The following is a 54,572-nucleotide window of genomic DNA, read 5'->3' as shown; positions in this document are numbered from 1 at the left end:
AACCCCCGCACCCACTCGGCGATCACGATGTTCCACCGCGACCCGGAGGCGCTCGCCCGCGCGTACCTGGAGGACGGCGACGCCGGGCCCCTGACGCCGAGCCCCGGCAGCCGACCCACCTACTGGCTCTACCACGAGCTGTGGCGGATGGTCTCGCGCCCGTCGACGCTGGGCGAGCGGCTCGCGGTGCTGCGCGCCGGCACCGACGCCGTGTTCGACCGCGACGACCCGCTGCCGTTCCTGCTGCTGCACCACCTGCAGATCCCGTCGCTGCTGCTGCGCGCCCTCGTCACGGGGAAGCCCTGGATCCGCGTCGACGTCAACATCGGCAAGCTCGTCGAGCCGGCGGGGGACTGATGCGGGTCCTCCACCTCGCGGGTTCGGCCGTCAGCGACTTCCACGCCGACCTGTCGCTGACCTACGCCCGCGGGTGTCTCGAGAGCATCGGCGACGCCTACGAGTCCCATCCGTGCGTCGTCTCCCCCGACGGCTCGTGGCGCTTCCCGGCGTCCTTCGAGCCCGACGTCATCGCCGACGCGCCGCCGTTCGACCCACCGGGCGCGCTGGCGCACCTCGGCCGGCTCGGGCTCGACGTCGTGCTCCCGCAGATGTTCTGCCTGCCCGGCATGACGTCCTACCGGTCGCTGTTCGACGTGCTCGGCGTCCCGGTCGTCGGGAACCCCGGCGAGGTCATGGCGATCGGCGCACGCAAGGCCGCGGCGAAGGCGGTGGTCGCCGCGGCGGGGGTGGACGTCCCGGCCGGGGAGGTGCTGCAACCTGGGGAACGCCCGACCGTCGCGCCGCCCGCGGTGGTCAAGCCGGAGGACGCCGACAACTCGCTCGGCGTGACGCTGGTGCGCGCGCCCCAGGAGTTCGACGCCGCCCTCGACGCCGCGTTCGCGCACGCCGGGCGCGTGGTCGTCGAGGAGTTCGTGCCGCTGGGGCGGGAGGTGCGCTGCGGGCTGATCGCACGGGACGGTGAGCTGGTCGTGCTGCCCCTCGAGGAGTACGTCCTCGACGCCGACACCCGCCCCATCCGCGGGTACGCCGACAAGCTCGCGCCGAGCGCCTCCGGCCTGCGGCTGGTCGCCAAGGACAACCCGGACGTCGTGATCGTCGACCCCGACGACCCGCTGACCGCGCGCGTCGGGGACGTGGCGAAGCGCGCCCACGTGGCGCTGGGCTGCCGCGACTACTCGCTGTTCGACCTGCGCGTCGACCCCTCGGGGCGCCCGGTGTTCCTCGAGGCGAGCCTCTACTGCTCGTTCTCCCCGGCCAGCGTGCTGGCGGTGATGGCGGAGGCCGGCGGGATCGGGCTCGACGAGCTGCTGGCCACCGCGGTCCGGGGTGCGCTGGCGCGCAGGTGAGCACTAGGGAGTGCTCTGGCACTCGATGGTGCTCACGTGCGCGGAGCGCCCCAGGGCCGCGGTGGTGGACGCGTCGAGCATCGCGGTCATCTCGTCGCACAGCAGGTACGCCGGGTCTGCGCGATCCACCCCAGCGCCACCGTGCTCGCGACGAGCGCCGCCGCCGGCGCCACCACGAGCCAGGGCGCGACGAACACGTAGGTGCGTCCCTCGGCGAGCATCGCGCCCCACTCCGGCGTCGGCGGCTGGACCCCGAGCCCCAGGAACGACAGCCCCGCGAGGGTCAGCACCGTGCCGGCGAACCGCGCCGCGACCGACGCGAGCAGCGGCGAGGCGACCGCCGGCAGCACGTGGTGGCCCAGGACCCGCGCCGGACCGGCGCCGAGTGCGGTCGCCGCCAGCACCCAGTCCTCCCCGCGCACCGCGACCGTCAGGCGGTGTGCCTGCCGGGCGAACGGCGCCCACCCGGTCGCCACGATCGCGAACAGCGCCGCCGTGAGACCCGAACCGAGCACCGCGGCGACCACCAGCCCGACGAGCAGGGCCGGCAGCGCCACGAGCACGTCGACCAGCGCCTGCGTCCCGCGCGCCAGCGGATGGCGCGGCCACCAGCCGCTGGCCAGGCCGCTCGCGGTGCCGACGGCGACCGCGACCGCGAGCGCGAGGAGCCCGAGCCCCAGGGAGTACCGCACCCCGCCGAGGACCCGGGCCAGCACGTCGCGCCCGAGCTGGTCGGTGCCCAGGGGGTGCGCCGACGAGGGCGGGGCGAGGCGGTCCGCGAAGTCGACGGCCTCCGTGGGCCAGTCGACGACACCGATGACGGCGAGCACGACCAGCGCCGCGAGGACGGTGGGCTTCACGGTCGAAGCCGGGGGTCGGCGGCCATCTGCGCGAGCTCGGTGACGAGCGCCGCGAGCAGCGCGACCGCGACGACGAGGACCAGCCCGGCCTGGATCACCGGCAGGTCGCGGTCGCCGACGGCCTCGGCGAGCGACCGGCCCAGCCCGGGCACGGCGAACACCACCTCGACGACCACGGCACCGCCGAGCGTCCCGCCGAGGAACGGGCCCGCGCCCGCCACGACCGACGTCAGCGCGCGCGGTACGACGTGCACCAGCAGGGTGCGGCGCGGCGAGAGCCCCTTCGCCTGAGCGGTCCGGACCGACGGGTGCCCGAGCACCTCCGCGGTCTCGGCCCGCACGAGCCGCGCGACGAGGGCCGCCGGCCACACCGCGAGGGTGAGCACGGGCAGGACCGCCTCCTGCGGGCTGCCCCACCCCAGCGCCGGGAGCCACCCGGCCCCGACGGCGACGACGAGCACGAGCACCGGGCCCAGGACGAACTCCGGCACGGCCAGGGCCACCGCGCCGCCCCACCGGGTGGCCCGGTCGGCGGTCCCGTCCGGACGTCCCGCCGCGAGTGCGCCGAGCGGGACGCCGACGGCGAGCGCGATCGTCAGCGCCAGCGCGGCCAGCACCAGCGAGACCCCGGCCGCCGCGAGGATCTCCGGCCCGACCGGCGAGCGGGTGGTGAACGACGTCCCGAGGTCGCCGCGCACCGCCCCGACGAGCCAGTCGAGGTACTGCGTCGCCACCGGCCGGTCGAGCCCGAGCTCGCGTTCCAGCCGCTCCTCGGTCGCCGGGTCCGGCGTCGACGAGGCGCTGCGGGCGCGGACCACCGACCGGGTCACCTCGCCGCCGAGCAGCCGCGGGAGCACGAACACCGCGACCGACGTGACGAGCAGGACCGGCGGGATCCAGAGAAGCCGGCGGAGGGCGACGGCGAGCACTACTCCACGGGCGCCGGGGCCAGCGTCGGCAGCACCGGGCGCAGGTCGAGCGGGTCCGGGGTGAAGCCGGTGACGCCCCGCTCGGCGGCCGTGTTCTGCGGGTGCACGAGCGGCACGTTGACGGCGTCCGCGGTCAGCGTCGCGGCCGCGGCCCGGAACACCTCGGCCCGCTGCACCGGGTCCTCGACCGCGCCGAGTCCGGCGACCGAGGCGTCGAACGCGGAGCTGCAGTAACGGTCGATGTTGTAGGAGCCGTCGCACGTGTAGTCCGAATCCAGGACGCCCGCGGGGTCCGGGAAGTCGGAGAGGTAGCTGCGGGAGTTGATGAACATGTCGAAACGGCCGGCGAGCAGCTCGGGCTCCTGCGCGGCGTAGTCGCCGAGGGTGATGTCGACGGCGATCCCGGCCGGCTGGAGCTGGGCGGCGATCGCCGAGGCGAGCACCGGCAGCTCGGGGCGGTTGGGGAACGTCCACAGGCGCACGCGCAACGCGTTCTGCGGGCCGTACCCGGCCTCGGCCAGCAGTGCTCGGGCCGCGGGCACGTCGGCCGCCGGCGGGGCCGTCGTCGCGCCGTACGGGACGGCGGGCCCGAAGAGGTCGGCCGCCGGGGCCGCGGAGCCGCCGAGGACCTGGTCGGCGAGCACGTTGCGGTCGAGCGCGGCGGTGACCGCGCGGCGGACCCGCACGTCGTCGAAGGGCGCCGCCGAGCCGTTCAGCTGCAGGAGGACGGTGCGCGCGGACGGGTACTCGGAGAACCGCACGTCGGGGTCGCCCTGCAGGCTCGCCCGCGAGGTCTCGGGGAGGCCCTCGGTGAACCCGACGTCGCCGGAGCGCAGGGCGAGCTCGCGGGTCTGGGGCTCGGTCACGTAGTCGACGGTGACCTGCGACGACGCCGCCGGCGGGCCCCAGTAGGCGTCGTGACGCCGCAGCGTGGCGCCCTGCGTCCCGCGGATCTCGGTCATGCGCAGCGGCCCGGTGCCTGTGTCCTGCGGCGAGGGTTGCGCGCCCGCGGCGTACGCCGCGGGCGAGAGCACCGAGGTGGTGCCGGAGCTCAGGCGCAGCGGCAGGACGGGGTCGGGCGCGTCGGTGCTGACCCGGACCGCACCGGGGCCGTCGGCCGCGACGCGCATCCCGAGGTCGGCGATCGAGCGCGGCGGGGAGGGGCGGGAGAGCACCCAGTTCAGCGCGGTGACGACGGCGGCGGAGTCGAGGCGCGCGCCGTCGTGGAACACCACGCCGTCGCGCAGCGCGAAGCGCCAGGTCCGCCCGTCACCTTCGCGGGCCCAGGAGGTCGCGAGGCCGGGCACGGGGTTGCCCTGCGGGTCGAGCCCGACCAGCGGCTCGGCGACGCCGAGCTTGGTCAGCAGGGCACCGTCGTCCGCGTCGAACGCGTACGCCGCCCGTGGCGGGAACTGGAGCGCCACGCGGATGCCCTGCTCGTCGGGCGCGTCGGTGGCGTCGGTGGCGTCGGTGGCGGAGGTGGAGCAGCCGGCGAGCAGGAGCAGCGAGACCGCGACGACGAGAGACCGGAGCACGTAGCTCATCGTCTCAGCAGTTAATGAGGTATTACGCCTGACGGCGCACGTTTTCGATCACACGGGGCGGGCAACCCGCAGACGAGACGGAGTTGCAACACTTCGGCAACAGCAGCAGGCTGGTCCACAGCTCATCCCGACGGGAGACCCGATGGCCGACTACACGCTCCCCGACCTGCCCTACGACTACGGCGCCCTCGAGCCGCACATCTCGGGCAAGATCATGGAGCTGCACCACGACAAGCACCACAACACCTACGTCACGGGGCTGAACACGGCGATCGACGCCCTCGCGGAGGCCCGCGAGCAGGACACGATCGGCACCACCGCCCTGCTGTGGGAGAAGAACCTCGCCTTCAACTACGGCGGGCACATCAACCACTCGGTGTTCTGGAAGAACCTCAGCCCGGACGGCGGCGACAAGCCGACCGGTGACCTCGCGTCCGCGATCGACCGCGACTTCGGGTCCTTCGAGCTGTTCCAGAAGCACTTCACGTCGGTCGCCACGACCATCCAGGGCTCCGGCTGGTCGATCCTCGGGTTCGACACGCTGGCCCAGAAGCTGCGCATCTTCCAGCTCTACGACCAGCAGGCCAACGTCCCGCTCGGGATCATCCCGGTGGTCATGCTCGACATGTGGGAGCACGCCTTCTACCTGGACTACCTCAACGTCAAGCCGGACTACGTCAAGGCCTGGTGGAACGTCGTGAACTGGGCGGACGCGGCCGAGCGCTTCGAGCACGCGAAGGGCACGACCCTGGTCTGAGCCCCCGGATCTCGCGCGGTGATCGTTCCGACAAGCGTCCGCCGCGCGGCGCGCGGCGACCCCTCGACCCTCCTCGGTCGGGGGGTCGTCGTGTGTCTGCCAGGGCATGCCCGAGGACGCCCCGTCGACGCGCGGACCGGGCGAGCGACTCCCCCGGTCGAGGCGGTACCTCCCCTATCCGGGGAGCACGCCGAGCAGCTCGTCGCGGATCTCGGGACGCCCGGCGGCCACGAGCGTGAACGCCGCCTCGCGGGCCAGGCGCCGGGCCGGGTGGCGCCCGACGATCGCCCGGCTCCCCACGGCCACGGTCAGCGTCGCCGCCGCGCGCACGGCCAGCGACGACGCCGCCGCGCGGGCCGCGGGCATCCGTGCGCCGTCGGCCAGGGCGGCGTCGAGGTCGTCGCGTGCCGCGTCCAGGGCCTTGCGCAGGGCCGCGGCGGCGTCGGCCTCCCCGGCCTCGGCGACGAGCGTCGCGCACCGCCCGGCGACCCCGAGGGCGAGACAGCCGTTGATGCGCGCGCTGAAGTGCTGCCCCGCCAGGAACTCCGCCCGTGACGGCGTCGCCACCACGGCCTCGGCGGGCACGACCCAGCCGTCGACGTCGAGGCGCACGGTGTGGCTGCCGTTCGCGGCGGCGAGGTCGAGCGGGTGGACGGTGACGCCCGGCGCCTGCTCGGCGGGCACGAGCAGGGAGACGACGCGGGCGTGCTCGTCGTCGGCGTCCGCGGTCGCCGCGTCGCGGGCCGAGACCTGCAGCAGGTCGACGATCCCCCAGCCGGTCACGAGCGGGGCGACGCCGTCGAGGCGCCAGCCGTCGTCGACGGCCGTCGCCCAGAGCTTCGGCGGCTGCGGGATGGCGCCGGCGAAGGCCACGCCGCAGCGGGTGGCGCCGCGCACGGCGTCGGCGAGGTGGCGCTCGCGCAGCGCGGCGTTCCCCGTCGAGGAGAGCCCCCGCACCACGCCGTGGTGCTGCATCCACGTGAACGTGGTGGTCAGACACGCGCCGGCGAGGATCTCGACGACGCCGACGAAGTCCTCGAACGCCACGTCGGCGGTCGCCATCCCGTAGAGCCCCGCGTCGGCCAGCGCGCGGAGGTGGCCCTCGGGGATCGTCGAGGTCCGGTCCACCTCGTCCGCCGCCGGCGCCAGTACGTCGTCGGCCACCGCGCGGGCCCGGTCCAGCACGTCGCCCATGGCACCCGAGGATAGCTTCCGACGACCTCGAAGTAAGGTTAGCCTTACTTGCATGCCTTCGCTCCCCGCACCCCTGGCCGCGGCGGCGGCCCTCGTGCCGTCGCTCGACGTCGTCGTCGCCGGCGCGGTCCCCGGCCTCGCGCTCGACGCGTGGGCCGACGGGAAGCAGGGGCTGTGACGGTGCGACCCGAGCTGACCGGGGTCCCCGAGACGACGCTGTGGACCCTGCACAACCGGGCCACCGAGGCGCGCCGTCCCGACTCCGCGCTGCACGACCCCTGGGCCGTCGCCGCGCTCGAGGCGCTGACCTACCCTTACGCGGAGCGCTTCGGGCGCCCGAACCAGTCGCACGCCCTACGGGCCCGGACGTTCGACGACGCGCTGCGCGCCTTCCTGGCCGAGCACCCGGACGCCACCGTCGTCGCGCTCGGCGAGGGGCTCCAGACCACCTACTGGCGCCTCGGCGAGCCCGCCGTCGACTGGATCAGCGTCGACCTCCCGGAGGTGCTCGCGCTGCGCGAGCAGCTGCTGCCCGCGGCCGACCGCATCCGACCGGTCGCCCTGTCGGCGCTGGACCGGGGCTGGATGGACCGGGTCGGTGGGGGTCCGACGATCGTCACGGCCGAGGGCCTGCTCATGTACTTCACGCGCGAGGAGGCGCTCGGTCTGCTCGCCGACTGCGCCGCACGCTTTCCCGGCGGGCAGATCCTCTTCGACACGATCCCGCCGTGGTTCAGCCGCCGCACGGTGCGCGGGCTCGACCTCACGCCGGCCTACCGCGCCCCGGCGATGCCGTTCGGCATCACGGTCCCCGACGTCCTCGCCCTGCCCCGCCTGGTGCCCGGGCTCGCGGCCGTCGACGACCTCGGCCTGGCCTCGGGCCGGGGGCCGTTCCGCGCGCCGGTCGTCCGGACCGCGACCCGCCTGCCCGTACTCGGCGCCCACCGCCCCGGCTGCTTCCGCGCGCGATCAGCAGGCAGACTCAGCGACGCACCGACACATCCCTGAGGAGGGCGCATGAGCCAGAGCACGGAGCACCTCGCGAGCATCGGCGACGCCGCGGCACCGGAGAGGGCCGCCGCACTCGACGCGCTGGCCGACTGCGAGCAGGTCAGCACGGCGTGCACCGTCGCCATGGCCTCGGTCGGCGGCATGGCCGGCGAGATCCGCCTCGCCCTCGACTGCGCCGACGTCTGCGCCGCGACCCACCGCGTGCTCACCCGCGGGGAGGGCGGTCACGCGGCCACCCTGACCGCCCTCGTCGACGCGGCCCTGCACGCCTGTGAGGCGAGTGCCGCGGCCTGTGGGGCCCACGCCGACCACCACGACCACTGCCGCAAGCACGCCGACTCCGCCACCGCGGCCGTCAAGGCCCTCACCGCGCTGCGCACCACCCTCTGAGCAGCGCCCTCGGAGAGGTCCGCCGCCGCTACCCTGGCGGGCATGTCCGAGACCGTCGCGCCCCGCACGGCCGCGGTCGACGACTACATCAAGGCGATCTACGCGGTCTACGAGCGCGGTGAGGGGCCGGCGTCGACCACGGCGCTGGCCAAGCGGCTCGGTGTGGGTGCGTCGTCGGTGTCCGGGATGCTCAAGAAGCTGACCGATCAGGGCCTGGTCGAGCACAGGCCCTACGGGGGCGTGCGGCTCACCGACGACGGCACCCGCGCCGCGCTCGACGTGCTGCGCCGGCACCGGCTGCTCGAGACCTACCTGGTCCGCGAGCTCGGCTACGGGTGGGACGAGGTGCACGACGAGGCCGAGGTGCTCGAGCACCACGTGTCCCCCACGCTGCTCGACCGCATGGACGCCCGCCTGGGCCACCCGCGGTTCGACCCGCACGGCGACCCGATCCCGTCCGCCGACGGCACGGTCGCCGAGTTCTGCGGACGACGGCTGGCGACGCTGGAGCCCGGCGACCGCGGCCGCCTGGTGCGGGTCGACGACACCGAGCCGGCCATGCTGGCGTGGCTGCGCGAGCACGCCGTCGAGCTGGGTGTGTCGGTCGAACTGCTCGCCCGGCGGCCGTTCGGCGGTCCGTTCCAGGTTCGCGTCTCCGGCCCCGCCCCGGACGCCGACCTCGACCTGGGCCCCGAGCTCGCCGACGCCCTCTGGGTCGACGATGTCGTCCCGGGGGTGTTCCATCGGCCCTCCCCAACGTAGAGTTCGGCCAGCCGAACTTTGCGCGTGAGCCCGGGCGAAACCGCCGCCCGGGCCGGGAGGGTGGTCCGCGATGACGCTCGACGAGCTGCCCCGCGGTGAGCGGGCCGTCGTCACCGCGCTCGAGCTGCGCGGGGGTGAGCGCCGCCGCCTGATGGACCTGGGGCTGCTCCCCGGCGCCGCGATCCGTGCCGACATGACCAGCCCGCTCGGCGACCCCACGGCCTACGAGGTCCGGGGCGCGCTCGTCGTCCTGCGCCGCGGGCAGGCCAGGACCGTGCACGTCGAGGCCGGGGAGCACTAGACCGTGGGGGCCCCGCTGCCGTCGCCCGGCGTCGGTCCGCCACCGCACGAGGACGCCGGCGCGTGCGCGTCGTGCGCGCTCTCCCCCGGTTCCGCCCGTCTCGCCCGCCTGGGCATGGACCCCGGCCGCTACGACCACGTGATCGCGCTGGCCGGCAACCCCAACACCGGCAAGAGCACCGTGTTCAACGCCCTGACCGGGCTGCGCCAGCACGTCGGCAACTGGGCGGGCAAGACCGTCGCTCGCGCCGAGGGCGGGTTCTCCTACGGCGGCGTCGGCTACCGGATCGTCGACCTGCCCGGCACCTACTCGCTGCTCTCCACCAGCACCGACGAGGACGTCGCCCGCGACGTGCTGCTGTTCGGGCGCCCGGACGTCGTCGTCGTGGTCGTCGACGCGACCCGCCTGGAGCGCAACCTGCCGCTCGTGCTCCAGATCCGCCAGATCACGGGACGGGTCGTCGTCGCGCTCAACCTCGTCGACGAGGCCCGCCGCCACGGCATCACCGTCGACACCCGCCACCTCACCCGCGAGCTCGGCGTCCCCGTGGTCGCCATGGCCGCCCGGCGGGGCCAGGGCGTGCCCGACCTGCTCGCGGCGATCGCGCAGGTCGCGACCACCGACGACCCGCCGGCCCCCCTGCGCCTGGTGCACCGCGACGCCGCCCTGGAGCGGGCCGTCGCCGACCTCGCCGCGAAGGTCGAGGCCCGCTTCCCCGGCGTGCCCAACAGCCGGTGGGTGGCCCTGCGCCTGCTCGAGGGCGACGCCGGCATCGAGGAGGCGGTCCGGAACGGCACCCTGGGCGACCTGGCGACCCCGGTGGAAGCCGCATGACCGACCTCCTCGACGACGCGGCCCGCCTGCGCCGCGGGCTGCCCGACGACGTGGGCGACAGGATCGTCGAGTCGCTCTACACCGACGCCGCGCGCATCGCGGAGGCGAGCGTCGACCGCGACGACGCCCGCGCGAAGCTCACCGTCGACCGCGCGCTCGACCGCGTGCTCACCCACCGCGTGTGGGGCTTCCTCGCGATGGGCGTGCTGTTCTTCGGCGTCTTCTGGTTCACCATCGCGGGCGCGGCGGTGCCGTCGGACCTGCTCTACGTGCTGCTGGTGGAGAACGGGCACGCGTGGCTGCGCGACGGGTTCGACGCGGTCGGCGCGCCCTGGTGGCTCACCGGTTTACTCGTCGACGGCGTCTACCTGGCCACGGCGTGGGTGGTCGCGGTGATGCTGCCGCCGATGGCGATCTTCTTCCCGCTGTTCACCCTGCTCGAGGACTTCGGCTACCTGCCGCGGGTGGCGTTCAACCTCGACCGGCTCTTCGCCCGCTCCGGCGCCCACGGCAAGCAGGCACTGACGATGATGATGGGCTACGGCTGCAACGCCGCGGGCGTGACGGCCACCCGGATCATCGACAGCCGCCGCGAGCGCCTCATCGCGATCATCACGAACAACTTCAGCATCTGCAACGGCCGCTGGCCGACGCTGATCCTCATGGGGACGATCTTCGTCGGGGCCGTCGTGCCGCCCGCGCTGGCCGGGTTCGTCGCCGCGGGCAGCGTCGTCGCCGTGGTGATCGTCGGGATCGGCGTGACGCTCGCGGTGTCGTGGCTGCTCTCGCGCACGGTGCTGCGTGGCGAGAGCTCGGTGTACTCGCTCGAGCTGCCGCCGTACCGCCCGCCGCAGGTGCTGCGCACGCTCTACACCTCGATCATCGACCGCACCCTCAAGGTGCTGCGCCGCGCGCTGGTCATGGCCGCCCCGGCCGGCGCGGTGATCTGGCTGATCGGCAACGTGCACCTCGGCGACGCGAGCGTGGCCGCGCACCTGGTCACGGCGTTCGAGCCGGTCGGCTGGGTGATCGGACTCAACGGCGTCATCCTGCTCGCCTACCTCGTGGCGGTGCCGGCCAACGAGATCATCATCCCGACCATCGTCATGCTGACGCTGACCGTCGGGGCGAACACCCTCGGCGCCGCTCCCGGCGTGATGCTGGAGCTGGGTGACGACGCGCAGATCGGGTCGGTGCTGGTCAGCGCCGGTGGCTGGACGCTGCTCACCGCGGTGAACCTCATGCTGTTCACGCTGCTGCACAACCCGTGCAGCACCACCGTGATGACGATCTGGAACGAGACGCGCAGCGTGCGCTGGACGACCGTCGCGACCCTGCTGCCCCTCGGCCTCGGCTTCGCGGTCTGCGCCCTCACCGCGGGCGTCGCGCGCCTGGTCGGCTGGGCCTGACCTCCTCGCCCACCTCGCCCGTCTCGCCGACCGAAGGTGCCCTGCGCTCGGAACGGTGGGACGCACGACGACGGCCCCGTGCCTCGCGGGGAGGGACGGGGCCGTCGGGTCGTGCCGGCTCAGACGGAGGTGGTCTCCGCCGGGCGCTCGGTGGTCTCGCCCTTGGCCAGCCGGCGCTCGACGAGGCCGCCGAACACCAGGCCGAGCACGCCCCAGAGCAGGGCCTGCGCGGCGAAGGACGCGACGCGGAAGTCGTAGAGCACGTCCGCGTCGAAGCCCGGGTAGAGGATCGCCCCGGAGGCGTCGCGCAGGGGCAGCGGCGTCTCGGTGACCCGCGGGCCGTTCTCGACGACATTGATCGTCAGCTCACCCAGACCCGGCAGCACGGTCATGAGGATCGCCGCGAGCGCGACGTAGACGACGCCGCCGACGAGCACGGCGTTCCACGTGCCGAGCCGCTCGCGCAGCGCGCGGGCAACGTAGACCGCGGCCGCCAGGAACACGATCGAGCCGACGACCATCACCAGGTACAGCGCGGTGCGGTCGCCGATGGTCTCGTCGCTGCCGACCGCCGGCGGGCTCGCCGGGTACTTGACGAACGGCGTCGCGTAGATCGTCAGGAACCCGGCGCCGGCCACCACGAGCGCGAGCACGCGCGGCCGCAGGGCCACGCGGCCGTGCAGCAGCGTGTACGCGACGGCGAACAGCAGGCCGACCGCGATCCCGATGCCGATCATGCCGACACCGACGCCGATCGTGGCCTGGACGCCGCGGCTGACGACCTCCTCCTCGGCACCGCCGGCCGGGGCGGCGCCGGCCGCGGTGGCCAGGGCCTCCTCGGCGGCGCCGCGACCCTCCTCGTAGCCGATCGCGGCCTCGACCTGCGGCTCCGCGAAGATCAGCGCGAAGACCCAGGCGACGAGCCCGGCGACGGCCCCGGCCAGCGCGCCGCGAAGGACGAACGAGCGCGCCTCCATCAGTGGCAGGGGAAGCCGAGGAAATGGCGGGCGTCGTGCACGAGCTCGTGGATGTAGCTCGTGTCGCCGAAGACCGAGGTCGCGCCCTGGTCGATGCCGATGAAGTAGTACAGCGCGAGCCCGACCAGCAGGGCGCTGATCAGCCACGGCAGCGTCTCCGAGGCGGACACGGTGGTGGCTCTCGCGCGGGCGACGGCACCGGCAGTAGTCACGGGGTTCTCCTGTCCCTGGACACGACTCAGAACACGACGAGATCGCCCTCCAGTCGGACGGCGACCGGAGCGACCGTAGGTGCCGGACGATCACGTCGTCAACACCTCAGCATGTGATGAGCTATCCGTGCTGAGCTGCACGATCTTCGGCGTGCACGGTACGTGGCGGAGCGTGTGTCGCCGATCAGTGGCAACAGGTGAAAAGATGCGCGTGCGACCTCTGCGTTGCAGACCACGCTACGCAGCCGCTTAGATAGGGCGGGAAGGACCTAGGGTCGCGGCCGATGATCCCCGCACCGGTCGCCGACGTCCGCGATGTCCGGATCGCCGCCGGCGGTAGGACGCTCGTGGACGGGCTGACGCTGACGGTGGGCGTCGGCGAGCGCTGGGGGGTCGTCGGACCGTCGGGGGCCGGGAAGTCGCTCACCGCGGCCGCCGTCGCGGGCCTGCTGCCGCCCGGGACCACGGCGAGCGGGAACGTCCGGGTCGACGGCACCGAGCTCGTGGGAACGATCGGGACGGCGGTCCGCGGACGCGGCGTCGCCCTCGTCGCGCAGGACTCCGCGGTCGCGCTGCACCCGCTGCTGACGATCGGCCGCCAGCTCGCCATGCCCCTGCGCCGCCACCAGGGCCTCGACCGGGCCGCCGCCCGCGACCGCGTCGCTGAGCTGCTCACCGACGTCGACCTGCCGCCCGAGCTGGCCCGCGCCCGCCCCGCGCAGCTCTCGGGCGGGCAGCGCCAGCGGGTCGCTCTCGCCGGCGCGCTCGCCTGCCGACCGCGGCTGCTCGTCGCCGACGAACCGACCGCCGCCCTCGACCCGCCCGTCGCCCGCGCGCTGCTCGACCACCTCGACCGGTCGCTGGTCGCGTCGGGCACCGCGCTGCTGATGGTCACCCACGACCTCGGGGTGCTCGCGGCGGTCTGCGAGCGGGTCGTGGTGCTCGACGGCGGCCGGGTGGTGGAGTCCGGGCCGGTGGCCGAGGTCCTCGCCGCGCCCGAGCACGAGGTCACCCGCGCGCTCGTCGACGCCGCGCGCCTGTCGGTGCCGGAGGTGCGGGCGTGACCGCGACCTTCGTGCTCGACGGGGTCGCCCGCCGCTACACCGTGCCGGGCGACCGGCCCTGGCGCCGCGTCCCGCGCCTGGCCCTCGACGGCGTCGACCTGACGGTGCCGGCCGGGCGCGACCTGGCGATCGTCGGCGCCTCCGGGGCGGGCAAGTCGACGTTGCTGCGCCTGCTGCTCGCCCTCGAGGCGCCCGACGCGGGGACGGTCGCGTTCCGCGGGGACGCGGTGACGCCGCGGGCGCCCGGGGCGCTGCGCCGGGCCGTCGGCGTCGTCGCCCAGGACCCCGGCAGCTCGCTGGACCCGCGCCTGCCCGTCGGCGCGAGCCTCCGCGAGCCGCTCGAGTGCCTGGCCGTCCCGGGCAACCACGGGGCGCGGGTCGCCGAGCTGCTCGACGCCGTCGGCCTCGACCCGGCCGTCGCCGACCGCCGCCCCGCCGGGTTCTCCGGCGGCGAGCGCCAGCGCATCGCCCTGGCCCGCGCGCTCGCCGCCCGCCCGGCCGTGCTCGTCGGCGACGAGCCGTTCAGCGCCGTCGACCCCACGACGCGGCGGCGCCTCGTGACGCTCGTCGGCGACCTGGCCCGCGCGTCCGGGACCCAGCTGCTGCTCGTCACCCACGACCTCGGGATCGCGCAGCGCCTCTGCGCCGACGTCGCCGTCCTCGACGCGGGACGGGTCGTCGAGACCGGCCCGGTCGACGACGTCTTCGCGCGTCCCGTCGCCGACGCGACCCGCACCCTGCTCGACGCGGTGCTCCCGGTGGGCGCGCGATGAGGGACCTCCTGCGCCGCTGGTCGGTCCTCGGGCGCCTGGGTGAGCTGCCGCGGCCGATGCGGCTGATCGTGCTGGGCCAGCTCGCCTTCAACACCGGCTTCTACCTGGTGCTGCCGTTCTTCGCGCTGCACCTCACGCGCGACCTCGGGTTCGGCGGCGCGCTCGTCGGGCTGCTGCTCGGGCTGCGGACGTTCAGCCAGCAGGGGCTGTTCTTCCTCGGCGGGGCGCTCGCCGACCGCTTCGGCACCCGGCCGGTCGCGCTCACCGGGTTCGTCGTCCGCATCGCCGGGTTCCTGCTCCTCGCGCTCGCCGAGGGGCCGGGGCTGCTGGTCGCCGGGACCGTCGCCACCGGGTTCGCCGCGGCGCTCTTCTCGCCCGCGGTGGAGGCCGAGCTGGCCCGGCGGGCCGGTGAGCTGGAACGTCGGGACGGCCCCACCCGGGCCGAGGCGTTCGCGATGCTCGGCGTCGCGGGCGAGGTCGGCATCGTCGTCGGACCGGTGCTGGGCTCGGTGCTGCTGGCCGTCGACTTCTCCGTGACGACGCTGGCCGCCGCCGGCGTGTTCGTCGCCGTCCTCGTCGCCTTCGCCCGCGGGATGCCGCGCGAGCCCGCGGCGCACGCGGGCGAGCCGATCCTCGCGGGCTGGGACGAGGTGCTGCGCAACCGCGCCTTCCTCGCGTTCGCCGCGGCGTACTCGTCGTGGCTGCTCTCCTACAACCAGCTCTACCTGGCGCTGCCGGTCGAGCTCGACCGCGTCGGGCTGGCCGGGCTCCTCGGCGGGCTGTTCGTCGTGTCCGCCGTCATGGTCGTGCTGGGGCAGCTGCCGCTCGCCGGGCTCGTGCGCCGCCGGCTGGGGACCCGCGCGCTGCCGATCGGCTTCGCCGTGCTCGCGCTGGCGTTCCTCGCCACGGCCGCGCTCGTCGCGGTCGACGCGCCCGGCCCGGTGCCCGCCGCCGTCTTCGTCGTGACGCTGACGCTCGGGCAGATGACGGTCGTGCCCGTCGCGCAGGACGCCGTCGGGCGGATCGCGGGCGAGCGCCGGCTCGGCGCGTACTTCGGCGTCCTCGCCTCCGCGGGCGGGGTCGCCGTGCTGGGCGGCAGCGCGCTGCTCGGCGCCGTGCTGGACGCCGGCGGCCCGCCCGCCCTGCCCTGGGCGGTCACGGCCGCCCTCCCCCTGGCCAGCGCGATCGTCATGGGCGTGCTCGTGCGCCGCGTGCCGGAGCTGGCGTCGTCGTTCGAGAGGAACCGTGCATGAGTCGCCGTCTCGCGGTCGTCCTGGCCGTGCTGGGCCTCGCCCTGGCGGGCTGCTTCAGCGGGTCGGGGGGTGATCCGGCCGAGGGCCGCCTGCGGGTCGGCCTGTCGTTCCCGCCGACCTCGGGCCTGTCGCCGTACGGGAACGAGGCGACGCTCGCGACGCGCCTCGGGGTCACCGAGCCGCTGGTCACCCTCGTCGGCGGCACGCCGACCCCGGCGCTGGCCACGGCGTGGACCCAGGTCGACCCGGGCACGTGGCGCTTCACCCTGCGGCCCGGCGTGACGTTCCACGACGGCTCGCCGCTGACCCCCGACGCGGTCGCGGGCAGCCTCAACCGCGCCGCCGCGGCGACCCCGGTGCCACGGGCGCTGGCGTCGCTCGCGGAGGCGGGTGCTCCGTTGTCCGCGCGGGCGGACGGGGACGGCGTCGTCGTCACCACCCCCGTGCCCGACCCGGTGCTCCCCCAGCGCCTGGCCTCGCCCGAGCTGGTGGTCCTCGCGCCGAACGCCTACGCCGACCCGACCCGCCCGAGCCCGGTGCGCGCCGGGACCGGCCCGTTCGTGCTCGAGCGGGTCGACGGCTCGACGGGCGCGTCGCTGGCGGCGAACCCCACCCACTGGCGCGGCCCGGTGGCGGCGCCCGGCGTCGACGCCCGCTTCCTCGCCGACGGCACGGCGCGGGCCAACGCCCTGCGCGCCGGCGAGCTCGACGTCGCCGAGGCGATCCCGGTCTCGCAGGTCCCGACGATCACCCCGCCGCAGCGGGTCGTCGGGGTGCCGCTGCCGCGCAGCGTCGCGGTCTACCTCGACCAGCGCTCGCCGGTGTTCGCCGACCCCGGCGTGCGGGCCGCCGTGCGCGCGGCGATCGGCCCGGTCGACGTCGCCGGCACGATCTACGAGGGCCGCGCCGACGCCGCGGCCGGGCTCTTCGGGCCGGCCACGCCGTGGGCTGTTGCTCCGGGGGCGCGCCCGCCCCACGCCGTGACCCCGCCCGGGCCCGTCGCCGGCCAGCGGATCCGGCTCGCGACCTACTCCGACCGCGCCGAGCTCCCCGAGATCGCCGCGGCCGACGCCGACGCGCTGCGCCGCGCCGGCTTCACGGTGGACGTCACCGTGCTGGAGAGCTCGGCGTTCGAGGCGCAGCTGGGCACCGGCGCGTTCGACGCGGTGATCATCAGCCGCTCGCAGCAGCTCGACACCGGCGACCCCGTCGGCTACCTGGCCAGCGACTTCTCCTGCGCCGGCAGCTACAACCAGGCGCGCTACTGCGACCCCGCCACCGACGCCCTCCTCGCGACCGCCGGGCAGAGCAGCGACGTCGAGGCCCGCCGGCGCGCCGCTCTGGAGGTCGAGGCCCGGGTGCTCGCGGCCGACGCGCTCGTCCCGCACGTCACCGAGCGCGCCCGCGTCGGGGTCGGCGGCGGCGTCACCGGCGTGGCCGAGGACCCCGACGAGCAGTTCCTCGTCACGCACGAGACCCGCCGCGGATGACGAGGCTCGCGTGTTCCAGCCTGGCGGCCACGCTGACGTTGAGCGTCAGAAACGCCACCAGCTCGCTCGCGCGACACGCCGAGAGGCAGGCGTGAGCACCGCCCGCCGGTTCCTCCCGCTACTCACCGGCGCGGTCGCCGTGCTCGTGCTGACGGTCGTCGTCGCCGCCCTGCCGTGGCTGTGGGACGAGGACCCGGCCGCGAGCGTGCTGCGCGTGCGCTACCCCGAGCGGGGCGTCGACCCCGCCGCCCTCGACGCCCTGCGCGCCGAGCTCGACCTGCCCGCCGATCCCGTCACCGGGGCGCTCGGCTGGCTCGGCGGCGTGCTGACCGGCGACCTGGGCACGTCGTGGGTCTCGCGCGCACCGGTCGGGCCCTCGGTGGGCGCGGCGATCGGGGTGTCGCTGACGCTGGCGGTCGGCGCCGTCGTCGTCGCGGCCCTCGCCGCCCTCGCCCTGCTCGCCCCCGGCGTGTGGCGGGCGGCCCGCCGCGGCGCCTCCGACACCGGGCGGAGCGGGGCGGTCGCGGCGTCCGTGCTCGGCGCGGCGCCCGAGATCGTGCTCGGCGCGGTGCTCGTGGCCGTCGTCGCGGTCGGGTGGGGCCTGCTCCCGAGCACCGGGTTCACCGGGCCAGCCAACCTCGTCCTGCCCGCGCTCGCGCTGGGACTGCCGGCGGGCGGGCTGCTGGCGCGGATGCTGTCGTCGGCCGCGGAGTCGGCGCTGGCCGAGGCCTGGGTCCGGACATGGCGCTCGTGGGGCACCTCGCCCGGGACGATCGCGCTCGGCGTCGCGCGCCGGGCCGTCGCCACGGCCACCCCGCAGATCGCGCTGCTCGTCGTCGGCCTGCTCGGCAGCGCCGTCGCCGTCGAGCAGCTCTTCGGCATCCCGGGCATCGGGTCGACGGCGCTCGACGCCGTGCTCGCCCAGGACCTGCCGGTCGCGCAGGCGGCCGTGATGCTGCTCGTGCTCCTCGGGCTCGCGCTCGGCGCGGTCGGGCTGCTGGCGCACCGCGCGCTGCTCGGACCGGCCCGCACCGGCGGGGAGCTGCCGACCGGCGTCCCGATGCCGACCGGCCGAGCCGCGGGATGGGCACCCTGGGCCGCCGCGGGCGCGCTCGCCGTCGTCGTCGTGACCGGTCTGCCGCGGGACGCCGGCACGAGCGATCGCCGCCTCGTCCCGCCGTCGTGGACGGCGCCGCTGGGGACGGACTCGGTGGGCCGGGATCTCTGGGCGCGGATCGCCCACGGGGCGCTGCTCACCGTTGGGACCGCGGTCGCCGTGACCGCGCTGTGCCTCGTGATCGGCCTGCTGGTCGGGGTCGGGGGCCGCTCGGCGCGGGCGGGCGCCGCGGACGTCGTCAACGCCCTGCCACCGGTGGTCGTGGGCCTCATCGTCGCGGCGATCGCCGGCCCCGGGCTGCTCGGGGCGGCGATCGCCGTCGTCGCGGTCGGCTGGGTGCCGCTGGCGGTGCACGCCCGGACCCTCGCCACCGAGGCCCGCGCGTCGGGCTACGTCCGGGCCGCGGTGCTCGCCGGGGCGACACCGTGGCGGATCGCGCGGCGCCACGTCCTGCCCGCGGTGGTCGGCCCGGTGACCCGCCACGGACTCGCCCGCGTGCCGCACGCCGCGCTCGGGATCGCCGCGCTGAGCTTCCTCGGCCTCGGCGCGGCCCCCGACTCTCCGGAGTGGGGCGCCGTGCTCGCCGACTCGCTCGACTACGTGGAGCGCGCGCCGTGGACGATCGTCGCCCCGACCGTCGGGCTGGCGCTGCTCGCCGTCGTCGTCGCCCTCGTGCGCGAGAGCCGGACGAGCAGTTAGAAAGTCCCCCGTGCGCCTGCACCTCCTCGCCCACGCCGGGACCATCGCGTCACGGGGCGCGCGCTTCCCCGCCGACGAGCCCCTCGACACCGGTGGCCGCCGCACGGCCGAGGCGCTGGAGCTGGCCGCGCCGGACCACCTCTGGTGCGCGCCCTCGACGCGGTGCCGCGAGACCGCGGCGCTCGTGCTGCCCGGGCGCGGCATCGACGGCGAGGCACCCGCCGGGCCGAACCCGGGGGCGTGGGCCGGACGCACGCCCGCCGACCTCGCCGCGGACAACCCGACCGCCCTGCAGGCCTGGCTGTCCGACCCCGACGCCGCGCCTCCGGGCGGCGAGTCCCTGGCGACACTTCTCGCCCGCGTCGGGGAGTGGATGGACGCGCTGCCGCGCGACGACAAGGGCGTCGGCCTCGCCGTCGTCGACCCGCCGGTGATCCGCGCCGCGATCGCGCACGCCCTCACCGGCGGCCCCGACGCGGCCTGGCGGGTCGACGTCGCGCCCCTGACCCTCGCGGTGCTCACCGGTGGCTCGGGACGCTGGAACCTGCGGTCGTTGCAGGCCGAGGCCGGGTCCGTCTAGACGACCACGATCACGCCCCGAGCTGCTCCCGCACCGCCTCGACGTCGATCACCGACCACACCTCCGCGATCCGCCCCTCGGCGAAGCGGTAGAACACGTGCTCGGCGAACGCCACGCGCCGCCCGTTCACCGGCACGCCGCGGAACCCACCCCGCGGCGTGCAGTCGAACCACAGGCGCGCCGCCACGTCGTCACCCGCCACCACCAGCCGGTCGACGACGAACATGAGGTCGGGGATCGCGGCCGCGTCGTCGGCGATCAGCCCGGCGTACCGCGCCCGCGTCATCGCCGCGCCGTTGTAGGTGATCGTGTCGTGGACGTAGCGGTCGAGGTCGCCGAAGCGCCGCTCGTCCAGGCAGGTCAGGTAGGCGCGGTAGATCTCGTCCAGGCTCACCGACGCCGGACCAGGTAGGTGTCCATCAGCCAGCCCTTGCGCTCGCGGTGCTCGGCGCGGGCGGCCAGGATCTCGGCGCGGACGTCGCCCACCCGCCCCGCGATCAGCACCTCGTCCGGCGTGCCGACGTAGGCGCCCCAGTAGACGGTCGCGTCGTCGGGCAGGTGGTCGAGCCCGTGGTCCTTCGGGCTGTCGAGCATGACGACGAGGTCGGCCTCGCCGGAGTCGACGCTGTCGTCGAGCACCCGGCGGGCGGGGGTGATCGTGGCTGCGCGGGCGGTCCGGGTGAGCGTCGTGCGGTGGGCCGCGGCCAGCACTGTCGGCGCCCCGAGCCCGGGCACGACGCGCCAGTCGAGCGCGACACGGCCGCGGGCGTCGAGGCGGTGCAGCATCTCGACGGTGCCGTCGTAGATCGCGGGGTCGCCCCAGACGAGCAGGGCGCACGAGCCGCCGTCGGGCACCTCGTCGAGCAGCGTCTGCTCGTAGAGCGCGGCCCGCTCGTCGCGCCACCGCTCGGTGGCGCCCTCGTAGTCGGGGGACGTCCGGTCGCGCACGGCGTCGTCGCGTTCGACGACCCGGGCCTGCGGCGCGAACCGCTCGACGATCCTCGCGCGGATCGCCGTCAGCTCGTCCGCCGGACCGGGCTTGTGCAGCAGCACCACCACGTCCACCCCGCCGAGCGCCTCGACCGCGTCGAGGGTCAGCTGCCCCGGGTCACCCAGACCGATCCCCACCACCTGCACCGTCCGCACGGGGAGGCACGTTCTCACGAGCGGCACCCGCGTCCCGCACACCGCTGCCCACGTCACACGCGGCGCGACGACGCCGCGCGGTCCCGGCAGACTCCCGCCCGTGCCGCGCACCTGGGGCTTCGTCCGCACGTCGCACGTGGCGGCGCCCCCGGACGCGGTGTGGCGCCGTATGGTGAGCCCGGACGGCATCAACGACGAGATGTGGCCGTGGCTGACGATGTCGGCGCCCCGCGGCGCCGGGGACCTCACGATCGACGGCCTGCCCCTCGGCGTCCCGGTGGGGCGCGCGTGGCTGCGGCTCGGCGGTGTCGTGCCTTTCGAGTACGACGACCTCGTGATCACCGAGCTCGAGCCGGGGCGGCGCTTCCGCGAGGAGTCGACGATGGCGACGATGCGCCGGTGGGGGCACGAGCGGACGGTCACGGCCGGCGCGGGCGGCGGCGCGACGGTCACCGACCGCGTCGACTTCGCGCCGCGCGTGGCCCCGGCGTGGATCGCCCCGCTCCTGCGGCCGGTGCTCGCCGCGTTCTTCGCCCACCGCCACCGCCGCCTCGTCCGGCACTTCGCCGGGCCGCCGTCACGGGGTCGGGGCTGACCCGGGCGCCACGTCGACGGTCACCGGCACGGTGACGATCTGCCAGTCCCGCTGGACCTGCACCCAGAGCTGGTGGCGGCCGGGCGACGGGAAGGTGTGCTCGAACGTGATCCGTGGCCCGTAGGTCCCCGACGGGCCGGCCGGACCCATGTCGTGGACGTGCCCGAACGCCGACGCCGGGTCCACCGGGTCGGGCGTCCCGTCGAGACCCGGCCCGAGCAGCATCAGGTGGCCGGCCATGCCGAGCCAGCCCTGCAGGTCGGTCACCTGCCGCCCGCCGCTGCCGAACGTCGCGGTGATCGTCGTCGGACGCCCCGCCACGGCGTCGGGCACCGCGACGTCGACCTGCATCCCCGCCACCTCGCGGACGCCCGGGCCGGGTGCCGGGGCGGCGGGGGTCGCCGGGCCCGTGACGTCGATCGCCGTGCGGGCCACCTGGTGCCCGCCGTCGCCGGCGCGCTCCATCTCGGCGAAGACGCCGTAGCGGCCCGCGGCGCCCGGGGTCAGGCGCACGACGTAGTGGCCGGGCCCGGTCCGGACCGGGTGGAGGTGGTCGAGCGTCCCGCCGGGCCCGATCACGGCGAGGTGGATCAACGCGTCGTCGTGGACCGCGAGGTCGTCGACCACGGCGCCGGTGGAGGAGTCGGTGAGGTCGAGCTCGAGGTCGGTCGGTGCACCGGCCACCGCCGGCGTCGCCGTGCGGGCCGTGGCGACGACGCTGCCGCTGGTCGTCGTCATGCCCGGCACGGTCGTCGGGGTCGCCGCCGTGGTCCCGCCGCCGTGGCCCGCGTGTCCGCCCGCGGGAGGGGCGGGGACCGGGGCCTGTGCGGCGGCCGGCGTCGGTGTCGTGGGCGTCGCGGGAGCCGTCGCGATCGCCGTGGCCGCCACCGTCACCCCGACCAGCGCGACGACGCCGAGCGTCACCGCGGCCCGCGGCCGCTGCCGCACGCTCGGCGTCAGCGCCACGACGAGCGCGACGACGCCGACCAGGGCCCCGACCCGGACCGCCCACACCCAGCCCGGGGTGGGGGCGGGCGCCGCGAGCACGATCGGGACGCGGGCGACGGTCGTCCCGTCGGCGACGGTGATCTCCCACGCGCCGGGTCCGTCGGTCGCGAGCACGACCTCGTGCGGCTGCCCGACCGGCGCGACGGGCACGGCGACGGCGTCCGTCGGCGCGGCGCCCGGGCGCACCGCCGCGAGCTGCACCTCCCCGGGCGGTGCCTCGCCGCGCGGGAGCACCACCACCGGCATCCGGCCCTGGCCCTCGGGCGGTGCGGTGATCGTCAGCGAGAGCTGCCGGGCGCCGAGGTCGAGCTCGAGGCGGGTGACGCCGGTGGGCGTCGACTCGTGGGCGAGGGCCCCCGGCGCGGCCAGCAGCGCGAGCATGCCCAGCAGCGCGAGCAGGACGGCCGTCCGTCGCGGGGCGTGCAGCACGGTCACGGGCACACCGTAGGTGGCGGGCCCGTCAGATACCTCACCGAACGCTGAGATGTCCGCCCGGGGAGAACGTCCGACGCGGCCTGCGATCCCTGCTCCGTAACGCTCAGCGAGTTCCGCCGATCCCTCCCAGGAGTCACGGTGGCGGAGAGGTCGGGGGACCATGGAGACGACCCGGGAGGGGGACGCCCCGGAAGCGGAGTCCCTGGGACGGGGCAGGCGCCTCGGCCTCTCGGTGCTGATCGTGCTCACCCTCCTCGGGATGGTCGCGAGCACCGTCCCGCCCTCGCTCGTCAAGAGCACCCTGCTCGACCTGACCCAGCCCTACCTGCTGGTGACCGGCCTCGACCAGTCGTGGGGGGTGTTCGCGCCCAACCCGCCGCGGAGCTCGAACGACGTGCTCGCCCGCGTCGACCGCGCCGACGGCACCGTCGGCGTCTATCCGCTGGCCAGTGGCGACGGGCTCTCCGAGTACTGGGACTACCGCTGGCGCAAGTACGGCGAGCAGCTCTGGACGAAGCGGGGGGCCGAGCACGAGCGCGTGGCGTTCGCGCGGTGGTTCGCCGACCAGGACCGGGCCGCGGGGCACGCGCCGACCCGCGTGACGCTGGTCCGCATCACCGTCCCGAACCTCCCGGCGGGCCCCGGTCCCGACACCGGCGCGCCCGGGGAGACCCCCTTCTTCACGCTTCCGGTCGCACGATGACGCGGCTCCGGGCGCGGCTGGGCGACGGCTGGAACCGCTTCTGGTTCGCCCCGCGGTCGACGGCGCCCGTCGAGGTCCTCCGCATCGCCTTCGGCCTGCTCGTCACGGCATGGATGCTGTCGCTGGTCCCGATCCTCGAGCCGTTCTTCGGGCTCGGTGGCGTCCTGCCGGAGCGCGAGCTGCCGTTCGGCGCGTGGTCGTTGTTCACGCTGATCGAGGGCACGCCCGCGATCTGGGTGCTGTGGGGCGCCGGGCTGCTCGGCGCCGTCGCCCTCACCGTGGGGTACCGCACCCGGCTCGCGGCGCTCGTCGTGTTCGTCGTCCTGCTGTCCGTGACCCGCTGGGGCTCGCTCGCCTTCAACGCCGGCGACGGACTCATGCGGATCATCGCGTTCTACCTGCTCCTCATGCCCGCGGGGTCGGCGGCGTCGGTCGACCGGTGGCGCGCCGACCCGGGGAACGTGTGGAGCTTCCCGCGACGGGCACCGTGGGCGTTGCGTCTCGCGCAGATCCAGCTCAGCGTCATCTACCTCTCCACCGCCGCGGAGAAGCTCGGCGGCACCCTCTGGCGCGACGGCTCCGCGGTCTCCTACGCCGTGCGCGCGAGCGAGATCAGCCGTCTCCAGGTGCCGTCGTTCGTCACCGACTCGCCGCTGCTCACCACGACGGCGACCTACGGCACGCTCGCGGTCGAGATCGCCGTCGGCATCCTGGTGTGGAACCGCGTCGCTCGACCGTGGGTGCTCGCCCTCGGGGTGCTGCTGCACCTCTCGATCGAGCTGACCCTCACCGTCGGCTTCTTCAGCAGCGCGATGGTGGTGCTGTACCTCGCGTTCCTCCCGCCCCACCGCGCCGAGCTCGTCCTGCTCTGGATCCGCACGAAGCTAACGGTCTTGTCACAACGTGTTCCCGTGAGTAACACCAATCGGGTGACCACCGACACGTGATCGTCGACGGGGCGACGCATCGTGCACGAACCAGGCCGGCGAGGGCCGGGGACGGAGAGAGGGCATGACGAGTCAAGCGATGGGCCACCGGGTCCTGGTGCTCGGGGCGGGGGTGCTGCTCCTCGGGTCGCTCGGCGTCGGAGCCGCCTCCGCGACGTCGTCGACGGACAACACCTGCGTGGAAGTCACGACCTACGACCACCCGCGCTACGACCACCCGACCAGCTCGCCCACGAGCTCGTCGAGCACCACCACGACGACCACGACGACCACGTCGGGGGGCCTGCCGCCGATCACGATCCCGGGTGGCCCGACGATCACGATCCCGTCGATCACGCTCCCGCCGGTCTCGGCCCCGTCCGACACGCTCCAGGATGGCGGCGGGCAGACGTCCTCGCCGCTCACCGGGTCCTCGCCGGTGGACTCCGGCGACGCCGGTCCGGCGACACCTCCCGGTGACTCCGGCGTGCAGGAGCTCCGGGCCGACGACCCCGCTCCGGGATCGGGCGACGACGACTCCGACCTGGACGAAGGCCCGAACAGCCTCACCACCACCGACCGGGGCGAGGGCTACGACTCGGGCTACGACTACGACGGCTACCGCGGCCCGCGCGGCAGCTACGGCGGCGTCAGCTGCTACTACAACTACTCGGTCGGCCACTACTGGTACGACCACCGCCCCGTGGGCGAGGTCCGCGCGACGCAGGTCAAGCGCGTCCCGTCCGGCGGCGTGGACACGGGCAACTGAGGATGGCCGTCGCCGAGAAGGATCCGGACACGAAGAAGACGACCGGGCCGTCGATGACCAACATCTCGATCTTCCTGATCGTGGTGCTGGTGCTCGTCGCCCTGATAGCCGGGGCGAACTCCGGGTCGTCGGGCCCGAACTCGCCGCCCCCGCTGCCGGCCTCGGCTCCGACGAAGGTCACGGTGCCGTCGATCTCCGCGGAGTCGTCGCTCGTCCCGACGGGCCTGCAGGCCGACGACAGCCTCGAGGTACCGCCGGTGTCCCAGCCGATGCAGGCGTCGTGGTTCGACCAGAGCCCGACGCCCGGCGAGGTCGGGCCGAGCGTGATCCTCGGCCACGTCAACGGCGGCGGGCAGCCGGGGATCTTCGTGAAGCTGAAGGACGTCGTCGCCGGCGCGCAGGTGTTCGTCGACCGCGCCGACGGCCAGCGGGCCGTGTTCGAGGTGTCGCGGGTGGAGACGATCCCGAAGGACTCGTTCCCCACCGACGCGGTCTACAACGACACCGCCAACCCCCAGCTGCGGCTCATCACCTGCGGCGGGGACTACGACCGGGGCGCCCGGTCGTACCTGTCGAACGTGATCGTCTACGCCGACTTCGTCGAGGTCCAGAGGGTCTGACGGGCACCGCGGGACCCGGGCGCACGGGTCCCGCGGGACGATCACCCCATGCCCGGCGACACCGATCTCGAGCGCCTGCTGGCCGGCATTGGGCCGCTCCTGCACCCGCGGCGGTACGTCTTCGTCGTCGATCCGCCGAGCGACGTGGAGCCGCTCGCCACGATCCGCGAGGACGAGGGGCTCTCCGCGATCGTCACGGCCGACGACGCCGCCGCGCACGGGCTCGCGGGCGCGTTCCCCTGCGCGGGCATCACCCTGCGCGTGCACTCGGCGCTCGACGCCGTCGGCTTCCTCGCCGTGATCACCCGCGCGCTGGCCGACGCCGGGATCGGCACCAACCCCGTCGCGGGCTTCCACCACGACCACCTCTTCGTGCCGTGGGAGCGCCGCGACGACGCGATGGAGGTACTGCGGGCGCTGACGAGGCGGTGATCGTCGATTCGAGGACGTGCCCCGCGCCTGGCACGGCCGACGTCCTCGAAGGGGCGATCATGGAAGCGTCGCCCGCCTCACACCGCGGCGCGAGGGCGTGAAAACCCCCGCCGGGCGGCGTCAACGACGCGTCAACGCGGGCCTCCCGACGCCCCGGCGGGCGCAGCCTCGGTGATCGGCGCGCCGCCATCGGAGGCGGCGCTCGACGCAGAGGAGCCCCGGTGCTCGACGTCCTCTACGCGGGCGTGGTGGTCGCGGTCTTCGCGGTCCTCCTGCTCGCCGTCCGCGGGCTGGACCGGCTGTGATCGCGAACGTCGTGGGGGCCGTGGTCGCGCTCGGCCTGCTGATCTACCTGGTGATCACGCTGCTGCGCCCGGAGCGGTTCTGATGGCCGGGCTCCTGCAGGTCGCGGTCCTGCTCCTGCTGCTCGCGGCGGCCTGGCGCCCCCTCGGGGACTGGATGGCGCGCGTCTACACCGACGAGCGGGACTGGGGCGTCGAGCGCCTGGTCTACCGCGTGGTCCGGGTCGACCCGCGCTCGGAGCAGCGGGCGAGCACGTACGCCGTCGCGGTCCTCGCGTTCTCGTTCGCCGGCATCGTGCTGCTCTACCTGCTGCAGCGGCTCCAGACGCTGCTGCCGTGGTCGTTCGACCGCGGGGCGGTGGAGCCCGGGGTCGCGTTCAACACCGCGATCTCGTTCGTCACCAACACCAACTGGCAGTCCTACGTCCCCGAGACGACCATGGGCCACGCGGTCCAGATGGCCGGGCTGACCGTGCAGAACTTCGTGTCGGCGGCGGTCGGCATGGCGGTCGCGGTGGCGCTGGTCCGCGGGTTCGTCCGCAGCCGCAGCGACCGGCTCGGCAACGCGTGGGTCGACATCGTCCGCGGCTGCACGCGGATCCTGCTGCCGATCGCCGCGGTCGCCGCCGTCGCGCTCGTCGCCATGGGCGTCGTGATGAGCCTGCGCTCGGGTGCCGGCCCGAGCGCCATCGCCCCGGTGGCCTCGCAGGAGGCCATCAAGCAGCTCGGTACCAACGGGGGCGGCGTCCTCAACGCCAACTCCGCGCACCCGTTCGAGAACCCGACCCCCCTGTCGAACCTGTTCGAGATCTTCCTGATGCTCGTCGTCCCGGTCGCGATGACCCGGACGTTCGGGCGGATGGTCGGCTCGATCCGGCAGGGCGTGTCCCTGCTCGCGGTCATGGCGGGGCTCTGGGCCGCGATGCTCGCGGTGATCTGGACCGCCGAGGCCCGCAGCGCGTCGTTCGTCGGCGCCAACCTCGAGGGCAAGGAGGTGCGCTTCGGCGTCCCGGGCTCGGCGCTCTTCGCGAACTCGACCACCGGGACGTCGACGGGCGCGGTCAACGCGCTGCACGACAGCTTCTCCGCCGTCGGCGGGGGCGGGGCGTTGCTGAACATGCTGTTCTCGGAGATGACGCCGGGCGGGGTCGGGACCGGGCTCTACTCGATCCTCGTCGTCGCGATCATCGCGGTGTTCCTCGCCGGGCTGATGGTCGGCCGCACGCCGGAGTACCTCGGCAAGCGCCTCGGGCGCCGCGAGGTGACGTGCGCGGTGGTCGTCACGCTGACGATGCCCGCGCTCGTCCTGCTCGGTACCGGCCTGGCCATCGCGCTCCCGGGCACCGGCGACGCGATGACCAACGCCGGGCCGCACGGGCTCTCGGAGGTCCTCTACGCCTTCGCGTCGGCCGCGAACAACAACGGCTCGGCGTTCGGCGGCCTCACCGTCACGAGCGGCTTCTTCCAGACCGCCCTCGGGACCGCGATGCTGCTCGGCCGCTTCCTGCCGATCGTGGCGGTGCTCGCCCTGGCCGGGCTGCTGGCCCGCCGGCCCCGGGTCGAGCCCGGCCCCGGGACCTTGTCGACCGGGACTCCCCTGTTCGCGGTGCTCGTCGCCGGCACGATCGTGCTGGTCGCGGCGATCACCTTCCTGCCGGCCCTGGCCCTGAGCCCGATCGCGGAGGGACTGGCATGACCGCCGTCCTCGAACGTCCCCGGACCACCTCCCGAGCGGTCGGGGCCGGCGCCTTCCGCCCCGCCCAGCTGCTCGAGTCGCTGCCCACCGCACTGCGCAAGCTCGACCCGCGCCACCAGGTGCAGAACCCCGTCATGTTCGTGGTGTGGGTCGGCTCGGTCGTCGTCACCGTGGCGGCGGTCGTCGACCCGAGCGTGTTCGCCTGGTCGATCGCGGTGTGGCTGTGGTTCACCGTCGTGTTCGCGAACCTCGCCGAGGCCGTCGCCGAGGGTCGCGGGCGGGCCCAGGCGGACGCGCTGCGGGCGACGCGCACGGACACGGTCGCGTGCCGTCCGGACGGCTCGACGGTCGCGGCCACCGACCTGCGCGTCGACGACCTCGTCGTCGTCGAGGCCGGGCAGACCGTCCCGGGGGACGGCGAGATCGTCGAGGGCATCGCGACCGTCGACGAGTCGGCGATCACCGGCGAGTCGGCGCCCGTGGTGCGCGAGTCCGGCGGGGACTTCTCGTCGGTCACGGGCGGCACGACCGTGCTGTCGGACCGGATCGTCGTGCGGATCACCGCGGCGCCTGGGGAGTCGTTCGTCGACCGGATGATCGCGCTGGTCGAGGGCGCGCAGCGGCAGAAGACGCCGAACGAGATCGCCCTGACGATCCTGCTCTCGGCGCTGACGATCGTCTTCCTGCTCGCGGTGGTGTCGCTGCAGCCGATGGCGACGTACTCGGGCGGGGCGCAGTCGCTCGTGGTGCTGGTGGCCCTGCTCGTGTGCCTCATCCCGACGACGATCGGCGCGCTGCTCTCTGCCATCGGCATCGCCGGCATGGACCGGCTGGTGCAGCGCAACGTGCTCGCCACGTCGGGCCGCGCGGTCGAGGCCGCCGGCGACGTGTCGACGCTGCTGCTCGACAAGACCGGCACGATCACCTACGGCAACCGCCGGGCGACCGCGCTGCACCCGCTGCCCGGGGTCGACGTGCGCCGGCTGGCCGAGGCCGCCCGGCTCGCGAGCCTCGCGGACACCACGCCGGAGGGGCGCTCGATCGTCGAGCTCGTCGCGCGCGACCACGGAATCCTGCCGGAGGCCACCGCGGACGAGGCGGCCGCCGAGTTCGTGCCGTTCAGCGCGACGACCCGGATGTCGGGGGTGAACGTCGACGGTCGCGAGGTGCGCAAGGGCGCCACGTCGGCGGTCCTCGCCTGGCTCGGGGACGACACCGACCGCGCCCGTCTCGAGGCGATCGCCACGGAGATCGCCGAGCGCGGCGGCACTCCGTTGGTAGTCGCCTCCCATGTGAGCGAACTTCGGGGCTATAGCCCCGAAGTTCGCTCACATAGGGGCGCGCTGGGGGTCGTCGAGCTCTCGGACGTCGTGAAGCCCGGGATCGCGGAGCGGTTCGCCGAGCTGCGCACCATGGGCATCCGGACCGTCATGATCACCGGCGACAACCCGGTGACGGCGCGCGCGATCGCCGCCGAGTCCGGTGTCGACGACGTCCTCGCCGAGGCGACCCCGGAGGACAAGCTCGCGCTCATCCGCGAGGAGCAGGCCGGCGGGCGCCTCGTCGCCATGACCGGCGACGGCACCAACGACGCACCCGCCCTCGCGCAGGCCGACGTCGGCGTCGCCATGAACTCGGGCACGGCCGCGGCCAAGGAGGCCGGCAACATGGTCGACCTCGACTCGGACCCCACCAAGCTCATCGGGGTGGTCGAGGTGGGCAAGCAGATGCTCATCACCCGGGGCGCGCTGACCACGTTCTCGCTGGCCAACGACCTCGCCAAGTACTTCGCGATCCTGCCCGCGATGTTCCTGACGATCTTCCCGCAGCTCGCCGCGCTGAACGTCATGCAGCTGGCCACTCCGCGGTCGGCGATCCTCTCGGCGGTCATCTTCAACGCCCTGGTCATCGTCGCGCTGATCCCGCTCGCCCTGCGCGGCGTGCGCTTCCGCCCCTCGTCCTCCGACCGGCTGCTGCGGCGCAACCTGCTCGTCTACGGGCTCGGCGGCGTCGTCGTCCCGTTCGTCGGCATCGTCCTCATCGACCTCGTCGTCCGGCTCGTGCCGGGGATCGGCTGATCATGACCACTGTTCTCGAGCCGGAGCACACGTCCACCGAGGAGGAGGTCACCGCGCGCGGGGTACGGCGTCAGCTCGGCGCCGCGGTCCGGGTCCTCCTCGTGCTCACCGTGCTCCTCGGCGTCGTCTACCCGGCCGTCGTCTGGGGCGTCTCCCGCCTGCCGGGACTGCACGGGAACGCCGAGGGCTCGGTGACGCCGAGCGGCACCTCGTCGCTGATCGGCGTCGACCCCGTCCCCGCCGACCCCGCCGCCGACCCGTGGTTCCACACGCGTCCCTCGGCGGCGGCCGCCCCGACGGTCTCGGGTGGCTCGAACCTCGGCCCGTCCTCGGCGGATCTCGCACGGACCGTCGAGGAGCGCCGGGCGGCGATCGCCACCCGCGACGGCGTCGACCCGGCGTCGATCCCGCCGGACGCGCTCACCGCGTCGGCCTCCGGGCTGGACCCGCAGATCAGCCCGGAGTACGCCGCGCAACAGGTGCCGCGAGTCGCCCGCGTGACTGGGCTGCCGGAGGACCGCGTGCGGGCGCTGGTCGCCGGCGCCACCGAGGGACGGACGCTCGGGTTCCTGGGTGAGCCGCGGGTGAACGTGCCGGAGCTCAACGCCTCACTCGGTGCAGGATGACGAGGTGACCGGAGGACGGGGTGAGCTGCGCATCCACCTCGGCGCGGCGCCGGGCGTCGGCAAGACCTTCGCCGCGCTGAACGAGGCGCACCGACGTCTCGACCGCGGCACGGACGTCGTCGTCGGGCTCGTCGAGACCCACGGCCGGGCCCGCACGGCCGAGCTGCTCGAGGGCCTCGAGGTGCTGCCCCGCAAGGTCCTCGACCACCGCGGCACCGAGCTCACCGAGCTCGACGTCGACGCCGTCCTCGCCCGCGCGCCCGAGGTGTGCGTGGTCGACGAGCTCGCGCACTCGTGCGCGCCCGGCTCCCGGCACGCGAAGCGCTTCCAGGACGTCGAGGAGCTCCTCGCCGCCGGGATCGACGTGATCTCCACGGTCAACGTCCAGCATCTCGAGTCCCTCGGCGACGTCGTCGAGCGGATCACCGGCGTGCGCCAGCGCGAGACCGTCCCGGACGCGGTGGTGCGCGCCGCCGACCAGATCGAGCTGGTCGACATCACGCCCGAGGCCCTGCGCCGGCGGATGGCGCACGGGAACATCTACCGGCCCGAGAAGATCGACGCCTCGCTCGCGAACTACTTCCGCACCGGCAACCTCATCGCCCTGCGCGAGCTCGCGCTGCTGTGGGTCGCGGACCAGGTCGACGTCGCCCTGCAGCGCCACCGCCAGGACGAGGGCACCGAGGAGGTCTGGGAGGCGCGCGAGCGGGTGGTCGTCGCGGTCACCGGCGGCCCGGAGAGCGCGACGGTCCTGCGCCGCGCGGCCCGCATCGCCCGGCGCGCGGGGTCGGCGGACCTGGTCTGCGTCCACGTGCTGCGCGGCGACGGGCTCGTGGGTGGCAGCTCGGGCGTCCCGCTGCGGCGTCTCGCCGAGGACGTGGGGGCGTCGTTCCACACCGTGGTCGGCGACGACGTCCCCGCGGCGCTGCTCGACTTCGCCCGCGCCGCGAACGCGACCCAGCTGGTGCTCGGCACCTCGCGGCGCTCGCGGTGGGCACGGGCGTTCGACCCCGGCATCGGGGCGCGCACGATCGCCCGCTCGGGGAGCATCGACGTCCACCTGGTCACCCACGCCGAGGCCGGACCCGCTCCGCGCCGGCGGATGTCCCTGCCCGCCCGCCGGCACGCCTTCGGCTGGCCGGCGGCGGTGGTCCTCCCGGTGCTCGCGACCGTCGTCGGTGTCGTGCTGCGCGAGTCGGTCGACCTGTCCACCGACGTCGTGCTGTTCTTCCTCGCCACCGTGGTGACGGCGATGATCGGCGGGCTCGCCCCCGCGCTCGTCGCCGCGCTCGGCGGGGGCCTGCTGCTCAACGTGTTCCTGACCCCGCCGCTCTACACGCTCTCGGTCCAGGAGCCCGAGAACGCCTTCGCGATCGGGGCGATGGTCGTGGTCGCGCTGCTCGTCGCCGCCGTCGTCGACCGTGCCGATCGACGCGCCACCCAGGCGGCGACGGCACGCGCCGAGGCGACGTTGCTGACGTCGTTCGCCCGCGTCGTGCTCTCGCGCTCGGACCCGCTGCCCAGGCTGCTGGAACGCGTGCGGGAGGCCTTCGGGCTGACGACGGTGGCGGTGCTGGAGCGCGGCACCGCGAGCTGGGACGTCACCGCCTGCACCGGGGAGGCACCGTGTGCGCGGCCCACGGAGGCCGACGTCGACGTCGAGATCGACGAGGGCGTGCACCTCGTCGGCACCGGGCGCACGCTGACCGCGCCGGAGAGCGCCCTGTTCGCGACGGTCAGCGGCCAGGCGCTGCTCGCCCTGCGCAACCGGCGCATGGCCGCCGAGGCCACCGACGCCCAGCGGCGTGCCGACGCGGCCGGCATGCGCACGGCGCTGCTCTCGGCCGTCGGGCACGACCTGCGCACCCCGCTCACCGCGATCAAGGCGGCGGCCGGCAGCCTGCGCGATCCCCTGCTGCCGATGTCCGACGGTGACCGCGCCGAGCTGCTCGCCACCGTCGAGGAGTCCGCCGACCGCCTCACCGGGCTCGTCGACAACCTCCTGGACTCCTCGCGCCTCGCGGCCGGCGGCGTGACGCCCGTGGTCGCGCCGGTCGGCCTCGACGAGATCGTCGCGGCGGCCCTCGCGGGCGGGCACGGGGACGCCCACCGGGTGGCTGTCGAGGTCGCCGAGGACCTGCCCGACGTGCTCGCCGACGCCGGGCTCGCGGAGCGCGTCGTCGCGAACCTCGTCGACAACGCGCTGCGCCACGGGGGCGAGGGGCCGGTCGCGGTGCGCGCCAGCGCCTACGGCGACCGCGTCGAGCTGCGCGTCGTCGACCGGGGCCCGGGCGTGCCCCGCAAGCAGCGCGACCGCCTGTTCGCGCCGTTCCAGCAGCTCGGCGACCGCCGCGCCGCCACCGGCGTGGGGCTCGGGCTGCACGTGGCGCGGGGGTTCACCACGGCGATGGGCGGCACGCTCGACGCCGAGGACACCCCGGGCGGCGGGCTGACGATGGTGCTGGCGCTGCCGGCAGCCGCCCGGGCGGCGCTGGTGCCGTGAGCCGCGTCCTCGTCGTCGACGACGACCCCCACCTGCGCCGCACGCTGCGGATCAACCTGTCCGCCCACGGCCACGACGTCGTGCTCGCCGCCGACGGGGCCGCGGCCCTGCGCGCGGCCGCCGACCACCCGCCGCCCGACGTGGTGATCCTCGACCTCGGGCTGCCCGACGTGCCCGGCCTCGAGGTCCTCGAGGGGCTGCGCGGGTGGACCGCGGTCCCGGTGATCGTGCTCTCGGCGCGCACCGACTCCGCCGACAAGATCGCCGCGCTGGACGCGGGCGCCGACGACTACGTCACCAAGCCCTTCGGCGTCCCGGAGCTGCTGGCCCGGCTGCGGGCCGCGGTGCGCCGGGGCGCGGTCGTCACCCCGGACGGCACGCCGGTGGTGGAGACCGCGAGCTTCACCGTCGACCTGGTCGCGAAGAAGGTCGTGCGCGACGGCGCCGAGGTCCACCTGTCCCCCACCGAGTGGGGCGTGCTCGAGCACCTCGCCCGCCACCCCGGGATGCTCGTCACCCAGCAGCAGCTGCTGCGCGAGGTGTGGGGGCCCGCCTACGGCACCGAGGGCCACTACCTGCGCGTCTACCTCGCGCACCTGCGCCGCAAGCTCGAGCCCGACCCCTCGCGGCCGCGGCACCTCGTCACGGAGGCGGGGCGGGGGTACCGGTTCGAGCCATGAGGACCCCGGCCGCCGCCACGAGGAGCACGGCGAGCCCGACGAGGACCGCGGTGAGGCTGACGACCCCGAGCAGCAGGCCCACCACCACCGGCGCCACGACCGCCGCGGTCGCCCCGACGGCGACGACGACCGTCAGCGCCTCGCCGGAGCGGTCCGGGGCGATCTCGGCGGTCCAGACGGCGAGCACGGCCGCCCCGCCCATGTCCCCGGCGCGTAGATCGCCGCGGCGACGAGCGCGACCACCCCCGAGCCCGCGCCGGTGCCGAGCACCAGCAGCGACGCGGCCAGGAAGAGCAGGCAGGCTGCGGCGACCCGGACGGTGCCGAACCGCGCGCACCAGCCGCCGATGCCGAGCCCGACGAGACCGACCACGCCGACCAGGGCGTAGAGCGTCGGCGCCCAGCCCGGGGCCAGCGCCGCGCGGCGCAGCATGTCGGCCGCCCAGGTGAAGAACGTCGTCACGCCGACGTGGAAGGCGATTGAGTAGACGATCGGCACCGCGAGCCCCGGCAGCGCGATCCGGCCGGTCCGCCCGACGGGCGCGGGCGGCACCCGGGGCGTGAAGCGCAGGTTGAGCAGCCCCGTCGCAGCGGAGGCGAGCCCGATCGCCACCCACACCAGGCGCCAGCCCGGGACGCCGATCGCGGCCAGCCCGACGATCCCCGACACCACGAGCCCCGCGCTGGTCCCGGTGCTGATGACCGCCAGCGTCCGCGGGCGCGCCGGGGCGTCGACGACCGCCGCCGCGAGGTCCGAGTACGCCGCCCACACCCAGCCCGCGGCGCTGCCCGCCAGCACGACGCCGACCGCGAGCACGAGCGGTGACGTCGCCGCGGCGGCCAGCGCCCCGCCGACCAGCCCGCACGCGCTCCCGACGGTCGTCGGCGAGCGCGGTCCGCACCGGCGCCCGACGACGGGCGCGAGGAGCAGCCCGGCCAGGTAGCCGGCGAAGGACCCGGAGGCGATGAGCCCCAGGACCGCGTCGTCCAGGCCGCCGGCCGACAGCGACGGGTCGCCGCGCAGCGACGGCAGCGTCAGCCCGAACGCGTAGCGGCCCATGCCGTAGGCGACGCCCACGACCGCGGCGCCGGCGACGGTGAGGCGGAGGGCCGGGGAGCGCACGACCCGATCGTGGGACACGGGACGGCATCACGCGCACCTGATCCGCGATTACTGGCTGGTATCTCTCGCCCAGCGAGAGATACCAGCCAGTAACCCGATCGTGGTCACACCGGGAACTCGCGCGCGACGCGGCCCGTTGTCGCGGGTGACCGGTTCGCCCACCTCGACGAGGAGATCATGAGACGCCGCCGCCGGCGACGACACCGACGGACCGCCCCCGGGGCGCGCCCGTGACCGAGATCCTCCTGCTCCTCGCGGCGGCGCTGCTCGTCCTCGCGTGCGGCGTGTTCGTCGCCGCCGAGTTCGCGTTCGTGGGTGTCGACCGCGCGACGGTCGAGCGCGAGGCCGAGACCGACCGCCGGGCCCGCGGCGTCCTGTCCGCGCTGCGCTCGCTCTCGACGCAGCTCTCCGCCGCCCAGCTCGGCATCACCGTCACCAACCTCGCGATCGGCTTCCTGGCCGAGCCCGCGATCGCGCGCCTGATCACCCCGCCGCTGACGTCGCTCGGGCTGCCCGAGGGCGCGGCGTCGGCGGTGTCGCTGACCGTCGCCCTGGTGCTCTCGACGGCCCTGACGATGATCTTCGGCGAGCTCGTGCCGAAGAACCTCGCGATCTCCCAGCCGCTGCGCACCTCGCGCGCCGTGCAGGGCCTGATGCGCGGGTTCACCACCGTCACGCGCCCCCTGGTGCTGCTGCTCAACAACACCTCGAACGTGCTCGTGCGCGCCGTCGGCGTGGAGCCCACCGAGGAGCTCGCGTCGGCGCGCTCGGCGGAGGAGCTGTTCTCGCTGGTCCGGCGCTCGGCCGACCAGGGCACGCTGCCCGGCGACACCGCAGAGCTCGTGCAGCGCACGCTCGCGTTCACCGAGCGCCACGCCGCCGACGTGATGACCCCGCGCGGTGCGATGGAGACCCTCGCGCCCACCGACACCGTCGCCACGATGCTCGAGCGGGCCGCCGCGACGGGACGGTCACGCTTCCCCGTGACGGGCGACGAGCCCGGCGTGGTGCAGGTCCGCGACGCGCTCGGTGTCGCCGACGCCGACCGCGCGAGCACCCCCGTCGGCACCCTGGCCCGCTCCGTCGAGGTCGTCCCCGAGACCGTCGACCTCGACCGCCTGCTCACCGTGCTGCGCGCCCACGACGTGCAGCTCGCACTGGTCGTCGACGAGTACGGCGACCTCGCCGGCCTCGTGACGCTCGAGGACCTCGTCGAGGAGATCGTCGGCGACGTCCGCGACGAGCACGACCCCCGCACCCCGCCCGGCGAGCGGCTCGCCGACGGGGCGTGGCGCGCCGACGGCCGCCTGCGCCCCGACGAGGCGTCGGCGCTGCTCGGCTGGACGCTGCCCTCCTCGCCCGAGTACGACACCCTCGCCGGCCTGCTCGCCGAGCACCTCGGCCGCGTGCCCGCCGAGGGCGACACCGTGACCGTCACCGCGACGCGCGACGGCGAGGAGCTCGGCGAGGTCGAGGAACGGCCGGTGCGCCTGACCGTCGAGGCCACCGAGCGCTGGCGGGTCACGACCGTGCTGCTGGAGGTGACGTCGTGAGCGTCGGGGCCGGGATCGCCACCGCCGTCGTGCTGCTGGCGGTCAACGCCTTCTTCGTCGGCGCGGAGTTCGCGCTGATCTCCGCCCGCCGCGCCTCGCTCGAGCCGCGCGCGGCGACGTCACGGGCCGCGCGCATCACCGTGCGGGCCATGGAGAACGTGTCGCTGATGATGGCCGGCGCGCAGCTGGGCATCACGATCTGCTCGCTGGGCCTCGGCGCCCTGGGCGAGCCCGCGGTGGCCGCGGCCATCGAGCCGGCGTTCTCCGCCCTCGGCCTGCCCGAGGCCGCAGTACACCCGGTGGCGTTCGCGATCGCGCTGCTCATCGTGGTGTTCCTGCACGTCACGGTCGGCGAGATGGTGCCGAAGAACATCGCGCTGGCCCGCCCGGACCGCGCCGCGATGGTGCTCACCCCGCCGCTGGTGGCGATCGTGACCGTGCTGCGCCCGTTCCTCTGGGTGCTCAACGGCCTGGCGAACGTCACGCTGCGCGCCATGCGCGTGGAGCCCCGCGACGAGATGGCCAGCGCGTTCAGCCGTGACGAGGTCGCCGACCTCGTGGAGCAGTCGCGGGCCCACGGTCTGCTCGACCGCGACGAGGCGGCGCTCGTGCACGGTGCGCTCGGGTTCTCGGAGGCGACGCTCGGCGGGGTCGCCGTCGACGACGTCGTCACCGCCCGCCCGGACGCCACCGTCGCCGACCTCGAGGCGCTCGCCCACGCCCGCGGGTTCTCGCGCCTGCCGCTGCGCGACGAGCGCGGCTGGCACGGCTACGTGCACGTCAAGGACCTGCTCGGACCGCCGGCCCCGCCGCGCGACCGCCCGGTCCCGGACCGCCTCGTGCGCCCGCTGGCCACGCTCGACGCGGGCACCTCGCTGGCCGACGGGCTGGCCGAGATGCGGCGCACCGGGTCCCACCTCGTGCTGATCGGCGAGGGTGGCGCCGAGCCGGACCGGGCGGTGGCGCTCGACGACGTGCTGGCCGCGCTGGTCGGCGACATCCACCACGCCGGGGCGCGCCGCTAGGGCGCCTTGACGGCCAGCACCGGCACGTCGGCCTCGAGCAGCAGCCGCTGCACCACGTCGCCGAGGATGGCCTTGCCGATCGGGGAGCGACGGCGCACGCCGACGACGAGCAGGTCGACGTCGGCGTCGGCCTCCAGGCGCTCGAGCACCGCGTCACCGTCCTCCACGCCGAGGAGGCGGTCGACGACCGTCACCCCCTCGGGGGCCGTCAGCGGGCCCGCGCCGAGGTTGAGCGCCACGACCTCGGCGCGCCGGCGCGCTCCCTCGGCCCGGGCGGTCTCGAGCGCGGCGGCGCCCTGGGGGTCGTCGGTGACCGCGACCAGGATGGTCATGCTTCCGCCTACCCTCGGCACACCGTCGGCAAGCACATCGCGACACCGTAGGTCTGTAGTGTGTGATACAGACGACAAGCTGTCCTGAACCGGACACTCCGTGTGCCCGTACGAATGTTCAGGAGGCTCCGTGAGCAGCAGCGACGCGTCGATGACGAGCAGCGCGCCACCGCCGATGCGCCGCATCGCGATCGCGAGCATGACCGGCACCGTCATCGAGTTCTACGACTTCTTCATCTACGGCACCGCCGCCGCGCTCGTGTTCAACAAGGTCTTCTTCCCGTCGCTCGGGGCCGCGGCGGGGACCGCCCTCGCGCTGGCGACCTTCGGCGTGGCGTTCGTCGCGCGGCCGTTCGGGTCGGTGCTGTTCGGGCACTTCGGCGACCGCCTCGGCCGCAAGCGGACGCTGGTGACGACGCTGCTGCTCATGGGCCTCTCGACGCTGGCCATCGGCCTGCTGCCCACCACCGGCGCGATCGGGGTGCTCGCCCCGATCCTGCTCGTGCTGCTGCGGATCCTGCAGGGCCTCGCGGTCGGCGGCGAGTGGGCCGGCGCCACGCTGCTCACCGCGGAGAACTCCCCGGCGAAGACGCGCGGCAAGTACGCGCTCTTCCCCCAGCTCGGCCCGTCGCTGGCGTTCGCGCTGGCCAGCGCCACGTTCCTCGTCACCGCGCTGACCATGAGCAACGAGGCGTTCCTGGCCTGGGGCTGGCGGGTGCCGTTCATCGCGAGCGTCGTGCTCGTCGCGGTCGGGCTCTACGTGCGCCTGGCGATCACCGAGACGGCGTCGTTCTCGTCGCACCGTAAGGCCAACCCCGTCGACACCTCGATGCCGGTGGCCGCGGTGCTGCGCAGCCAGACGAAGGAGGTCCTGCTCGGCGCCGGCTCGACGATGGCGGTGTTCGCGTTCTTCTACATCGGCGTCACGTACCTGACGACCTACGGCACGCAGGAGCTCGAGCTGCCGCGCACCACGGTGCTCGCGATGGGCATCGTCGGCGGCCTGGTGTTCGCCGCGACGACGATCGGCGGCGCGATCCTCTCCGACACCGTGGGCCGCCGGAAGATGATCATCATCGGCAACGGGCTGGCCGTCGTCGGTGGTCTCATCGCGTTCCCGATCCTCGACATCGGGACGGGCTGGTCGTTCGGCCTCGGGCTCGCGGTGGTGCTCGGCGTCGTCGGCATCGCCTACGGGCCCCAGGGGGCGCAGCTGCCGGAGCTCTTCCCGACGCGCTACCGCTACACCGGCGCGGGGATGGCCTACAACCTCGCCGGCGTCCTCGGCGGCGGCGTCGTCCCGCTGATCGCCACGGCGCTGGTCGCGAGCTTCGCCTCCAGCTTCGCGATCGGCCTCCTGCTCGCCGGCCTGTCGGTGGTGAGCCTGCTCTGCACGCTCGCGCTGCCCGACACCGGCGCCGAGTCGATCGCCGACTCCTCGCCGGAGGCCGCGCTGGCCTGACCCGAGGGAAGCCCGTCCGGGCCGGTGCCTGCTTCGTCCCTTTCTTCAGGCACCGGCCCGGCTCTACCCTGCCCGGACCAACGGTCCGAGAGGGGGCGACCCGTGGCCCGACGCCAGCTCCCCGTCGACGTCCCCACCCCCACCGTCTCGCCGTTCCTACTGGCCGAGCCCGGGGCCGTCAGCCGCCGCATCGAGGCCCTCGGCACGCCGCGCAGCCTGCGCGTCGGCGAGCACCTCTACCGTCAGGGCGACACCGCGTCGTCGTTCCACGTCCTGGTGCGCGGCCGGATCCGCGTGCACGTGCTGCGTCCCGACGGCACCGAGCGCGTCATCTCGTGGGCCGAGCCGGGCGCCGGCCTCGGTGAGGGCGTGTGCTTCGACGGCGGCCCGCACCCCGTGACGGCGACCCCGGTGGTGCCGTGCGAGGTGCTCTCCGTCGGCCGGGACACGCTGATCGAGGCCGCGCGCGACGACCCCGAGCTGCTCGTCGAGGTCGTGCGGCGCGTGGCCCACAAGCAGCGGGTGCTGCACCTGCACGTCTGCCTCGACGGCCTGCCCGCGCGTGACCGCGTGGTGCTGCTGCTCGGCCACCTCGTCGCGGCCTACGGCGAGGGTGCGCCCGGCGCGTCCGCGCGCCTGCGCGTGCGCCCCCCGGTCGACGAGCTGGCGCTCATGGTCGGGCTGACCCGGGTCACGACGAGCCGCGAGCTCTCCCGCCTCGTCGCCGAGGGCGTGCTGTCGAAGGACGGGCGCAGCATCGTCGTGCGCGACCTGCCGAGCCTGCGGCGCCGGGTGGACGCGGTCGCCGTCTAGTCCCCTACGGCATGAGAGGGCGCGTGCGCCGCAGGACCGCGCGCACGGCCAGCGGCGCGCCCGCGGGCAGGACGAGGCAGCCGACCGCGCCCGCGACGAGCAGCGGTACCGCGCCGGCGTGCAGGCCGATCCCGAGCGGGACCACCCCGAACAGCACGGTCGCCACGAGCCCGACGACGATCATGAGATCGCCGACGCCGAGCCCCACCGCCCGGGGAGCGCTGACCCGGCGCACGAAGGCCGGGTCCTGGTGCGTCAGGAACGCGACGATGCCGGCGAAGCGCTCGTCGTCGGGATCGGGCTGTCGGTCGGGGGACCCGGACGTCTCCTCGAGAGGCCCGGACTCCTCGTGCGGCTCCACCCCACCACAGTCCACACGATGGGTGGTGCCGGCACCGTGTCGTCGGCCACCGCACCACCTCACCCGCCCCGCGGGTCACGACCTCTCCGCGCGCCGGATCACCTCCTCGACGGCGTCCACGAGGCCGGGGCTGCCGTCGCCGACGATCGAGCGCAGGTAGATGCCGTCGCCCACCGTGGCGACGATGTCGGCGGCGAGCGGGTCGCCGAGCTCCTCGGTCATCGCTGCGCGCCAGCCCGCCATGCACCGCCGGGTGGTCTCCGCGGCCCGCGGCTCCGTGGCCGCGAGCTTGATCATCGCGACCGTCGCCCGGTACACGGCGCTGCCCGCCGCGGGGTCGTCGACGGAGGTGCGCAGGTAGTACCGGGACACGCCCTCGTCGGCGGCACGGGCGGTGGCCAGGTCGGCGTCGTTGAGCTCGCGCGCGCGGTCGAGGAGCCCGTCGAGCAGGGCCTCCCGCGACCCGAAGTGGTAGAGCAGACCGCCCTTGGACACCCCGGCCGCGGCCGCGACGGCGTCGAGGGTGACGGTCTCGGGACCGGCGTCGACGACGAGGTCGGTGTAGGCGTCGAGGATGCGGTCGCGCTGTGACGGGCGAGGCACGGGGTTGACGCTATACCGTCCAGCCGGTGTAGTTTCGTGCTCGTCGGAAACTCCACCGTCCGGACGGTGCAGTCATGCGAGTCGTGGAGGCGACGATGTCCCGCCGGTCGCTGGCGCTGGCCGTCCTGACCCTGCCGGTGCTGCTGATCAGCATCGACATGACGGTGCTCGGGGCGGCGCTGCCGGCCCTCACCGAGGACCTCGACCCCGGCGCCGCCGAGCAGCTCTGGATCGTCGACGCCTACTCGTTCGTCCTGGCCGGGCTGCTGGTCACGATGGGCACGCTCGGCGACCGCATCGGACGGCGGCGCCTGCTGCTGTGGGGCGCGGCGGCCTTCGGGCTCGCATCGGTCGCCGCAGCGTTCGCGCCGACCGCCGGCACGCTCGTCGTCGCCCGCGCCCTCCTCGGCCTGGGCGGCGCCACGCTCATGCCCTCGACGTTCTCGCTCATCAAGTCCACGTTTCCCGAGCCGCGGCGCCGGGCGACGGCGGTGGCCGTCTGGTCGGCGGCGTTCTCGGGCGGCGCCGCCGCGGGGCCGGTGATCGGCGGCTTCCTGCTCGAGCACTTCTGGTGGGGCTCGGTCTTCCTGATCAACGTCCCGGTGATCGTCCTGCTGCTCGCGCTCGGGCCGCGCGTGCTGCCCGAGAGCCGTGACCCGCACCCCGGGCCGTTCGACCTCCCGTCGGCCGCGCTCTCGCTCGTCGCGATGTTCCCCCTGGTCGCCGCGGTGAAGACCCTCGCCACCGAGGGCGCGACCCCCGGTGCCGGCGTCGCGGCCGTGGTCGGCGTGGTCGCGGGCGCGGTCTTCGTCCGCCGCCAGCGCCGCCTCGCCCACCCGTTGATCGACCTGGAGCTGTTCACGCACCGCCCGTTCTCGGTGTCGGTGACCACGAACCTGCTCGGGGTGTTCGCGCTGGTCGGGCTGCTGGTCCTGCTCCCGCAGTACCTCCAGCTGGTGCTCGGGCTCTCCCCGCTCACCGCGGCGCTGTGGATGCTGCCGGGCTCGGTCGCCGGGGTCGCGGGCGCGCTCGCCGCCACCCGCCTGGTGCGCCGGTTCTCGGGCCCCGGGCTGATCGGCGTCGGCCTCGGTGCCGCCGGGGTGGGCCTCGCGCTCGTCGGGTTCCTGGGCGGGCTCGGCGCCGTGGTCGCGGGCTTCGTCCTCCTCGGCGGCGGCGTCGCGCTGGCCGAGGCGCTGACCAACGACCTCATCCTCGCCGCCGCCCCGGCCGACCGGGCGGGCGCCGCGTCGGCGATCTCGGAGACCGGCTACGAGCTGGGCGGCGCGCTGGGCACCGCGGTGCTGGGGAGCATCGCGGCCGCGGTGTTCACCGCGCGCACCGGGCAGGAGACGCTCGGCGGGGCGCTCGCCCACGCCGGGACCGATATGGCGGCCGCCCGCGACGCGTTCACTGCGGGCATGCAGATCGCGTCGGTGCTGGGCGCGCTGGTCCTCGCCGCCACGGCCCTCGGCGCCTGGCGCCTGCTACGCCGCGTCACCGGCACGGATCGCGAGATGTCAGCGGCGGCGCGTCGCTGACGCCCAGTGTCCGTGGCGCCACGCACTCGCCGGGAGCGCGTGGCGCTACGGACACGGAGAGTGCTAGCGGGGCTTGATCTCGCCCATCTCGCCCCAGCCGTCCTGGGGCACGTTCTGCACGTTGATGATCTTCGGCGCCTCGGCGACCCAGTCGGGGGCGTCGGCGACGACCTTCTTGAAGTGGTCGGAGTTCACGTGCGCCTCGGCCGCGTCGTCCTGGAACGCCTCGACGAGGACGTAGGTGTTGTCCTCGTCGAGGTGCCGGGACCACTCGAAGAAGATGTTGCCGGGCTCCTGGCGCGTCGCCTCGGTGAACTCCTTGACGAGCGACGGGAACTGCTCGGCGTACTCCGGCTTCACCGTCCACTTGACGTTGATGAGGATCACGGCAGGTCTCTCTCCATCCACTGCGTCTCGCGTCGGTCGCTGTCGCGCGGATCCTCCCGCGCCCGGACGCGGGTCGCCACGCCGCCGCCCCGGCGCCAGACTGAGGGTCATGAGCGAGACGGTGGACGCGCGGTCGGGGCGCCCGCCCGGCGCGCTCGCCGGGCACGTCACCTACCACGGCTACGACCTGCGCGGCGGGCAGCCGGGCGTGCACCGGGGCCTGCCCTCGCCGTACCTGACGTTCATCGTCACCTTCGGCGAGCCCCTGACGATGCGCGCGCCCGACGGGTCGCTGGTGCAGCGCGCCGTCGCCCTCGGCGGCCTGCACACCACGCCGGAGGCGATCGTCCACGACGGCCGCCAGTCGGGGCTGCACCTCTCGCTCGACCCGCTCGCCGCCCGCGCGCTGCTGGGCCGGCCGGCGGCCGAGCTCGCCGGCATCACGGTCGACGGCGACGCGGTGCTCGGCGCCCTCGCCCACGAGCTGCACGAGCGGGTCGAGGAGGCCGACGGCTGGGACGGACGCTTCGCGGCGGTCGACGACGTCCTGCGCCGCTGCCTCGGCACTCCGTTCCGCCCGGTTGCCCCCGAGGTGCGGGAGGCGTGGCGCCGGGTGGTGCGCTCCGGCGGCACCGTCCCGGTCAGTGCCCTCGCCGACGAGGTCGGCTGGAGCGAGCGGCACCTCGGCCAGCGGTTCCGTGCCGAGGTCGGCGTGGCGCCGAAGGTCGCGGGCCGGATGGCGCGCTTCGACCGCGCCCGGCGCCGGCTCGCCGCGCGGGCGAGCGCCGGCGAGCCGCTGCGCCTCGCCGACATCGCCGCCGACGGCGGGTACGCCGACCAGGCCCACCTGACCCGCGAGTTCGGCGCGCTCGCCGGGTGCTCCCCCACCCGCTGGGTCGCCGAGGAGATCGGGAACATCCAAGACCCGGTGCTGCCCGACGCGGCAGGGTGACCGCCATGAACAGCACCGACGGCAAGACCCCGCCGCCCACCGTCTGGCCCACCCTCGCCGCCCGGGACGCCCGCGGGCTCATGGCCTGGCTGACCGGGGTGCTCGGGTTCGTCGAGGTCGTGGCCTACGCCGGCGACGACGGCGTCGTGCAGCACGCCGAGCTCGCCTGGCCCAGCGGCGGCGGGCTCATGCTGGGCCAGCAGCGCCCCGGCACCGAGGAGCGCGCCACCTCCACCGGCTCGTTCGCGGCGTACGTGGTCGTGCCCGACCCCGCCGAGATCGACGCCATCGCGTCCCGGGTCCGTGACGCCGGGGACGGCGAGGTCGTCCGCGAGCCCTACGACACCGACTACGGCTCCCACGACGTCGCCGTGCGCGACCCCGAGGGCAACACCTGGCAGTTCGGGACCTACGCGGGTGCTCCCCGGCCCTGAGTGCGGGTGCGGTGGATCGCCCAGCCGACCAGCGCGGCGGCGACCACGGTGAGCACCAGGCCGGACACCGTGACGGCCTGCTCGAACTGCGCGGTCTGCTGCGGGGTCCAGGGCGTCGCGGTGATCGTCCCGACGAACAGGGCCGCGAGGACCGTGCCCGCGACGGCGATGCCGGCGGCCGACGTCACCTCGGAGGCGGTGTCCACGAGCGCCGCGCCGATCGACGTGCGGTTCGCCGGCAGACCGTTCAGCACGCTGTAGCCGGCGACGACGCCGATCACCCGCATCCCGGCGGCCACGAGCACCAGCGCGCCGGCGACCCACGCGTAGGCGAGGGTGCCGAGGACGGTGTACACGGCGAGCCCGGCCACGACCGTCGTCGCGCTCACCGCGGCGGCCCGGCGGACGCCGGCCCACGCGACGAAACGGTTGACGAACGGGCCGCCGGCGACGAGGACGACGACCTGCGGGAGCATGCCGAGGGCGGCGAGCGCCGGCGGCCACCCCCAGTCCAGCTGCAGCTGCAGCGTCACCAGGTAGCCGAGACCCGCGACCGCGAGCCCGGCCGCGGCCTTGAACGCGAGCCCGCCCGACACCAGCGGCCGCGCGACGAGCGCGAGGTCGAGCAGCGGGTGGCGCGCCGCCCGCTCGCGCAGGACGAACCCGACGAGCGCCGCGACGGTCGCGGCGGTGACGACCCAGGGCGCCCACGCGCCGGGCCCGTCGTCGACGAACAGCCCGGGCGCGACCAGGGCCAGGACGATCGCGCCCGTGCCGAGCAGACCGCCGAGGACGTCGGCCGGGGTGCGGTGCAGGTCGTCGGCACGGTCCACGGCGATGCCCGACCGGATGCCGGCGAACGCGAGCACGGCGATCGGCACGTTGACCAGCAGCAGGACCTGCCACGGCGCGACGGCGAGCACCAGGCCGCCCGCCGTCGGGCCGACCGCGAGCCCGACCAGACCGACGGTGGAGATCAGCGTGATCGCGCGGACGCGCAGCCCTTCGTCCCCGAAGAGACGGAAGGCCAGCGCGATCGACCCGGGCGTGGTCATCGCGGCGGCGACACCGGTCACCGCGCGCACGGCGATGAGCTGCTCCGCGCTGGTGACGAACGCCGTCGCCAGGCTGGCCACGCCGAGCAGCACCAGGCCGATCAGCATGATCCGCCGGCGGCCGACGCGGTCGGCCACGGCGCCGAGCACCAGCATCGAGCCGCCGAAGACGACGGCGTAGGCACCCCTGACCCACGACAGCGCCTCCGTCGACGCCGAGAACTCACGTCCGATGGTGGGCAGCGCGACGTCGAGGATCGAGTTGTCCAGCATCTCGAACAGGAAGACCGCGGAGAGGCCCGCCAGGGCGATCCACGCGTCGCGCAACGACCGAGGCGACGCAGCATGTACGAACGCTGTTCTAGTCACGAACACTGTTCTAATGACGAGCGTTGTTCGTGTCAACTGGTAGCCTTCGGACGTGGCTCCCGACCGGTGGGCGGCGCAGATCGCCGCGCTCGACGAGGGGCCCCGGCGCGCGCCCCGCAAGCCGCCGATCACGGTGGAGCGCATCGTCGACACCGCGTTCGGCCTCGTCGAGGCCGAGGGGTACGACGCGCTGACGATGCGCCGCGTGGCCACGACGCTCGGGACCGGTCCGGCCTCGCTCTACGCCCACGTGCGCGACAAGGCCGAGCTCGACGACCTGCTGATCGGCGCGCTGTGCGCGCGCGTCACACCGCAGGCGCCGGACCCCGCGCGGTGGCGCGAGCAGGTCGTCGACGTCTGCCGGCAGCTGCGCGACCAGTACTTCCGCTACCCCGGCATCTCGCGGGCCGCGCTCGCCACCGCCCCGGAGAGCCTCGACGCCGTGCGCCTCACCGAGGGGATGCTGGCGATCCTGCTCGCCGGCGGGGTGGCGCCGCAGCGCGCCGCGTGGGCGATCGACGCCGCGCTCCTCTACGTCGGCGCCTACAGCCTCGAGGCCTCGCTGCGGCAGCACGCCGGTGGCACCGACCGTCGCCGCCTCGGCCACGACGAGATCGTCGAGCGGTTCCGGATGCTGCCCGCCGACCGGTTCCCGCACGTCGTGGCCCACGCCCCGGAGCTCGCCGCGGGCGACGGGCACGAGCGCTTCGACTTCACGCTCGAGCTGCTCCTCGGCGGACTGACGCCGTAACGGCGCCCGTCAGTCCCGTGCCGGCCACGAGAGGTGCTGGTGGACCATCCGCCAGCCGTCGGGCGTGCGCCGGAAGACGCGCGTGCCCCGCGAGCGGACGGTGTCCTCGCCGGCAGGGGTGAGGTGGTCGATCCCCCAGGAGACCGCGAGGTCGCCGCCGACGGCGATCCGCAGGTCGGGGATCTCCCAGCCCACCGGGCCGTCCGAGGCCTCGAGGCCCTCCCGGCAGACCTCACGGACCTCGTCGATCCCGACGTAGGCCATCTTCCCGGCGAGCTCGTAGGAGACGACGTCGTCGGCGATCGTGGCGACGAGCCCGTCGAGGTCCCCCGACGCGGTGTCGTCCACCCACCCGCGGTGGACGTCGCGGATCGCCTGCTCGTCCTGCTCGACGATCGGGGACTCGTCGGGGAACGAGTGGTGCTCGTGCGCGACGACCCACCGTCCGTCCTCCTTGCGCAGGCCGAGGGTCAGACGCAGGCGCCGGTCCGGGTGCGCGGCCCGCTCCGCGGGCTTGTCGCACACCATCAGCGCGTGGGCGAAGGCGACGTCGGCGCCGGCGGTGACGTCGAGCTCGAGGATGTCGAAGCTCGCGCCGGCGGCCTGGAACTCGAAGAACGGTGGCCAGGTCGCGGCGTAGTCCTCGATCCCGCGCACGCCGTCGTGGGGCGGCGGGACGTCGTACATGACGATGTCGCGGGCGTGGTCGACGACGACGGTCTCGAGATCGCCGGTGTGCACCGCGTGGGCCCAGCGCTCGATCAGCGCGCGGATCTCCTGCTCGTCCTTCTCGGTGGCCGTGGACATCGGGTCCTCCCTGGTGTGCGTGCTCTCACCGGGTGGAACCGTGCCGGAAGCCCGGAATCATCGGTCCCGTGTCATCGATCCGGGGCCGACGGATGCGAGGAAGGCCGCGGGCGGCAGCGACCCCGGGTCGCCCGGCGCCCACCCGCCCGGGTCGGGCCCGAGGCCGGCGAGCGCGCGGACCTGGTCGGCGCACCACGGCGAGATGCCCGGCCAGCTGTCGGCCAGCACGTCGTCACGGAACAGCGCCCAGGCGACGGTGCGGATCTCGTCGACCTCGCCGGGGTCCGGGTCGCGCGGCACGTCGGCGGTGCGCGCGACGAACACGGGGCACATCTCGTTCTCGATGACCCCGCCCTGCTCGGCGCGGTAGCGGAAGCCGGGCAGCACGAGACGCAGGCCGTCGAGCTCGATGCCGAGCTCCTGGCGGGCGCGGCGGCGGACGGCGACATCCATCGGCTCGCCGGGCTCCGGGTGGCCGCAGAAGCTGTTGGTCCACACGCCGGGGAAGGTGGCCTTGCTCCGCGCACGGCGGGTCACCACCAGCTCGCCGTGCTCGTCGAACACGTAGCAGGAGAAGGCGAGGTGCAACGGCGTGGCGGCGTGGTGCACGTCGGCCTTCGCCGCGGTCCCCGCGACCGCCCCGGCCTCGTCGAGCAGCACGACCCGTTCGGTGATCCCCATGGCCCGTCCAGCTTCCCGTGGTCGCGTCGCGGCGGCACGTCGGGATCGGCCGGGGAGGTCTGCGTCACGCCGTGACACCCGCTGACACCGGCTCGCCCCACGACGGCGACCGGGAACGGCGCAGGTCGGGAACGGTTGCCCGGCACGGACGGGCGAAAGGTGGTAGGCATGGGAGATCGGCGGGCCCGGGCTCATCCCTCGAGCCCGGGCCCGCCTCTCGCCGTTGCCGCTGGGCGCCACCACAACACCCGCGCAACGATGAGGCAAGCCTAACCTCATTCCGGACGATCGCGCCAGTCCCCGCGCGATCGGATTCTCACCAGCGCCGGCGCCGCGCGTGCCCGACGTGCCCGAGCACCACGAACAGCAGCGGGAGCACGAGCAGGCCGCCGACCGATCCGGTGGTCGCGGCGCCGATGAGCAGCACCGGCATCAGCATCAGCACCAGCACCGCGATCCCCGCGCCGACGGCCGGGGCCGGCACCGGGTGGTGCCCGCGGCGCTCACGGGAGGCCGGGTGGTGATCCACCCGGGGCGACGGCACGGGCGACGGCGGCGGCTGCGGCAGCGGCGGGTGCGGCGCCGGCAGGTCGTCGAAGAGCACCTCGAGGTCCGCCCGGTACACGGCGACCGCGGCGTGCGCGGAGCGGTCGCCGAACTCGTCGACGTCGAGACGCCCGGCGGCGAGGTGCTCGCCGAGGGCGTCGAGGGCGGCGCCGCGGTCGGCGTCGCCGACCCGGAGACCGGCGCGACCCGCCGGCCGCTGCCGTGCGGACTCGTCCCCCGTGTGCGGATCGTCGGTGTCCACTGCGCCTCCTCCCGCCGGTCGGGACGGCCCCGAAGCGCCCGGCCCGGCACCACCATCGTGCGCCTCCCGAGGAGGGAGCGGTGTGAATCCGCCGGGCGGACTCCGGACGGGCTGAGGCCAGGCTCAGCTTTCTGGAATCATTCCAGTCTTCGTGGGAGCCTGGAGACATGTCGGAAGCCGTGAGCACCGAGGGCGGTGTGCACCCCGAGCCGCACGGCGGCGAGCTCTCCCAGCGCCTGAACTGGCTGCGCGCCGGGGTGCTCGGCGCCAACGACGGCATCGTCTCGACGGCGGGCATCGTCGTCGGCGTGGCCGGGGCGACGGCCGAACGGGCCCCGATCGCCACGGCCGGCGTCGCCGGCCTCGTCGCCGGCGCGGTGTCGATGGCCCTCGGCGAGTACGTGTCCGTCTCCAGCCAGCGCGACTCCGAGCGCGCCCAGCTCGCCAAGGAGCGCCGCGAGCTCGCCGAGACGCCCCGCGAGGAGCTCGAGGAGCTGACCGAGCTCTACGAGGAGAAGGGGCTCTCGCGTACCACCGCCACCCAGGTGGCCGCCGAGCTCACCGAGCACGATGCGCTCGCCGCGCACGTCGACGCCGAGCTGCACCTCGACCCCGAGGAGCTCACCAGTCCCTGGCGGGCGGCGGCGGCCTCGGCGGTGTCGTTCGTGTCGGGCGCGCTCCTGCCCCTCGTCGCGATCCTCGTGACGCCGACGACCTGGCGGGTCCCGGTGACGGTCGCGGTCGTCCTGCTCGCGCTCGGCCTCGCGGGGTGGATCAGCGCGCGGCTCGGCGGTGCGCGGCCGCGCCGGGCCGTGCTGCGCGTCGTCGTCGGCGGGGCCCTGGGCCTCGCCGTGACCTACGGGATCGGCGTCCTGGTCGGCGGGGCGGTGGGCTGAGCCGCGGTCGCCCGGGTGTAGCGCGCGGCGACGCGGCGGAACTCCTCGACCAGCTCGTGGGGCGACTCGACGGTGAACTCGGCGTCGAGGCCGGTGAGGATCAGCGCCGCCGAGCGGGCGTCGTCGGACGAGAGCGTCACCCGGCACGCGTCGGCACCCACGTCCTCGACGCGGACCTGGTCGGTCCAGATCGTCGCACGCACCTGCTCGGCCGGGGCCTCGACGCGCACGATGCAGCGGAAGGGGCGGATGTCGGCGACGCGGTCGGCGACGAAGGCCGCCGGGTCGCCGCCGGGGGATCTCCCGCGGGGTGAAGCGGGGGCCGGTGGGCAGGCCGTCCGGGGCGAGACGCGGTGTCATCCGGTCGACGCGCAGGGTGCGCCAGTCCTCGCGGTCGCGGTCCCACGCGACGAGGTACCAGCGCCGTCCCCAGGCGACGAGGTGGATCGGTTCGATCCGCCGGCGGGTGGGGGTGCCGTCGCGCGCGGTGTAGTCGATCTCGAGGACCCGCCGGTCGCGGCAGGCCGCGCCCACCGCGGCGAGCACGGCCGGGTCGACCGACGGCGCGACGCGGGGCGCCACGATCGCCACGGGCATCGCGGTGATCCGGTGCCGCAGCCGCGCGGGCAGGATCCGTTCGAGCTTGACCAGGGCCGCCAGCGCCGTCTCCCCCGTGCCCGCCACCCCGGACCCCGCCGCCGTCCGCAGCGTCACCGCGACCGCGACGGCCTCGTCGTCGTCGAGCAGCAACGGCGGCAGCGCGGCCCCGGAGCCGAGGCGGTAGCCGCCGCCGGGTCCGAAGTCGACCTCGACGGGGTAGTCGAGGCCGCGCAGCTTGTCGACGTCACGGCGCACCGTGCGGGTGGTGACGCCCATCCGCTCGGCGAGCTCCGGGCCGGTCCACTCCGGACGGGCCTGCAGGAGCGAGAGCAGCCGCAGGAGGCGGGCGGAGGTCTCGAGCACGCCGCCCAGTCTGCCGCGGGTGGCGGACAGGAACGGTCCGTCTCCCGGCTAGAACGCCGCGCGGACCCCGTCCAGGGTCCCGAGCAGCGCCGGGACGTCCGACCAGACGGTGACGAGAGCGAACCCGTCCCCGGCGCGGGCGGCCGCGTAGTGCGGGTCGGTGGCGTGCACCGCGGCGCGCGTGCCCGCCGCCGCGGTCGCCGCGAGGACCCGGGCGAACGCATCGTGGATCGCCGGCTCCTCGCGGTTCTGGGCGGGACCGATGCCGAGCGCGACCCCGAGGTCCCCGGGGCCGACGAAGAGCCCGTCGAGGCCGGGCACGGCGGCGATGTCCGCGGCGCGATCGAGCGCGTCCGCGGTCTCGATCATCGCGAAGGCGAGCACGCTGTCGGCGGCCGCGATCGGGTCGTCGCCGGGACGCAGGGCCGTGCGGACCGGGCCGAACGAGCGGCGACCGGCCGGCGGGTAGCGGCACGCCGCGACGAGCTCGCCGGCCGTGGCGGCGTCCGACACCATCGGCGCGATCACCCCACGCACACCGAGGTCGAGGACGAACCCGACGACCGACTCGTCGACGGCGGGCAGGCGCACCAGCGGGGCGAGACCGTGCGCGGCGATCGCGCGGACGGCGTCGGCGCTGCGGGCGCGGTCGAACAGCCCGTGCTGCAGGTCGAGGGTGAGGGCGTCGAGCAGCCCGTGGCCGGCGGCGTGGGCCGCGACGAGCTCGACGAGGTGCGGGTCGGGCACGGTCAGCCAGCCGTTGCGGGCGGCGCGTCCGGCGTCCCAGGCCGCGCGCACGGAGTCCCGGTCAGTCACAGGTCGACACCGCCTCCCGGCCGGCGAACCGGCTCTCGAGGAAGGGCACGGCGGCGGCGAAGCCGGGCACGGCCCCGCCGACGTGGGTGGGGACGGGTGTGGGCACGAACTGCACGGTCGCACCGCGGGCGCACCAGCGCTCGGCGAGCTCGCGGTCCTGCTCGATCGGCACGATGTCGTCGGCGAGGCTGTGCACGATCAGCACCGGCGCCCCGGGGGTCCGCGCGCCGATGCGCTGCTCCTCCACGCGGCTGCGGAAGGGCTCCTCGTCGAGGATGGCGGTCAGCGGCCGCCCGTCACGGGTCAGCGTCTCGGTCCGCGTGCCCGGGTAGCGGGCGACCGTGTCGCCGACGCACTGGTCACGGGTCTCGGCGAGGATCGCCCGGCCCCGATCGTTGAGCAGCCCGTCGATCGGCAGCTCGGGGTAGGCCGCGCGGAACCCGTTGACGGCGTAGGCGAGCAGCCCGGCGCCGGGCTTGCCGTCGAGGAACGCAGCGACCTCGGCGAGGTCGGCGGGCACGGCACCGGCGTAGGCGCCCACCAGGTCGAGCTCGGGGGCGTACGACGGCGCGAGCTCGACGGCGGCGGCCGACGCGCCGCCGCCCTGGGAGTAGCCGGCCAGCCCGACGGGGCCGTCGGGCGGGATGCCGACGTCGAGGGTCTGCGCCGCACGGGCCATGTCGAGCACGGCGTGGGCCTGGGACGCCCGGTTGACGTAGGTGTGCTCGCCGGGGGTGCCGAGACCCTCGTAGTCGGTGACGGCGACCGCGAAGCCGGCGGTCAGCAGCGTCGAGACGAACGGGGCCTCGTACTCGGTGCCCGCCGCGAACTGCCGCGACGGCGCGCACCGGTCGGCGAGGCCCTGGGTGCCCGCGGCGTAGGACACGAGGCGCAGCGGCCCGGGCGGCGGGGCCAGGGGCACGATCACCGTGCCGCTGACGGTGTTCGCCCGGCCCTCGGTGTCGGTGCTGCGGTAGAGCACCCGCGTGGCCCGGCCGGGCAGGGGCGCGGCGAGGGGGACGGCGCTGACGACCGATCCCGCGCTGCCGCCACGGTCGGCGGGCACCCGATCGGCGGGTGCGGCCCCGGCCGGCGAGGCGGTGAGCACGAGGGCGGCGAGCGCGAGGCTCATCATGATCACGAGTGAGCGTGTGGCGTGACGGACACCCAGTGTCTGCGGTGGCCCGCCGCTGACACGACCCGCCGACGAGCGACACGCTGGCACCGTCCGGACCCCGTCCCTCTCGGACGGGCGCCGAGACCTCGGTCACCTTCTCAGGGGCTGCTCCGATCGAGGGAACCGGGTCGGTGTTCCGTGCCCGTACGATCGATGGTGATGGCCGCCCCGACCCGCACACCTGCCGCGCCCCGGTTCACCTTCGCCCGCGACACCCCGTACCGGGTCACCGTGCGCGACGAGGCCGGCGAGCGCCACGAATACACGCTCGACGCCTACCAGGGCTGGCTGTCGGGCCCCGACGGCATCCGCCACCGGTTCGGCACGCACCGGCGCACCCGCACCGAGCTGCGCGACGACAGCATCCGCGCCGTCGTCGGCCCCTGACCCGGCGGTCGACTCCCCTCGCGCGGTGTCCCGCCGCCTCCGACTCGGCAGGACAGGCGCGATCGGGGTCCGCTCAGGAGACCAGGCCGCAGCGGAACCCCTGGGCCACCGCCTGGGCGCGGTCGGCCGCGGAGAGCTTGCGGAACAGCCGGCGGGCGTGGGTCTTCACCGTGTCCTCGGACAGGTAGAGCTCGCGACCGATCTGGCCGTTGCTCTTGCCCTGGCTCATGCCGCGCAGGACCTGCATCTCGCGCTCGGTGAGGTTGACGCCCGCACCCGGTGTGGCCGAGCGCTGCATGGGCATCGAGCCGGCCTCGGCGCCGACGGCCGAGTGGGCCAGCGCGGCGACCAGCTCGGGACGCGAGGCGTCCCAGCGCAGGTAGCCGCGGGCGCCGCCCGCGATCGCGGCGGCGATGCTGCCGCCGTCGTCCGGCGCGCCGAAGACCATGACGTTGGCCTGCGGGTGAGCGGCCATGAGACGCCGGGTGGCCTCGGCGCCGGAGGCGACCGCGCGCTGGGTCCCGACGAACACGACGTCCGCGCTCTGGCGGGCGTAGCGGGTGAGCAGCTCGTCGGCGGTCGACACGCAGTCGATGCGCTGGACACCGGGCACCGCGGACATGACGCGCGTCAGTCCCTCGCGGACACTGCGCCGGTCGTCGCAGATCAGAACCGTCCTCATACAGACTCCGTCCGAGGTGGGGAGGCCGCCCAGGCAGGTGGTTGCCGTGGGCACTGCTCCCCTCATCGGCCGTCCCACCCGTCCGCTTGACCCCCGAATGACAACCACGTGGTTAGGAACCCCCGATGGAGTGGCACAGCAACCCCCGCCGCGTCCTGGTCGTCAACGGCCCCAACCTGGATCTCCTCGGCCGGCGCGAGCCCGGGATCTACGGCCACGACACCCTCGCCGACCTGGTCGAGCGCTGCCGGCGGACCGCCGCCGACCTTGGCCTCGAGGTCGACGCGCGCCAGAGCAACCACGAGGGCGTGCTCATCGACGCCGTCCACGAGGCCATGACCGACCACGGCGGAGTGATCATCAATCCGGGCGGATACACGCACACGTCCGTGGCCCTGCGCGACGCCCTGGCGGCGCTGCCGGTGCCGGTGGTCGAGGTGCACCTGTCGAACGTGCACGCCCGCGAGGCGTTCCGGTCGCACTCGTACGTCTCCCCGGTCGTGACCGCGGTGATCGCGGGCGCCGGCGTCACCGGCTACGACCTCGCGCTGCGCTT

61 protein-coding genes and 1 pseudogene (2 of these 62 running past the window's edge) are annotated in these 54,572 nt (G+C 75.0%); 39 read left to right on the top strand and 23 right to left on the bottom strand.

Annotation, left to right across the window (positions count from 1 at the left end):
* Together WCD41_RS00830 and WCD41_RS00825 are read left to right on the top strand one after the other, a co-directional pair.
* Positions 1–357 carry the 3' end of an ATP-grasp domain-containing protein gene (locus WCD41_RS00830; protein WP_337711473.1) on the top strand. It extends 951 nt beyond the left edge of the window, so 357 of the gene's 1,308 nt are visible here — the last part of the coding sequence; its start codon lies beyond the left edge, outside the window; its stop codon occupies positions 355–357.
* Positions 357–1,367, top strand: a complete 1,011-nt coding sequence (locus tag WCD41_RS00825; protein WP_337711472.1) for a D-alanine--D-alanine ligase family protein — start codon at positions 357–359, stop codon at positions 1,365–1,367. The genes WCD41_RS00830 and WCD41_RS00825 overlap by 1 nt, the downstream gene beginning before the upstream one ends.
* An 86-nt stretch (positions 1,368–1,453) precedes the next feature.
* On the opposite strand, the gene WCD41_RS00820 is transcribed toward WCD41_RS00825, so the two are convergent.
* The 3 genes from WCD41_RS00820 to WCD41_RS00810 are packed head-to-tail and all read right to left on the bottom strand — an operon-like array spanning position 1,454 to position 4,700.
* Positions 1,454–2,227: an ABC transporter permease gene (locus tag WCD41_RS00820; RefSeq protein ID WP_337711471.1), complete on the bottom strand. Its 774-nt coding sequence runs from the start codon at positions 2,225–2,227 to the stop codon at positions 1,454–1,456.
* Complete coding sequence (locus WCD41_RS00815) at positions 2,224–3,156, bottom strand: ABC transporter permease (protein ID WP_337711470.1); 933 nt, start codon at positions 3,154–3,156, stop codon at positions 2,224–2,226. The genes WCD41_RS00820 and WCD41_RS00815 overlap by 4 nt, the downstream gene beginning before the upstream one ends.
* Complete coding sequence (locus tag WCD41_RS00810) at positions 3,156–4,700, bottom strand: ABC transporter substrate-binding protein (RefSeq protein ID WP_337711469.1); 1,545 nt, start codon at positions 4,698–4,700, stop codon at positions 3,156–3,158. Before WCD41_RS00810 ends, WCD41_RS00815 begins: the two co-directional genes overlap by 1 nt.
* Before the next feature lie 142 nt (positions 4,701–4,842).
* Here WCD41_RS00810 and WCD41_RS00805 point away from each other — a divergent pair, with 142 nt between their 5' ends.
* The gene (locus WCD41_RS00805; protein ID WP_337711468.1) at positions 4,843–5,457 is read left to right on the top strand and encodes a superoxide dismutase; all 615 of its coding nucleotides are present in this window, start codon (positions 4,843–4,845) and stop codon (positions 5,455–5,457) included.
* 174 nt (positions 5,458–5,631) lie between these two features.
* Here WCD41_RS00805 and WCD41_RS00800 read toward each other — a convergent pair whose 3' ends face one another.
* Positions 5,632–6,651: an acyl-CoA dehydrogenase family protein gene (locus tag WCD41_RS00800; RefSeq protein ID WP_337711466.1), complete on the bottom strand. Its 1,020-nt coding sequence runs from the start codon at positions 6,649–6,651 to the stop codon at positions 5,632–5,634.
* A 52-nt stretch (positions 6,652–6,703) separates the two neighbouring features.
* Between WCD41_RS00800 and WCD41_RS00795 the strand changes: the two genes are divergently transcribed.
* The 7 genes from WCD41_RS00795 to WCD41_RS00765 all read left to right on the top strand — a co-directional run bounded on the left by WCD41_RS00795 (position 6,704) and on the right by WCD41_RS00765 (position 11,358).
* On the top strand, positions 6,704–6,829 hold the full coding sequence (locus tag WCD41_RS00795) for a hypothetical protein (protein ID WP_337711465.1): 126 nt from the start codon (positions 6,704–6,706) through the stop codon (positions 6,827–6,829).
* Positions 6,826–7,659: a class I SAM-dependent methyltransferase gene (locus WCD41_RS00790; protein WP_337711464.1), complete on the top strand. Its 834-nt coding sequence runs from the start codon at positions 6,826–6,828 to the stop codon at positions 7,657–7,659. The genes WCD41_RS00795 and WCD41_RS00790 overlap by 4 nt, the downstream gene beginning before the upstream one ends.
* A gap of 9 nt (positions 7,660–7,668) precedes the next feature.
* On the top strand, positions 7,669–8,052 hold the full coding sequence (locus WCD41_RS00785; RefSeq protein WP_337711463.1) for a four-helix bundle copper-binding protein: 384 nt from the start codon (positions 7,669–7,671) through the stop codon (positions 8,050–8,052).
* Between the two features lie 42 nt (positions 8,053–8,094).
* Complete coding sequence (locus WCD41_RS00780; protein ID WP_337711462.1) at positions 8,095–8,814, top strand: metal-dependent transcriptional regulator; 720 nt, start codon at positions 8,095–8,097, stop codon at positions 8,812–8,814.
* A gap of 70 nt (positions 8,815–8,884) precedes the next feature.
* On the top strand, positions 8,885–9,115 hold the full coding sequence (locus WCD41_RS00775) for a FeoA family protein (protein WP_337711461.1): 231 nt from the start codon (positions 8,885–8,887) through the stop codon (positions 9,113–9,115).
* Between the two features lie 3 nt (positions 9,116–9,118).
* The gene (locus tag WCD41_RS00770; protein WP_337711460.1) at positions 9,119–9,949 is read left to right on the top strand and encodes a FeoB small GTPase domain-containing protein; all 831 of its coding nucleotides are present in this window, start codon (positions 9,119–9,121) and stop codon (positions 9,947–9,949) included.
* The gene (locus tag WCD41_RS00765; RefSeq protein WP_337711459.1) at positions 9,946–11,358 is read left to right on the top strand and encodes a nucleoside recognition domain-containing protein; all 1,413 of its coding nucleotides are present in this window, start codon (positions 9,946–9,948) and stop codon (positions 11,356–11,358) included. Before WCD41_RS00770 ends, WCD41_RS00765 begins: the two co-directional genes overlap by 4 nt.
* A gap of 119 nt (positions 11,359–11,477) precedes the next feature.
* On the opposite strand, the gene WCD41_RS00760 is transcribed toward WCD41_RS00765, so the two are convergent.
* Together WCD41_RS00760 and WCD41_RS00755 are read right to left on the bottom strand one after the other, a co-directional pair.
* Positions 11,478–12,335 carry a CbtA family protein gene (locus WCD41_RS00760; RefSeq protein ID WP_337711458.1) on the bottom strand — a complete coding sequence of 286 codons (858 nt, stop codon included), beginning with the start codon at positions 12,333–12,335 and terminating at the stop codon, positions 11,478–11,480.
* The gene (locus tag WCD41_RS00755) at positions 12,335–12,547 is read right to left on the bottom strand and encodes a CbtB domain-containing protein (protein WP_373695057.1); all 213 of its coding nucleotides are present in this window, start codon (positions 12,545–12,547) and stop codon (positions 12,335–12,337) included. Before WCD41_RS00755 ends, WCD41_RS00760 begins: the two co-directional genes overlap by 1 nt.
* Positions 12,548–12,831: 284 nt before the next feature.
* On the opposite strand from WCD41_RS00755, the gene WCD41_RS00750 reads away from it, so the two are divergent.
* The 6 genes from WCD41_RS00750 (at position 12,832) to WCD41_RS00725 (ending at position 19,523) form a co-directional block, all read left to right on the top strand.
* The gene (locus WCD41_RS00750) at positions 12,832–13,611 is read left to right on the top strand and encodes an ATP-binding cassette domain-containing protein (RefSeq protein ID WP_337711457.1); all 780 of its coding nucleotides are present in this window, start codon (positions 12,832–12,834) and stop codon (positions 13,609–13,611) included.
* The gene (locus tag WCD41_RS00745; protein WP_337711455.1) at positions 13,608–14,384 is read left to right on the top strand and encodes an ABC transporter ATP-binding protein; all 777 of its coding nucleotides are present in this window, start codon (positions 13,608–13,610) and stop codon (positions 14,382–14,384) included. The genes WCD41_RS00750 and WCD41_RS00745 overlap by 4 nt, the downstream gene beginning before the upstream one ends.
* Positions 14,381–15,637 carry an MFS transporter gene (locus WCD41_RS00740; RefSeq protein ID WP_337711454.1) on the top strand — a complete coding sequence of 419 codons (1,257 nt, stop codon included), beginning with the start codon at positions 14,381–14,383 and terminating at the stop codon, positions 15,635–15,637. Before WCD41_RS00745 ends, WCD41_RS00740 begins: the two co-directional genes overlap by 4 nt.
* Complete coding sequence (locus WCD41_RS00735; RefSeq protein ID WP_337711453.1) at positions 15,634–17,127, top strand: ABC transporter substrate-binding protein; 1,494 nt, start codon at positions 15,634–15,636, stop codon at positions 17,125–17,127. The genes WCD41_RS00740 and WCD41_RS00735 overlap by 4 nt, the downstream gene beginning before the upstream one ends.
* Positions 17,128–17,218: 91 nt before the next feature.
* Positions 17,219–18,943: an ABC transporter permease subunit gene (locus WCD41_RS00730; RefSeq protein WP_337711452.1), complete on the top strand. Its 1,725-nt coding sequence runs from the start codon at positions 17,219–17,221 to the stop codon at positions 18,941–18,943.
* A gap of 10 nt (positions 18,944–18,953) precedes the next feature.
* Positions 18,954–19,523 carry a histidine phosphatase family protein gene (locus tag WCD41_RS00725; protein WP_337711451.1) on the top strand — a complete coding sequence of 190 codons (570 nt, stop codon included), beginning with the start codon at positions 18,954–18,956 and terminating at the stop codon, positions 19,521–19,523.
* Between the two features lie 10 nt (positions 19,524–19,533).
* Here WCD41_RS00725 and WCD41_RS00720 read toward each other — a convergent pair whose 3' ends face one another.
* Positions 19,534–19,917 (bottom strand): ester cyclase, encoded by a 384-nt coding sequence (locus WCD41_RS00720; RefSeq protein ID WP_337711450.1) that lies wholly within the window; start codon positions 19,915–19,917, stop codon positions 19,534–19,536.
* On the bottom strand, positions 19,914–20,669 hold the full coding sequence (gene cobF / locus WCD41_RS00715; RefSeq protein ID WP_337711449.1) for a precorrin-6A synthase (deacetylating): 756 nt from the start codon (positions 20,667–20,669) through the stop codon (positions 19,914–19,916). The genes WCD41_RS00720 and cobF overlap by 4 nt, the downstream gene beginning before the upstream one ends.
* Positions 20,670–20,769: 100 nt before the next feature.
* Between cobF and WCD41_RS00710 the strand changes: the two genes are divergently transcribed.
* Positions 20,770–21,264, top strand: a complete 495-nt coding sequence (locus WCD41_RS00710; RefSeq protein ID WP_337711448.1) for an Rv1443c family protein — start codon at positions 20,770–20,772, stop codon at positions 21,262–21,264.
* Here WCD41_RS00710 and WCD41_RS00705 read toward each other — a convergent pair.
* A complete protein-coding gene (locus WCD41_RS00705; RefSeq protein ID WP_337711447.1) occupies positions 21,247–22,707 on the bottom strand; it encodes a DUF8832 domain-containing protein in 1,461 nt (486 codons plus the stop codon). The two genes, WCD41_RS00710 and WCD41_RS00705, sit on opposite strands and share 18 nt — an antisense overlap.
* A gap of 160 nt (positions 22,708–22,867) precedes the next feature.
* Here WCD41_RS00705 and WCD41_RS00700 point away from each other — a divergent pair, with 160 nt between their 5' ends.
* The 11 genes from WCD41_RS00700 (at position 22,868) to WCD41_RS00650 (ending at position 34,042) form a co-directional block, all read left to right on the top strand.
* Positions 22,868–23,410, top strand: a complete 543-nt coding sequence (locus WCD41_RS00700; RefSeq protein ID WP_337711446.1) for a hypothetical protein — start codon at positions 22,868–22,870, stop codon at positions 23,408–23,410.
* Positions 23,407–24,357 (top strand): HTTM domain-containing protein, encoded by a 951-nt coding sequence (locus WCD41_RS00695; protein ID WP_337711445.1) that lies wholly within the window; start codon positions 23,407–23,409, stop codon positions 24,355–24,357. The genes WCD41_RS00700 and WCD41_RS00695 overlap by 4 nt, the downstream gene beginning before the upstream one ends.
* Positions 24,358–24,421: 64 nt before the next feature.
* Positions 24,422–25,105 carry a hypothetical protein gene (locus WCD41_RS00690; protein WP_337711444.1) on the top strand — a complete coding sequence of 228 codons (684 nt, stop codon included), beginning with the start codon at positions 24,422–24,424 and terminating at the stop codon, positions 25,103–25,105.
* Positions 25,106–25,158: 53 nt separating this feature from the next.
* The gene (locus WCD41_RS00685; protein WP_507237349.1) at positions 25,159–25,725 is read left to right on the top strand and encodes a class F sortase; all 567 of its coding nucleotides are present in this window, start codon (positions 25,159–25,161) and stop codon (positions 25,723–25,725) included.
* 48 nt (positions 25,726–25,773) lie between these two features.
* Entirely contained in the window at positions 25,774–26,157 is a 384-nt protein-coding gene (locus WCD41_RS00680; protein WP_337711442.1) for an ACT domain-containing protein, read from the top strand.
* A 301-nt stretch (positions 26,158–26,458) separates the two neighbouring features.
* Complete coding sequence (gene kdpF / locus WCD41_RS00675) at positions 26,459–26,545, top strand: K(+)-transporting ATPase subunit F (protein ID WP_337712312.1); 87 nt, start codon at positions 26,459–26,461, stop codon at positions 26,543–26,545.
* On the top strand, positions 26,545–28,155 hold the full coding sequence (kdpA, locus tag WCD41_RS00670; RefSeq protein WP_337711441.1) for a potassium-transporting ATPase subunit KdpA: 1,611 nt from the start codon (positions 26,545–26,547) through the stop codon (positions 28,153–28,155). The genes kdpF and kdpA overlap by 1 nt, the downstream gene beginning before the upstream one ends.
* Positions 28,152–30,233 carry a potassium-transporting ATPase subunit KdpB gene (gene kdpB / locus WCD41_RS00665; RefSeq protein WP_337711440.1) on the top strand — a complete coding sequence of 694 codons (2,082 nt, stop codon included), beginning with the start codon at positions 28,152–28,154 and terminating at the stop codon, positions 30,231–30,233. The genes kdpA and kdpB overlap by 4 nt, the downstream gene beginning before the upstream one ends.
* A gap of 2 nt (positions 30,234–30,235) precedes the next feature.
* Positions 30,236–30,859, top strand: a complete 624-nt coding sequence (locus tag WCD41_RS00660; RefSeq protein ID WP_337711439.1) for a potassium-transporting ATPase subunit C — start codon at positions 30,236–30,238, stop codon at positions 30,857–30,859.
* Between the two features lie 4 nt (positions 30,860–30,863).
* Positions 30,864–33,362 (top strand): sensor histidine kinase, encoded by a 2,499-nt coding sequence (locus WCD41_RS00655; protein WP_337711438.1) that lies wholly within the window; start codon positions 30,864–30,866, stop codon positions 33,360–33,362.
* On the top strand, positions 33,359–34,042 hold the full coding sequence (locus WCD41_RS00650) for a response regulator (protein WP_337711437.1): 684 nt from the start codon (positions 33,359–33,361) through the stop codon (positions 34,040–34,042). The genes WCD41_RS00655 and WCD41_RS00650 overlap by 4 nt, the downstream gene beginning before the upstream one ends.
* Here the strand turns inward: WCD41_RS00650 and WCD41_RS00645 are convergent.
* Both WCD41_RS00645 and WCD41_RS00640 read right to left on the bottom strand, forming a co-directional pair.
* Positions 34,005–34,229 carry a hypothetical protein gene (locus tag WCD41_RS00645; RefSeq protein WP_337711436.1) on the bottom strand — a complete coding sequence of 75 codons (225 nt, stop codon included), beginning with the start codon at positions 34,227–34,229 and terminating at the stop codon, positions 34,005–34,007. The genes WCD41_RS00650 and WCD41_RS00645 overlap by 38 nt on opposite strands.
* Positions 34,175–35,164 carry an MFS transporter gene (locus tag WCD41_RS00640; protein ID WP_337711435.1) on the bottom strand — a complete coding sequence of 330 codons (990 nt, stop codon included), beginning with the start codon at positions 35,162–35,164 and terminating at the stop codon, positions 34,175–34,177. The genes WCD41_RS00645 and WCD41_RS00640 overlap by 55 nt, the downstream gene beginning before the upstream one ends.
* Positions 35,165–35,394: 230 nt before the next feature.
* Here WCD41_RS00640 and WCD41_RS00635 point away from each other — a divergent pair, with 230 nt between their 5' ends.
* Complete coding sequence (locus WCD41_RS00635) at positions 35,395–36,717, top strand: hemolysin family protein (protein ID WP_337711434.1); 1,323 nt, start codon at positions 35,395–35,397, stop codon at positions 36,715–36,717.
* The gene (locus tag WCD41_RS00630) at positions 36,714–37,742 is read left to right on the top strand and encodes a hemolysin family protein (protein WP_337711433.1); all 1,029 of its coding nucleotides are present in this window, start codon (positions 36,714–36,716) and stop codon (positions 37,740–37,742) included. The genes WCD41_RS00635 and WCD41_RS00630 overlap by 4 nt, the downstream gene beginning before the upstream one ends.
* Here the strand turns inward: WCD41_RS00630 and WCD41_RS00625 are convergent.
* Positions 37,739–38,074 (bottom strand): universal stress protein, encoded by a 336-nt coding sequence (locus tag WCD41_RS00625; RefSeq protein ID WP_337711432.1) that lies wholly within the window; start codon positions 38,072–38,074, stop codon positions 37,739–37,741. The two genes, WCD41_RS00630 and WCD41_RS00625, sit on opposite strands and share 4 nt — an antisense overlap.
* 130 nt (positions 38,075–38,204) lie before the next feature.
* Between WCD41_RS00625 and WCD41_RS00620 the strand changes: the two genes are divergently transcribed.
* Together WCD41_RS00620 and WCD41_RS00615 are read left to right on the top strand one after the other, a co-directional pair.
* A complete protein-coding gene (locus tag WCD41_RS00620; protein WP_337711431.1) occupies positions 38,205–39,536 on the top strand; it encodes an MFS transporter in 1,332 nt (443 codons plus the stop codon).
* Between the two features lie 102 nt (positions 39,537–39,638).
* A complete protein-coding gene (locus tag WCD41_RS00615) occupies positions 39,639–40,349 on the top strand; it encodes a Crp/Fnr family transcriptional regulator (RefSeq protein WP_337711430.1) in 711 nt (236 codons plus the stop codon).
* A 4-nt stretch (positions 40,350–40,353) separates the two neighbouring features.
* Here WCD41_RS00615 and WCD41_RS00610 read toward each other — a convergent pair whose 3' ends face one another.
* Positions 40,354–40,710 carry a hypothetical protein gene (locus WCD41_RS00610; protein WP_337711429.1) on the bottom strand — a complete coding sequence of 119 codons (357 nt, stop codon included), beginning with the start codon at positions 40,708–40,710 and terminating at the stop codon, positions 40,354–40,356.
* A 75-nt stretch (positions 40,711–40,785) separates the two neighbouring features.
* Positions 40,786–41,313 (bottom strand): TetR/AcrR family transcriptional regulator, encoded by a 528-nt coding sequence (locus WCD41_RS00605; RefSeq protein ID WP_337711428.1) that lies wholly within the window; start codon positions 41,311–41,313, stop codon positions 40,786–40,788.
* 74 nt (positions 41,314–41,387) lie between these two features.
* Between WCD41_RS00605 and WCD41_RS00600 the strand changes: the two genes are divergently transcribed.
* Positions 41,388–42,851, top strand: coding sequence for an MFS transporter (locus tag WCD41_RS00600; RefSeq protein ID WP_337711427.1), 1,464 nt, complete (start codon positions 41,388–41,390; stop codon positions 42,849–42,851).
* Between the two features lie 63 nt (positions 42,852–42,914).
* Here WCD41_RS00600 and WCD41_RS00595 read toward each other — a convergent pair whose 3' ends face one another.
* Positions 42,915–43,238 (bottom strand): putative quinol monooxygenase, encoded by a 324-nt coding sequence (locus WCD41_RS00595; protein ID WP_337711426.1) that lies wholly within the window; start codon positions 43,236–43,238, stop codon positions 42,915–42,917.
* 109 nt (positions 43,239–43,347) lie between these two features.
* Here WCD41_RS00595 and WCD41_RS00590 point away from each other — a divergent pair, with 109 nt between their 5' ends.
* Both WCD41_RS00590 and WCD41_RS00585 read left to right on the top strand, forming a co-directional pair.
* Positions 43,348–44,190, top strand: coding sequence for a helix-turn-helix domain-containing protein (locus tag WCD41_RS00590; protein WP_337711425.1), 843 nt, complete (start codon positions 43,348–43,350; stop codon positions 44,188–44,190).
* Positions 44,191–44,195: 5 nt separating this feature from the next.
* The gene (locus WCD41_RS00585) at positions 44,196–44,624 is read left to right on the top strand and encodes a VOC family protein (RefSeq protein ID WP_337711424.1); all 429 of its coding nucleotides are present in this window, start codon (positions 44,196–44,198) and stop codon (positions 44,622–44,624) included.
* Here the strand turns inward: WCD41_RS00585 and WCD41_RS00580 are convergent.
* Positions 44,600–46,006, bottom strand: coding sequence for an MFS transporter (locus tag WCD41_RS00580; protein WP_337711423.1), 1,407 nt, complete (start codon positions 46,004–46,006; stop codon positions 44,600–44,602). The two genes, WCD41_RS00585 and WCD41_RS00580, sit on opposite strands and share 25 nt — an antisense overlap.
* Before the next feature lie 94 nt (positions 46,007–46,100).
* Here WCD41_RS00580 and WCD41_RS00575 point away from each other — a divergent pair, with 94 nt between their 5' ends.
* Positions 46,101–46,799, top strand: a complete 699-nt coding sequence (locus WCD41_RS00575) for a TetR/AcrR family transcriptional regulator (protein ID WP_337711422.1) — start codon at positions 46,101–46,103, stop codon at positions 46,797–46,799.
* 9 nt (positions 46,800–46,808) lie between these two features.
* Here the strand turns inward: WCD41_RS00575 and WCD41_RS00570 are convergent, their stop codons facing one another.
* The 3 genes from WCD41_RS00570 to WCD41_RS00560 form a co-directional block, all read right to left on the bottom strand.
* Positions 46,809–47,606: a YybH family protein gene (locus WCD41_RS00570; RefSeq protein ID WP_337711421.1), complete on the bottom strand. Its 798-nt coding sequence runs from the start codon at positions 47,604–47,606 to the stop codon at positions 46,809–46,811.
* 57 nt (positions 47,607–47,663) lie between these two features.
* Positions 47,664–48,287, bottom strand: a complete 624-nt coding sequence (gene idi / locus WCD41_RS00565) for an isopentenyl-diphosphate Delta-isomerase (protein ID WP_337711420.1) — start codon at positions 48,285–48,287, stop codon at positions 47,664–47,666.
* Positions 48,288–48,603: 316 nt separating this feature from the next.
* On the bottom strand, positions 48,604–49,095 hold the full coding sequence (locus WCD41_RS00560) for a DUF1707 SHOCT-like domain-containing protein (RefSeq protein WP_337711419.1): 492 nt from the start codon (positions 49,093–49,095) through the stop codon (positions 48,604–48,606).
* 167 nt (positions 49,096–49,262) lie between these two features.
* On the opposite strand from WCD41_RS00560, the gene WCD41_RS00555 reads away from it, so the two are divergent.
* Entirely contained in the window at positions 49,263–49,991 is a 729-nt protein-coding gene (locus WCD41_RS00555) for a VIT1/CCC1 transporter family protein (protein WP_337711418.1), read from the top strand.
* Here WCD41_RS00555 and WCD41_RS00550 read toward each other — a convergent pair.
* The 3 genes and pseudogenes from WCD41_RS00550 to WCD41_RS00540 form a co-directional block, all read right to left on the bottom strand.
* Positions 49,952–50,954, bottom strand: a pseudogene (locus tag WCD41_RS00550) (helix-turn-helix transcriptional regulator). The gene WCD41_RS00555 and the pseudogene WCD41_RS00550 overlap by 40 nt on opposite strands.
* 48 nt (positions 50,955–51,002) lie before the next feature.
* Positions 51,003–51,770, bottom strand: coding sequence for an HpcH/HpaI aldolase family protein (locus tag WCD41_RS00545; RefSeq protein ID WP_337711417.1), 768 nt, complete (start codon positions 51,768–51,770; stop codon positions 51,003–51,005).
* Positions 51,763–52,905, bottom strand: a complete 1,143-nt coding sequence (locus tag WCD41_RS00540) for a lipase family protein (RefSeq protein ID WP_337712311.1) — start codon at positions 52,903–52,905, stop codon at positions 51,763–51,765. Before WCD41_RS00540 ends, WCD41_RS00545 begins: the two co-directional genes overlap by 8 nt.
* A gap of 201 nt (positions 52,906–53,106) precedes the next feature.
* On the opposite strand from WCD41_RS00540, the gene WCD41_RS00535 reads away from it, so the two are divergent.
* Positions 53,107–53,334 carry a hypothetical protein gene (locus WCD41_RS00535; protein ID WP_337711416.1) on the top strand — a complete coding sequence of 76 codons (228 nt, stop codon included), beginning with the start codon at positions 53,107–53,109 and terminating at the stop codon, positions 53,332–53,334.
* Between the two features lie 73 nt (positions 53,335–53,407).
* Here the strand turns inward: WCD41_RS00535 and WCD41_RS00530 are convergent, their stop codons facing one another.
* Positions 53,408–54,016, bottom strand: coding sequence for a response regulator transcription factor (locus WCD41_RS00530; RefSeq protein WP_337711415.1), 609 nt, complete (start codon positions 54,014–54,016; stop codon positions 53,408–53,410).
* A 125-nt stretch (positions 54,017–54,141) separates the two neighbouring features.
* On the opposite strand from WCD41_RS00530, the gene aroQ reads away from it, so the two are divergent.
* Positions 54,142–54,572, top strand: the 5' portion of a protein-coding gene (gene aroQ / locus WCD41_RS00525) for a type II 3-dehydroquinate dehydratase (RefSeq protein WP_337711414.1). Its footprint extends 31 nt past the window's final position; the window shows 431 of its 462 coding nt (coding positions 1–431); the start codon lies at positions 54,142–54,144; its stop codon lies beyond the right edge, outside the window.

Source organism: Actinomycetospora aeridis (genome assembly GCF_037400275.1).
Classification (GTDB): Bacteria; Actinomycetota; Actinomycetes; order Mycobacteriales; family Pseudonocardiaceae; genus Actinomycetospora; species Actinomycetospora aeridis.
This window is presented reverse-complemented; position numbering and strand designations above follow the sequence as displayed.

Bases quoted from the DNA above. Each gene is read 5' to 3' on its own strand.
- WCD41_RS00825 (WP_337711472.1), top strand. From the start codon at position 357: ATGCGGGTCCTCCACCTCGCGGGTTCGGCCGTCAGCGACTTCCACGCC.
- WCD41_RS00810 (WP_337711469.1), bottom strand. From the start codon at position 4,700: ATGAGCTACGTGCTCCGGTCTCTCGTCGTCGCGGTCTCGCTGCTCCTG.
- WCD41_RS00805 (WP_337711468.1), top strand. From the start codon at position 4,843: ATGGCCGACTACACGCTCCCCGACCTGCCCTACGACTACGGCGCCCTC.
- WCD41_RS00800 (WP_337711466.1), bottom strand. From the start codon at position 6,651: ATGGGCGACGTGCTGGACCGGGCCCGCGCGGTGGCCGACGACGTACTG.
- WCD41_RS00795 (WP_337711465.1), top strand. From the start codon at position 6,704: ATGCCTTCGCTCCCCGCACCCCTGGCCGCGGCGGCGGCCCTCGTGCCG.
- WCD41_RS00785 (WP_337711463.1), top strand. From the start codon at position 7,669: ATGAGCCAGAGCACGGAGCACCTCGCGAGCATCGGCGACGCCGCGGCA.
- WCD41_RS00780 (WP_337711462.1), top strand. From the start codon at position 8,095: ATGTCCGAGACCGTCGCGCCCCGCACGGCCGCGGTCGACGACTACATC.
- WCD41_RS00775 (WP_337711461.1), top strand. From the start codon at position 8,885: ATGACGCTCGACGAGCTGCCCCGCGGTGAGCGGGCCGTCGTCACCGCG.
- WCD41_RS00765 (WP_337711459.1), top strand. From the start codon at position 9,946: ATGACCGACCTCCTCGACGACGCGGCCCGCCTGCGCCGCGGGCTGCCC.
- WCD41_RS00760 (WP_337711458.1), bottom strand. From the start codon at position 12,335: ATGGAGGCGCGCTCGTTCGTCCTTCGCGGCGCGCTGGCCGGGGCCGTC.
- WCD41_RS00750 (WP_337711457.1), top strand. From the start codon at position 12,832: ATGATCCCCGCACCGGTCGCCGACGTCCGCGATGTCCGGATCGCCGCC.
- WCD41_RS00740 (WP_337711454.1), top strand. From the start codon at position 14,381: ATGAGGGACCTCCTGCGCCGCTGGTCGGTCCTCGGGCGCCTGGGTGAG.
- WCD41_RS00735 (WP_337711453.1), top strand. From the start codon at position 15,634: ATGAGTCGCCGTCTCGCGGTCGTCCTGGCCGTGCTGGGCCTCGCCCTG.
- WCD41_RS00700 (WP_337711446.1), top strand. From the start codon at position 22,868: ATGGAGACGACCCGGGAGGGGGACGCCCCGGAAGCGGAGTCCCTGGGA.
- WCD41_RS00695 (WP_337711445.1), top strand. From the start codon at position 23,407: ATGACGCGGCTCCGGGCGCGGCTGGGCGACGGCTGGAACCGCTTCTGG.
- WCD41_RS00690 (WP_337711444.1), top strand. From the start codon at position 24,422: ATGACGAGTCAAGCGATGGGCCACCGGGTCCTGGTGCTCGGGGCGGGG.
- WCD41_RS00685 (WP_507237349.1), top strand. From the start codon at position 25,159: ATGACCAACATCTCGATCTTCCTGATCGTGGTGCTGGTGCTCGTCGCC.
- WCD41_RS00680 (WP_337711442.1), top strand. From the start codon at position 25,774: ATGCCCGGCGACACCGATCTCGAGCGCCTGCTGGCCGGCATTGGGCCG.
- kdpA (WP_337711441.1), top strand. From the start codon at position 26,545: ATGGCCGGGCTCCTGCAGGTCGCGGTCCTGCTCCTGCTGCTCGCGGCG.
- kdpB (WP_337711440.1), top strand. From the start codon at position 28,152: ATGACCGCCGTCCTCGAACGTCCCCGGACCACCTCCCGAGCGGTCGGG.
- WCD41_RS00660 (WP_337711439.1), top strand. From the start codon at position 30,236: ATGACCACTGTTCTCGAGCCGGAGCACACGTCCACCGAGGAGGAGGTC.
- WCD41_RS00625 (WP_337711432.1), bottom strand. From the start codon at position 38,074: ATGACCATCCTGGTCGCGGTCACCGACGACCCCCAGGGCGCCGCCGCG.
- WCD41_RS00600 (WP_337711427.1), top strand. From the start codon at position 41,388: ATGCGAGTCGTGGAGGCGACGATGTCCCGCCGGTCGCTGGCGCTGGCC.
- WCD41_RS00590 (WP_337711425.1), top strand. From the start codon at position 43,348: ATGAGCGAGACGGTGGACGCGCGGTCGGGGCGCCCGCCCGGCGCGCTC.
- WCD41_RS00585 (WP_337711424.1), top strand. From the start codon at position 44,196: ATGAACAGCACCGACGGCAAGACCCCGCCGCCCACCGTCTGGCCCACC.
- WCD41_RS00570 (WP_337711421.1), bottom strand. From the start codon at position 47,606: ATGTCCACGGCCACCGAGAAGGACGAGCAGGAGATCCGCGCGCTGATC.
- idi (WP_337711420.1), bottom strand. From the start codon at position 48,287: ATGGGGATCACCGAACGGGTCGTGCTGCTCGACGAGGCCGGGGCGGTC.
- WCD41_RS00555 (WP_337711418.1), top strand. From the start codon at position 49,263: ATGTCGGAAGCCGTGAGCACCGAGGGCGGTGTGCACCCCGAGCCGCAC.
- WCD41_RS00540 (WP_337712311.1), bottom strand. From the start codon at position 52,905: ATGATGAGCCTCGCGCTCGCCGCCCTCGTGCTCACCGCCTCGCCGGCC.
- WCD41_RS00535 (WP_337711416.1), top strand. From the start codon at position 53,107: ATGGCCGCCCCGACCCGCACACCTGCCGCGCCCCGGTTCACCTTCGCC.
- WCD41_RS00530 (WP_337711415.1), bottom strand. From the start codon at position 54,016: ATGAGGACGGTTCTGATCTGCGACGACCGGCGCAGTGTCCGCGAGGGA.